The organism is Sphingobium psychrophilum, from assembly GCF_012927105.1.
GTDB classification, from domain to species: domain Bacteria; phylum Pseudomonadota; class Alphaproteobacteria; order Sphingomonadales; family Sphingomonadaceae; genus Sphingobium; species Sphingobium psychrophilum.
Map to the genome: position 1 here is coordinate 113,115 of NZ_JABBFV010000010.1, position 42,202 is coordinate 155,316.

Annotated in this window: 46 protein-coding genes, 1 tRNA gene and 2 pseudogenes (1 of these 49 running past the window's edge); 29 read left to right on the forward strand and 20 right to left on the reverse strand. The window is 63.0% G+C overall.

Annotation, left to right across the window (positions count from 1 at the left end):
* The 3 genes from HHL08_RS14905 to HHL08_RS14915 form a co-directional block, all read right to left on the reverse strand.
* Window positions 1-231, reverse strand: the 5' end (the start) of a protein-coding gene (locus HHL08_RS14905) for a phytoene desaturase family protein (protein ID WP_169573941.1). It extends 1,380 nt beyond the left edge of the window; 231 of the gene's 1,611 nt are visible here — the first part of the coding sequence; its start codon is at window positions 229-231; the stop codon falls past the left edge of the window.
* Window positions 232-286: 55 nt separating this feature from the next.
* Window positions 287-1,432: an aromatic ring-hydroxylating oxygenase subunit alpha gene (locus HHL08_RS14910; protein ID WP_169573942.1), complete on the reverse strand. Its 1,146-nt coding sequence runs from the start codon at window positions 1,430-1,432 to the stop codon at window positions 287-289.
* Window positions 1,433-1,532: 100 nt separating this feature from the next.
* A complete protein-coding gene (locus tag HHL08_RS14915) occupies window positions 1,533-2,522 on the reverse strand; it encodes a bile acid:sodium symporter family protein (protein WP_169573992.1) in 990 nt (329 codons plus the stop codon).
* Window positions 2,523-2,638: 116 nt separating this feature from the next.
* Between HHL08_RS14915 and HHL08_RS14920 the strand changes: the two genes are divergently transcribed.
* The gene (locus HHL08_RS14920; protein ID WP_169573943.1) at window positions 2,639-3,397 is read left to right on the forward strand and encodes an enoyl-CoA hydratase-related protein; all 759 of its coding nucleotides are present in this window, start codon (window positions 2,639-2,641) and stop codon (window positions 3,395-3,397) included.
* A 92-nt stretch (window positions 3,398-3,489) separates the two neighbouring features.
* On the opposite strand, the gene HHL08_RS14925 is transcribed toward HHL08_RS14920, so the two are convergent.
* Window positions 3,490-4,419, reverse strand: a complete 930-nt coding sequence (locus HHL08_RS14925) for a DMT family transporter (protein ID WP_169573944.1) — start codon at window positions 4,417-4,419, stop codon at window positions 3,490-3,492.
* 15 nt (window positions 4,420-4,434) lie between these two features.
* Between HHL08_RS14925 and HHL08_RS14930 the strand changes: the two genes are divergently transcribed.
* A complete protein-coding gene (locus HHL08_RS14930; protein ID WP_169573945.1) occupies window positions 4,435-5,025 on the forward strand; it encodes a helix-turn-helix domain-containing protein in 591 nt (196 codons plus the stop codon).
* 24 nt (window positions 5,026-5,049) lie between these two features.
* Here HHL08_RS14930 and HHL08_RS14935 read toward each other — a convergent pair whose 3' ends face one another.
* Together HHL08_RS14935 and HHL08_RS14940 are read right to left on the reverse strand one after the other, a co-directional pair.
* A complete protein-coding gene (locus HHL08_RS14935; RefSeq protein WP_169573946.1) occupies window positions 5,050-5,364 on the reverse strand; it encodes a hypothetical protein in 315 nt (104 codons plus the stop codon).
* Between the two features lie 70 nt (window positions 5,365-5,434).
* The gene (locus HHL08_RS14940) at window positions 5,435-5,950 is read right to left on the reverse strand and encodes a MarR family winged helix-turn-helix transcriptional regulator (protein WP_169573947.1); all 516 of its coding nucleotides are present in this window, start codon (window positions 5,948-5,950) and stop codon (window positions 5,435-5,437) included.
* Window positions 5,951-6,072: 122 nt separating this feature from the next.
* Between HHL08_RS14940 and HHL08_RS14945 the strand changes: the two genes are divergently transcribed.
* The 14 genes from HHL08_RS14945 (at window position 6,073) to HHL08_RS15010 (ending at window position 22,530) form a co-directional block, all read left to right on the forward strand.
* Window positions 6,073-6,147 (forward strand) — tRNA-Gln (locus HHL08_RS14945).
* 173 nt (window positions 6,148-6,320) lie between these two features.
* Window positions 6,321-7,313 carry a threonine/serine dehydratase gene (locus HHL08_RS14950; protein ID WP_169573948.1) on the forward strand — a complete coding sequence of 331 codons (993 nt, stop codon included), beginning with the start codon at window positions 6,321-6,323 and terminating at the stop codon, window positions 7,311-7,313.
* Window positions 7,310-8,206: a LysR family transcriptional regulator gene (locus HHL08_RS14955; protein ID WP_169573949.1), complete on the forward strand. Its 897-nt coding sequence runs from the start codon at window positions 7,310-7,312 to the stop codon at window positions 8,204-8,206. The genes HHL08_RS14950 and HHL08_RS14955 overlap by 4 nt, the downstream gene beginning before the upstream one ends.
* An 81-nt stretch (window positions 8,207-8,287) precedes the next feature.
* A complete protein-coding gene (locus HHL08_RS14960; RefSeq protein WP_169573950.1) occupies window positions 8,288-9,523 on the forward strand; it encodes an amidohydrolase family protein in 1,236 nt (411 codons plus the stop codon).
* A gap of 16 nt (window positions 9,524-9,539) precedes the next feature.
* A complete protein-coding gene (locus HHL08_RS14965) occupies window positions 9,540-11,039 on the forward strand; it encodes a bifunctional 3-(3-hydroxy-phenyl)propionate/3-hydroxycinnamic acid hydroxylase (RefSeq protein WP_169573951.1) in 1,500 nt (499 codons plus the stop codon).
* Window positions 11,036-11,467 (forward strand): GlcG/HbpS family heme-binding protein, encoded by a 432-nt coding sequence (locus tag HHL08_RS14970; protein WP_169573952.1) that lies wholly within the window; start codon window positions 11,036-11,038, stop codon window positions 11,465-11,467. The genes HHL08_RS14965 and HHL08_RS14970 overlap by 4 nt, the downstream gene beginning before the upstream one ends.
* Complete coding sequence (locus tag HHL08_RS14975) at window positions 11,464-12,354, forward strand: VOC family protein (RefSeq protein ID WP_169573953.1); 891 nt, start codon at window positions 11,464-11,466, stop codon at window positions 12,352-12,354. Before HHL08_RS14970 ends, HHL08_RS14975 begins: the two co-directional genes overlap by 4 nt.
* Before the next feature lie 88 nt (window positions 12,355-12,442).
* Complete coding sequence (locus HHL08_RS14980) at window positions 12,443-13,276, forward strand: fumarylacetoacetate hydrolase family protein (protein WP_169573993.1); 834 nt, start codon at window positions 12,443-12,445, stop codon at window positions 13,274-13,276.
* A 38-nt stretch (window positions 13,277-13,314) separates the two neighbouring features.
* Complete coding sequence (locus tag HHL08_RS14985; protein ID WP_169573954.1) at window positions 13,315-15,528, forward strand: TonB-dependent receptor; 2,214 nt, start codon at window positions 13,315-13,317, stop codon at window positions 15,526-15,528.
* Window positions 15,529-15,599: 71 nt separating this feature from the next.
* Window positions 15,600-16,460 carry an alpha/beta hydrolase gene (locus HHL08_RS14990; RefSeq protein ID WP_169573955.1) on the forward strand — a complete coding sequence of 287 codons (861 nt, stop codon included), beginning with the start codon at window positions 15,600-15,602 and terminating at the stop codon, window positions 16,458-16,460.
* A 26-nt stretch (window positions 16,461-16,486) separates the two neighbouring features.
* On the forward strand, window positions 16,487-17,791 hold the full coding sequence (locus tag HHL08_RS14995) for a glycoside hydrolase family 1 protein (protein WP_169573956.1): 1,305 nt from the start codon (window positions 16,487-16,489) through the stop codon (window positions 17,789-17,791).
* A 12-nt stretch (window positions 17,792-17,803) separates the two neighbouring features.
* Complete coding sequence (locus tag HHL08_RS15000) at window positions 17,804-18,733, forward strand: alpha/beta hydrolase (RefSeq protein WP_169573957.1); 930 nt, start codon at window positions 17,804-17,806, stop codon at window positions 18,731-18,733.
* Entirely contained in the window at window positions 18,730-19,185 is a 456-nt protein-coding gene (locus tag HHL08_RS15005) for a hypothetical protein (protein WP_169573958.1), read from the forward strand. Before HHL08_RS15000 ends, HHL08_RS15005 begins: the two co-directional genes overlap by 4 nt.
* A gap of 18 nt (window positions 19,186-19,203) precedes the next feature.
* The gene (locus HHL08_RS15010; protein ID WP_169573959.1) at window positions 19,204-22,530 is read left to right on the forward strand and encodes a glycosyl hydrolase; all 3,327 of its coding nucleotides are present in this window, start codon (window positions 19,204-19,206) and stop codon (window positions 22,528-22,530) included.
* A gap of 3 nt (window positions 22,531-22,533) precedes the next feature.
* Here HHL08_RS15010 and HHL08_RS15015 read toward each other — a convergent pair whose 3' ends face one another.
* From HHL08_RS15015 to HHL08_RS15035, 5 genes and pseudogenes are all read right to left on the reverse strand, one after another.
* Complete coding sequence (locus tag HHL08_RS15015; RefSeq protein WP_169573960.1) at window positions 22,534-23,859, reverse strand: DUF3422 domain-containing protein; 1,326 nt, start codon at window positions 23,857-23,859, stop codon at window positions 22,534-22,536.
* 93 nt (window positions 23,860-23,952) lie between these two features.
* On the reverse strand, window positions 23,953-24,714 hold the full coding sequence (locus tag HHL08_RS15020; RefSeq protein ID WP_169573961.1) for a TIGR02186 family protein: 762 nt from the start codon (window positions 24,712-24,714) through the stop codon (window positions 23,953-23,955).
* Window positions 24,714-25,628, reverse strand: a complete 915-nt coding sequence (locus HHL08_RS15025) for a sulfite exporter TauE/SafE family protein (protein WP_169573962.1) — start codon at window positions 25,626-25,628, stop codon at window positions 24,714-24,716. The genes HHL08_RS15020 and HHL08_RS15025 overlap by 1 nt, the downstream gene beginning before the upstream one ends.
* Before the next feature lie 57 nt (window positions 25,629-25,685).
* Window positions 25,686-26,759, reverse strand: coding sequence for a hypothetical protein (locus HHL08_RS15030; RefSeq protein WP_169573963.1), 1,074 nt, complete (start codon window positions 26,757-26,759; stop codon window positions 25,686-25,688).
* Window positions 26,756-27,694, reverse strand: a pseudogene (locus HHL08_RS15035) (glycosyl transferase family protein); the annotation flags it as partial. The pseudogene HHL08_RS15035 and the gene HHL08_RS15030, both read right to left, overlap by 4 nt.
* Before the next feature lie 82 nt (window positions 27,695-27,776).
* On the opposite strand from HHL08_RS15035, the gene HHL08_RS15040 reads away from it, so the two are divergent.
* Entirely contained in the window at window positions 27,777-28,637 is an 861-nt protein-coding gene (locus HHL08_RS15040) for a hypothetical protein (RefSeq protein ID WP_169573965.1), read from the forward strand.
* Window positions 28,638-28,651: 14 nt separating this feature from the next.
* Here the strand turns inward: HHL08_RS15040 and HHL08_RS15045 are convergent, their stop codons facing one another.
* Window positions 28,652-28,951: a DUF6471 domain-containing protein gene (locus tag HHL08_RS15045; protein ID WP_206377890.1), complete on the reverse strand. Its 300-nt coding sequence runs from the start codon at window positions 28,949-28,951 to the stop codon at window positions 28,652-28,654.
* A gap of 40 nt (window positions 28,952-28,991) precedes the next feature.
* On the opposite strand from HHL08_RS15045, the gene HHL08_RS15050 reads away from it, so the two are divergent.
* The 3 genes from HHL08_RS15050 to HHL08_RS15060 all read left to right on the forward strand — a co-directional run bounded on the left by HHL08_RS15050 (window position 28,992) and on the right by HHL08_RS15060 (window position 30,959).
* On the forward strand, window positions 28,992-29,948 hold the full coding sequence (locus tag HHL08_RS15050; RefSeq protein ID WP_169573966.1) for an IS1595 family transposase: 957 nt from the start codon (window positions 28,992-28,994) through the stop codon (window positions 29,946-29,948).
* 210 nt (window positions 29,949-30,158) lie between these two features.
* Window positions 30,159-30,344, forward strand: coding sequence for a hypothetical protein (locus tag HHL08_RS15055; RefSeq protein ID WP_169573967.1), 186 nt, complete (start codon window positions 30,159-30,161; stop codon window positions 30,342-30,344).
* A gap of 9 nt (window positions 30,345-30,353) precedes the next feature.
* A complete protein-coding gene (locus tag HHL08_RS15060) occupies window positions 30,354-30,959 on the forward strand; it encodes a Fic family protein (protein WP_169573968.1) in 606 nt (201 codons plus the stop codon).
* Window positions 30,960-31,020: 61 nt separating this feature from the next.
* Here the strand turns inward: HHL08_RS15060 and HHL08_RS15065 are convergent, their stop codons facing one another.
* On the reverse strand, window positions 31,021-31,485 hold the full coding sequence (locus tag HHL08_RS15065) for a hypothetical protein (RefSeq protein ID WP_169573969.1): 465 nt from the start codon (window positions 31,483-31,485) through the stop codon (window positions 31,021-31,023).
* Between the two features lie 79 nt (window positions 31,486-31,564).
* Window positions 31,565-32,023, reverse strand: a pseudogene (locus HHL08_RS15070) (glycosyltransferase); the annotation flags it as partial.
* Window positions 32,024-32,183: 160 nt separating this feature from the next.
* Between HHL08_RS15070 and nhaA the strand changes: the two are divergent.
* Both nhaA and HHL08_RS15080 read left to right on the forward strand, forming a co-directional pair.
* Window positions 32,184-33,392, forward strand: a complete 1,209-nt coding sequence (nhaA, locus tag HHL08_RS15075; RefSeq protein ID WP_169573971.1) for a Na+/H+ antiporter NhaA — start codon at window positions 32,184-32,186, stop codon at window positions 33,390-33,392.
* A 115-nt stretch (window positions 33,393-33,507) separates the two neighbouring features.
* The gene (locus HHL08_RS15080; protein WP_169573972.1) at window positions 33,508-33,681 is read left to right on the forward strand and encodes a hypothetical protein; all 174 of its coding nucleotides are present in this window, start codon (window positions 33,508-33,510) and stop codon (window positions 33,679-33,681) included.
* A 9-nt stretch (window positions 33,682-33,690) separates the two neighbouring features.
* Here the strand turns inward: HHL08_RS15080 and HHL08_RS15085 are convergent, their stop codons facing one another.
* A complete protein-coding gene (locus tag HHL08_RS15085; protein ID WP_169573973.1) occupies window positions 33,691-34,089 on the reverse strand; it encodes a low affinity iron permease family protein in 399 nt (132 codons plus the stop codon).
* Window positions 34,090-34,160: 71 nt separating this feature from the next.
* On the opposite strand from HHL08_RS15085, the gene HHL08_RS15090 reads away from it, so the two are divergent.
* From HHL08_RS15090 to HHL08_RS15105, 4 genes are all read left to right on the forward strand, one after another.
* Window positions 34,161-34,481 (forward strand): hypothetical protein, encoded by a 321-nt coding sequence (locus HHL08_RS15090; RefSeq protein WP_169573974.1) that lies wholly within the window; start codon window positions 34,161-34,163, stop codon window positions 34,479-34,481.
* Window positions 34,482-34,618: 137 nt separating this feature from the next.
* A complete protein-coding gene (gene sucC, locus HHL08_RS15095; RefSeq protein WP_169573975.1) occupies window positions 34,619-35,818 on the forward strand; it encodes an ADP-forming succinate--CoA ligase subunit beta in 1,200 nt (399 codons plus the stop codon).
* 113 nt (window positions 35,819-35,931) lie between these two features.
* Window positions 35,932-36,681: an electron transfer flavoprotein subunit beta/FixA family protein gene (locus tag HHL08_RS15100; protein ID WP_169573976.1), complete on the forward strand. Its 750-nt coding sequence runs from the start codon at window positions 35,932-35,934 to the stop codon at window positions 36,679-36,681.
* Complete coding sequence (locus tag HHL08_RS15105; protein ID WP_169573977.1) at window positions 36,678-37,610, forward strand: electron transfer flavoprotein subunit alpha/FixB family protein; 933 nt, start codon at window positions 36,678-36,680, stop codon at window positions 37,608-37,610. The genes HHL08_RS15100 and HHL08_RS15105 overlap by 4 nt, the downstream gene beginning before the upstream one ends.
* Window positions 37,611-37,665: 55 nt before the next feature.
* Here HHL08_RS15105 and HHL08_RS15110 read toward each other — a convergent pair whose 3' ends face one another.
* Window positions 37,666-38,025 (reverse strand): glycine zipper 2TM domain-containing protein, encoded by a 360-nt coding sequence (locus tag HHL08_RS15110; RefSeq protein WP_169573978.1) that lies wholly within the window; start codon window positions 38,023-38,025, stop codon window positions 37,666-37,668.
* A 179-nt stretch (window positions 38,026-38,204) separates the two neighbouring features.
* Window positions 38,205-38,417, reverse strand: a complete 213-nt coding sequence (locus tag HHL08_RS15115; protein ID WP_169573979.1) for a hypothetical protein — start codon at window positions 38,415-38,417, stop codon at window positions 38,205-38,207.
* 122 nt (window positions 38,418-38,539) lie between these two features.
* Here HHL08_RS15115 and HHL08_RS15120 point away from each other — a divergent pair, with 122 nt between their 5' ends.
* Window positions 38,540-39,133 carry a hypothetical protein gene (locus HHL08_RS15120; protein ID WP_169573980.1) on the forward strand — a complete coding sequence of 198 codons (594 nt, stop codon included), beginning with the start codon at window positions 38,540-38,542 and terminating at the stop codon, window positions 39,131-39,133.
* A 45-nt stretch (window positions 39,134-39,178) separates the two neighbouring features.
* Here HHL08_RS15120 and HHL08_RS15125 read toward each other — a convergent pair whose 3' ends face one another.
* Window positions 39,179-39,391 carry a cold-shock protein gene (locus HHL08_RS15125; RefSeq protein WP_066603914.1) on the reverse strand — a complete coding sequence of 71 codons (213 nt, stop codon included), beginning with the start codon at window positions 39,389-39,391 and terminating at the stop codon, window positions 39,179-39,181.
* Window positions 39,392-39,720: 329 nt separating this feature from the next.
* Window positions 39,721-40,752: a hypothetical protein gene (locus HHL08_RS15130; protein WP_169573981.1), complete on the reverse strand. Its 1,032-nt coding sequence runs from the start codon at window positions 40,750-40,752 to the stop codon at window positions 39,721-39,723.
* 250 nt (window positions 40,753-41,002) lie between these two features.
* On the opposite strand from HHL08_RS15130, the gene HHL08_RS15135 reads away from it, so the two are divergent.
* Window positions 41,003-41,293 carry a type II toxin-antitoxin system Phd/YefM family antitoxin gene (locus tag HHL08_RS15135; RefSeq protein ID WP_206377891.1) on the forward strand — a complete coding sequence of 97 codons (291 nt, stop codon included), beginning with the start codon at window positions 41,003-41,005 and terminating at the stop codon, window positions 41,291-41,293.
* Window positions 41,294-41,351: 58 nt separating this feature from the next.
* On the forward strand, window positions 41,352-41,693 hold the full coding sequence (locus tag HHL08_RS15140) for a hypothetical protein (RefSeq protein WP_206377892.1): 342 nt from the start codon (window positions 41,352-41,354) through the stop codon (window positions 41,691-41,693).
* Between the two features lie 101 nt (window positions 41,694-41,794).
* Here the strand turns inward: HHL08_RS15140 and HHL08_RS15145 are convergent, their stop codons facing one another.
* Window positions 41,795-41,977 (reverse strand): hypothetical protein, encoded by a 183-nt coding sequence (locus tag HHL08_RS15145; RefSeq protein ID WP_169573983.1) that lies wholly within the window; start codon window positions 41,975-41,977, stop codon window positions 41,795-41,797.
* Between the last annotated feature and the right edge of the window lie 225 nt (window positions 41,978-42,202).

Sequence of the window (42,202 nt, forward strand, 5' to 3'; positions counted from 1 at the left end):
GTGATCGACCAGTTGCATGTCGCGGATGACCTTGGGATTGAGCAGGCTGACGGTATAGCTGGCGGTCGAATTGCGGAACCCCGGATGGAACTCCTCCGTCACCGCCGCACCGCCCACGACGTCGCGCCGCTCCAATATGCGGACCTTATATCCCGCCCGCGCCAGGTAGAAGGCGCAGACCAGCCCATTATGCCCGCCCCCAATGATGACGGCGTCGTAGGATTTCGTCATGACATGCCTCCTACATCCGTTCGTTTCGAGCGAAGTCGAGAAACCCGTGCGCCACTCATATCCTGCCGCTCCACCCCATCCCCGGCGCGCGATGCAGCCGCGCCTGCGGGATCACAGCGCGCACCCGACCGCAAAAATGCCGCAGCGCCACTTCCTGCTCACTAAGCGGCCCGACGGTGAAACTCGCCGACCCCATTCCCGCCTGCACCCGCGCGACCAGCGCCGTGTCCTCAGCATTGACCTGCCGGTTGATCCGCCAGTTGAGATAGCGCGCCGCCTTCATCTCCCGCCGCGTGTCGGGTAGGGCATAGCTGATCTCGCGGATCAGCGTCTGCGTCGGCGACACCGGCAGCCAGGCCATGAAATCCACCTGATCGGGATAGATGTCGAAGGCGAAATTGGGCCACAGCTTATAATAGGTCCACAGCCGCTGCCGTTCGGGCGGCAGATGCGGCACGTCGGGCAGGAAATGCTGATAGGCCCGCTCGGACAGATTGGCCGACGGCCGGTCCACTATCGGCCCCCACATCTTGTCGGCATGGGCGGATGCTTCCACGCCATAGCCATCGCCCATCAGCCGCTTGAGGCCGGGATGCGCCACCGCGATATGCAGCCCGTCCGAATAATTGTCGCCGATATTCTTCCAGTTCACTGACCGCGGCCGCAACGTCACCCGCCCCAGCGCCCGCATATCCTCGAACCGATAGGCGACGATCTCCTCCACATAGGGCGCCATCATCTGCGCCACCGACGGCCCGCCATCATCGACCAGCCGGACAAACAGAAAACCCTGCCAGCTTTCCAAGTCGACCGGCGTCAATCCATGATCGGCCATCGCGAAAGTCGCGCCATAGCTGGCCTTCATCGGCACGCCGGACAGCCGTCCGTCCGTCTCATAGGTCCAGCCATGATAGGGGCAGACCAGCTTCTTCGCGCACCCGCTAAAGCCATCCACGATCCGCGCTCCACGATGGCGGCACACATTGGTGAAGGCCCGCACCGCCCCATCCTCGCCGCGCACCACGATCACGCTCTCGCCGATATAATCGAGCGTATGGAAATCGCCGGGGGCAGGGATGTCGCTTTGATGACAGACGATCTGCCAGGCCGGGCGAAAGATGCGCTCCACCTCGACCGCGAAAAATTCAGGATCGCTATAGGTCCAGGCGGGCAGGCTCCACTCGGTATCCGGGTCCGCCATCCTGTCGATCTGCCCTGCCACGTCGTCAGGTTTCCCTAGCGTCAATCAATAATTTTACGATCGTATAAGAGAATGACGAGGAAAGCCATCGCAAATCGATTCAACTGTCCAGTTCGTTGTCGCTTTTGGCATCCGCCTGCGCCCCGTACCGCCGCGCCAGCATGGCGCAGGCCATCAACTGGATCTGGTGGAAGATCATGATCGGCAGCAGGATCGGCCCCACCGCTGCCGCCGGGAACAGGACGCCCGCGATCGGAACGCCCGACGCCAGGCTTTTCTTGGACCCGCAAAATTGCAGGACGATCGCATCTTCCCGCGACAGGCCCAGCATCCGCCCCAGCGCCAGCGTGAACAGCAGCACGACCGCCAGCATGGCGATGCACAGCCCCGCCAGCACAAGCAGTTCCTCACTCGACACCCTGGACCACAGCCCCTCGACCACCGCGGCGGAAAAGGCGGCATAGACCACCAGCAATATCGACCCCCGGTCGACCCGCCCCAGCATCGCCTTGTGCCGCGTCACGAACCCGCCGATCCAAGGCCGCAACAGATGTCCTATGATAAAGGGCAGCAACAGTTGCAGCACGATCCCCTCGATCGAAGACAGCGAGATCAGGCTGCCGCTACCACCCCTCTGCATCAGCAGCGCGACCAGCAGCGGCGTCAGGAATATGCCCAGCAGGTTGGAGAAGGAGGCGCTGACCACCGCCGCCGCGACATTGCCCCGCGCGATCGCGGTGAAGGCGATGGACGATTGCACCGTCGATGGCAGCAGCGCCAGGAACAGCAGCCCCGCCCGCATATCCTGCGGCACGAAGCCGAATCGCCCGATCAGCAGCCCCAGCAAGGGAAAGGCGACAAAGGTCGTCGCGAGCGTCGCCAGGTGCAATTTCCACGCCTTCGCCCCGCTCCATATCGCCTCGCGCGACAATTTTGCGCCATGCAGGAAAAAAAGCAGCACGATCCCCGCGTCCGCGACGATGCCCGCGATCCGCGCGCCATCTCCCCGCGCCGGCAATAAGGACGCTAGGGCGACGGTCGCTAGCAGCAACAGCAGAAACGGGTCCAGGGCTTGGCGCAGGCGGTTCATCATCAACTTCGGTCAGGCGACAGGATAGGCAGGGGGATAGACGCAGGCCATGGGATGCGCCAACAACTTCGCCTTGGGCCAGGGCAAGTTGGGCCAATATATAGGAGAGGCTGACGATGAGCGACCATATCGCGATCGTGGACAAGGCAGGCGTGATCGAAATCCAGATCGACCGCCCGGACAAGAAGAACGCGCTGACCGCGACCATGTATCGCGCCATGACCGCCGCGCTGGCCGACGCATCCGCGCGCGCCGATATCGGCGTAGTGCTGATCGCGGGCCGGGGCGACGCCTTTTGCGCGGGCAACGATCTCAAGGACTTCACCGCCGGGCCGGAGGGCGGGGCCGCCGCCTTCGACTTCATCCGCGCCATCGCCGCCTTCGACAAACCGCTGGTCGCCGCGGTGCAGGGACTGGCCGTGGGCGTCGGCACGACGATGCTCTTCCACTGTGACCTCGTCTATGCTGCGCCCGACACGCGCTTCATCATGCCCTTCGTCAATCTGGGCATCGTGCCCGAAGCTGGCTCCAGCCTGCTCGCGCCTGCGATCATGGGCCATGCCAAGGCGGCGGCGATGCTGTTGCTGGGCGAACCGATGGATGTCGACGGCGCCGACCGCGCCGGCCTCATCACCGCCATCGTCCCGGCCGACGACTTGCTCGACCATGCCCGCGCCAAGGCGGCTGCTCTCATGGCCAAGCCGCCCCAAGCGCTGGCCGCCACCCGCCGCTTGATGAAGGGCGATCCCGCCGTGCTCAATGCCCGGATAGAGGAGGAAGCGCGGTTGTTCCGCGAGACCCTGGCCTCGCCCGAAGCGCAAGAAGCCTTCGCCGCGTTCTTCGAAAAGCGAGTCCCGGTGTTCCGGCGGGACTAACGAAAATGCCGCCGTTCGTTTCGAGCGCAGTCGAGAAACACATAGCGCATCCCTAACGCTTCTCGACGGCGCTTGAAGCGAACGGATGATGGCTAATGCAGCGCGCTTTTCCTTGGCTCAAGCCGCGCCTTCTTCCGCTCGAAATTGATCTCGCTCACCACCACCGCTGCCACGATCAGCAGGCCGCCGACCAGCGCCGTCGGCGGCAGTCTTTCGCCCGCGATCCGGCCGATGATCCCGGCCCAGACCGGCTCGCCGGCGTAGATCAGCGTCGCCCGCGTCGGCGACACGGTGCGTTGCGCCCAGTTCATCACCAACTGGATCAGCGCCGTCATCGCGCCCAGGCCGCAAGCGCTCAACACCACCAGCCAGGAAAAGGGCGGCACGCTCTCGCCCGCCGGTCCCATGCAGGCGAAAGCGAGCAGGGCGGTCACCGCCAGTTGCACCACCGTCACCCGCGCGACATTCACGCTCCCAGCCCACAGGCTGATGAAGATGATCTCCAAAGCGATCGCGACCGTGCTGAGCAGCGTCAGCAATTCCCCGGTTCCCAGCGCCAGCCCGTCCCTGGGCGCGGCGATCAGCAGCAGGCCGACAAATGCCAGCGCGACCCCGGCCCAACTCGCCAACCTGGGCCGCCGCCGCAGGATCACCCACTGAAGGATCGGCACCAACGGCACATAGGCTGCGGTGATGAAGGCCGACGTGCTGCTGCTGATCGTCTGCAAACCCCAGGTCTGGAGCGAATAGCCCACAAAAATGCCCAGCCCGATCACCAGTCCCGCCAACAGTTCGCGCCGGGTCAGCCCGCGCAGCACCGGCAGGGCGAGCGGCAGCGTCAGCAGCGCGGCGGTCGCAAAGCGCAGGCCGACGAAGAAAAGCGGTCTGGTTTCGCGCATCGCATGATGCACGATCAGGAAAGTGCCGCCCCACAGGATCGTCACACCGATCAGCGCGAGTTCTGGGCGGCCGATCATCAGGCGGCTTTCTGCGGGCTTGTCGGATAGTTCGTTGTGCAACATAATGCACAGCGTCCTATGAGCACTATATTGCACAGTCAAGACGCGCCAGCGCAGGATCAGCGCCCGGACGTCCTCGCCCATGTCGCGGGCAATGTCCGCGCGCTGCGTACCGAACGCGGCTTCAGCCAGGATGGTCTGGCGGCGCAGGCCGGCGTCAGCCGCCGTATGATCTCCGGCATCGAAAGCGGGGAGGCGAATGTCAGCCTGTCGACGCTCGACCGGCTGGCCCAGGCGCTGGGCGTCAGTTTCTCGCGCCTCGTTCGCCCGCCCGACATGCGCGACAACAGCCGGATCGACAGCTTGGCCTGGCGCGGGCAAAGCCTCGACAGCCGCGCTATCCTGCTCGGCACCGTGCCCGCCGCGCGGGAGGCAGAGCTATGGACCTGGTCGCTGGCCGCGGGGGAAACCTACTCCGCGCAAGCGGACGCCGCCGACTGGCATGAGATGCTCTTTGTCATGGAAGGCATGCTAACGGTCGAAAGGGAAGGCGCCGACCCCCGGAAGGTGGTAGCCGGCGACTTCCTGATCTTCACCAGCGACCGGCCCTATTTCTTCGCGAATCACGAATCAGGGCCGGTGCGGTTCGTCCGCAATGTAGTTTTTTAGAGGGACGGTAGGCCCTCGCCCCCCTCACTCATTGCGCAGGTCGCTGCCCGCCTCTTCCAGCGATGCACCGACGTCACGTTTCGCTTCGCCCGCCTCGCGCTTGGCGTCGGCCGCGGCCTTGTCGGTCGCTGCGCCGATCTTGTCTGCGCCATGGTCGATCGCGCGGCCGGCATCGTCCAAGCCGTTGTCGATCTTTGCGCCGGCGCTGTCGACCGCATTGCTCACGTCGCTGCCGATGGCCGATCCGGCATTGTCCAGATTGTCCTGCGCCTTTTCCGAGCAGGCGGACAGGCCGGCGACGGACAGCAGGGCGGCGGCGGCGATAAGGGAAGTACGCATTGTGGCTCCTCTAGCCATTAAAAGGAGCGAGATAAGCGCAGGAGGCGGCAGAAGGTTTCCCGGCCAGTGCTTATCCGCCGCGCAAACCGAACACCATCGACCGGTCAGCTTCTGGGATCAGCCCTTCCAGCACGCGCCAGAATCCAGTGACCGACCCCTGTCCCGCCTGCGCATAGGCCGTCGCCATCTTCTCGCGCAGCGCGCGGAATAGCTCCGCCTCCAGCGCCTTGCCCGACGGGCTGAGTCGCAGCAATTTTTGCCGGCGGTCGCTCGCGCCCGCCCGCGTCTCGATATAGCCGCGCTCGACCAGGTCGCCCAGCACCCGGCCCAGCGATTGCTTGGTGATCGCCAGCAATCGCAGCAAATCCTTGACCGTCAGGTCCGGCTGGCGCGAAATGAAGTAGAGCGCGCGATGATGCGCCCGGCCCAGCCCCTGCGCCGACAGGCTCTCGTCGATCGACCGGGTCAGCGCGGAATAACCGAAATAGAGCATCTCGATTCCGCGCCTGATCTCATCCTCGCGCAGGAAGAGGGGGGAGGCGGGAGAGATGGGGGCGGGCGAGGCGGGGGAACTGGAAACCGACATGAAGGGGTGTGATCCGGCAAAGTGACAAAGCGCATAGTGGCGTCACGAAACTAGCATGACTAGGCTTTCCTTTCGCCGATGACACGTTATATGGCGGTCCGCGCCGATATGATCGGCTCTGCTGGGGCGTCGCCAAGTGGTAAGGCAGCGGCTTTTGATGCCGCCATTCGCAGGTTCGAATCCTGCCGCCCCAGCCAATTTCCTTCCAAAATTGAAAAGTTAGCTTTGCGTCGTCGCGAAATCGGTCGATCTGATGCCCGCGATCTCGGCCGCCTGTCCGACAAGATGTCCTAGGGCCAAACGCGCAAGGTTGGCGCTTCTCCCTGACCCGGCCCGCGGCTAAAGCCGGGAGTCAAAGCAGGAGCAGCGCATGGATCAACCGCCCGCCATCACGATCGCCGACATCATCGACGCCGCTCGCGTCATCGCCCCCGCGGCGGTGCGCACGCCGCTCTTGGAAAATCACGCACTCAACGACCGGCTGGGCCGTCGCGTCCTCATCAAGTTCGAAGGGGCGCAGCGCACCGGATCGTTCAAGTTTCGCGGCGCGTATAACCGTCTCGCACGCCTTGATGCGCAGCAGCGGGCGGCGGGCGTCGTCGCCTGGTCGTCGGGCAATCATGCCCAGGGCGTAGCCGCCGCCGCGCAATTGCTCGCGATGCCGGCGACCATCGTGATGCCCGCCGATGCGCCCGCGATCAAGCTGGCCAACACCCGCGCGCTGGGGGCGGAGATCGTCACCTATGACCGCCATACCGAAAGCCGGGAGGAGATTGCGACCGCTCTGGCGCACAGCCGCGGCGCGACCTTGGTGCCCTCGTTCGACGATCCCTTCATCATCGCAGGGCAGGGGACGGCGGGGCTCGAAATCCTCGATCAGGCGGCAGAAGCGGGCACCGGCATCGGCCAGATCCTCGTCTGTTGCGGCGGCGGTGGACTGACGGCGGGTATCGCGACGGCAGTTAAGGCACGCGCCCCGGCAATCGCCCTCTATGCCGTCGAACCCGCCGGGTTCGATGACACCGCCCGCTCGCTCGCCAGCGGTATTCGCGAAAGCATCGCGCCCGACGCCCGCAGCATCTGCGACGCGCTGATGTCGCCCAGCCCCGGCGCGATCACCTTCTCCATCAACCAAGCGCTGCTGACGGGCGGCCTCGTCGTCAGCGACGATCAGGTGCGCGATGCGATGCGCTTCGCCTTTGCCACGCTCAAGCTGGTGGTGGAGCCAGGCGGGGCAGTCGCACTGGCGGCGATGCTGAGCGATCTTGCGCCGCCCTGCGACGGCGCGAGCGTCATTGTCCTGTCCGGCAGCAACGTCGATCCCGCCGCCTATGCCGCTATTATCGGCGGAGCCGCCGCATGATCGACCCGCGCGCGATCCGCACCTTCCTGGCGGTGTGCCGCGCCAACAGCATCAGTGGGGGCGCGCGGGCGCTCAACATCTCGCAACCGTCCGTATCGAACGCCATTGCCCTGCTGGAGCAATCGCTCGGCGTCTCCCTGTTCGAACGCTCGCGCAGCGGCATCCTGCTTACGCCCGAAGGGCAAGCGCTGCTCCGTCGTGCCGAAGCGATGGACAGCCTGCTCGCCGATGTGCAGGCGGAGGTGCAGCTCGCCAGCCGGGGCATCACCGGGCCGCTCCGCGTCGGCGGTACGCCCGGCGCGCTGGTCAGCCTGCTGCCAGACGCGGTGCGGCGGCTGGAGGCGCGGATCGGTCGGTTTGCCCTGCATGTGGTCGAACGGCCAGACCACGACCTCGCCGCCATGCTTCACCGCGGCGAGATCGAACTGGCTTTCGTCACCACCGGCATCGACGAACCGTCGGAGGGTATCGAGGAACGCACCTTTTCCCGCGACCCCTTCGCCCTGATCGTGGGCAAGCAGAATGACCATCTGCCCGCCAGCCTGTCTTTGCGCGACACCGTGCTGATGCGCTGGGTCTTGCCCGAAGCGCGCGGCGCGTTCCGTCGTCAGGTCGATGCGCTGTTCATGGCGGCCGACATTCCGGTGCCGCAGGATATCATCCGTTGCGACTCCCTGCTCACTACCAAGGCGATGGTGCGGGGCAGCCAGCGCGTCACCATATTGCCGATGCAAGTGGCTTCGGCGGAACTGTCGATCGGCGTGCTGCGTGCCATCACGATTGCAGAAGCCGCCTTTCCGCGCAGCATCGGCGTGCGGATGCTGGCGGGCGGGCGGTTGTCGCGCTTGGGCGAGGCCTTGCTGGACGTGCTTATCCATAGCTCCAAGCTATGACGTTCGAAAAAATCATTATTTTTCTTTGGGGATTTGGCGGCGCATAAGCTGTCCCAACAAGAGCTTTCGGGAGAGACCATCGTGCGGCACATCATCCGCAACATCGCAATTTTCGACGGGACGGGCAGCGGCCTGGTCGCCGGAGCGGTGGTCGTAGAGAACGACAGGATCGCGGCCGTCCTGCATGACGCAGCCGCGATCGCTGCGATCGAAGCGGACAATGTGATCGACGGTCAGGGTGGCACGCTGATGCCCGGCATGGTCGATTCCCATACCCATCTGACCTGGGGCAGCTCGGTCGAGAAAATCTACCACCAGTTCATCCTGCCGCCCGAAGAGCTGAAGGTCGCCGCCTGGCGCAATGCCCGCGTGCTCCTCGACCATGGCTTTACCAGCCTCTATTCGGCCGGTGCGCTGGGCGACCAGATCGAACCCGAACTGGCCCGCGCGATCGAAGCGGGCGAAACGCCCGGCCCACGCCTCGTCCCCTCGACGTTGGAGCGCAGCCCGGAAGGCGAGGAGGGCGTAGAAACCGGCGATGTGTTCAACGGACGCGGTCCTGATGCCATGCGCGCCTTCGTCGCCTATTGCGCAGCGGAGGGTGTGAAGTCGCTGAAGCTCGTCATCTCCGGCGAAGATGCGCTCAAGCCCGGATCTTCGGGTGATATTCTCTACACGGACGAGGAAATGCTGGCGGCGGGCGAAGCGGCGAAGGAAGCAGGCCTGTGGATCGCCACCCACGCCTATTCGCCCCGCGCGATCGAACTCGCGCTCGAAGCGGGTGCGCGCATCCTCTATCATTGCTCCTTCGCCGACGATGCCGCGATCGACGCGATGGCCGCGAAGAAGCACGAGATTTTCTACGCGCCCGGCCCCGGCGTCTCGGTCGCCGCACTGGAAGCATCGCCGCCACCGCATATCAACATGACGTCCATGAAGGCGAGCGCAGCCGAGCGGCTGGAACTGGAAAAGGCCCTGGTGCCCAAGCTCAAGGCGCGGGGCGTGCGCATCCTGCCGGGCGGCGACTATGGTTTTCCCTTCAATCCCCATGGCCGCAACGCCCGCGATCTGGAGCATTTCGTCACATATTATGGCTTCACCCCGGCCGAGGCGCTGAGCGCCGCGACCATGCTGGGCGGACAGCTAATGGGACAGCAAGTTGGACGGGTGAAGCCGGGCTATCTGGCCGACCTGCTGCTGGTCGATGGCGATCCGACCCAGGACGTCCGCATCCTGCAGGACGCCAATAATATCAAGATGATCATGCTGGGCGGGCGGATGCATAAATCCCCCGCAGCGCAGCCCGTGACCGCCTGACCGGAAAGACGCCACCATGTTCGACGTTGCGATCATCGGCTGCGGGCCGGTAGGGGCCTTTGCGGCCAATCTCCTTGGGAAATCCGGCCTCTCGGTCCTGGTGATCGAGCAGGAGGCAAACCCCTATCCGCTGCCCCGCGCGGTCCATCTGGATCATGAAATGATGCGCCTGTTCCAGTCGGCCGGCGTGATCGACCGGGTCGCAGGCGACATGCGCGATACCGAAGGGCATCTGCACGTTGGCGCCGACCATGGCGTCATCCGCTACATGGGCACGGTCGGCCGGGCACGGCCGTTCAGCTGGTCGAACGACTATTTCTTTTACCAGCCCGAACTGGAAAATCACCTGCGCGACGCGCTGGCCGAATATTCCAATATAATAGTCCAACTCGGTGTCGCATTCGAAGGGCTGGACCAGGACGAAAGCGGCGTCACTTTGCGGCTGTCCGAAGGTCGGACGCAGCAGGCCCGCTACGTCATCGCCTGCGACGGATCGCGCAGCGCGGTGCGCAAGGCGCTGGGCATCAAGCTTGATGATCTCGACTTCGAAGAACCCTGGCTGGTGGTCGATGCCGAAGTCGATGGCCCGGTCCGCTTCCCCGACCTGTGGGGCATCCCCGAAGACGCCGACCTGCAAAAGCTGTCGGTGATGATGTGCGATCCAAAGCGTCCCGCGACGATCGTGCCAGGACGGGGCAACCATCGGCGCTGGGAATTCATGCTGCTGCCGGGCGAAGACGACCAGGCGATGATGGAGCCGGATGCGGTCGCGGCCCTTGTCGAACCCTATCTCTCCGGGGTGCCTCACAGCATCGTGCGTGCGGCGACCTATCGTTTCCATGGTCTGATCGCCGAGCGGTGGCGGATGGGCGGCGTCTTCCTGGCCGGCGACGCCGCGCACCAGACGCCGCCCTTTTTCGGCCAGGGCATGTGCCATGGGCTGCGCGATGTCGCCAATCTGGCGTGGAAGCTGGAACTGGTGCTGAAGGGCCGCGCCCCCGATGCGCTGCTCGACACCTATCAGCCCGAACGCGATCCCCATGTCCGCGCCGTCATCTCCGCCGCTGTCGGCGCTGGGCGCTATATCTGCATGCTCGATCCGCAAGCCGCCGGCGGGCGCGACGTCCAGATGCGCGAAGCCGCCAAGGGCGCGCAGCATGGCACCGCCGCTGACCTGATCCCCGCCATCGCAACCGGCATCGTCGCTGTCGGCACAACAGGCGCGGGCGAACGCTTCATCCAGCCGAGGGTTGGCGAGCGGCTGCTCGATGATGTCACCGGCCAAGGCTGGCGTCTCTTCAGCCGGACCCCAGTTGAGGGCGGCGACGTAACCGTCATCGATCTGGCTGGTCTGAACGATAGCGGCGCGATCGCCGCCTGGTTGGCCGATCGCAACGCCGACGCCGTATTGGTCCGCCCGGACCATTATGTCTTCGGCACTGGCAAGCCATCTGATCTCATCACCCGCCGCGACGCGCTGATCGCTGGCCGCGCCCATCAGGAGATCGCCGCATGAGCCTGACCCTCGCCCAGGCACGCGCGATCATCGACGCCGCGCTCGACAAGGCCCGCGCCGACGGTGCCCAGCCGCTCGCCGTGGTCGTGCTGGACGCCGGCGCACACCCTGTCGCGACCGTCCGCGAGGATGGCGCCAGCCTGTTCCGTTTCGACATCGCGAAGGCCAAAGCCTCGGGCGCACTGGGGATGGGGGCGGACACGCGCGTTCTCGCCGCGCGCGCCGCCTCTAACCCGGTTTTCTTTCAGAGCGTCGTCGCCGCTACCGGCGGTCGGCTCGCTTTGTCCCCCGGCGGCGTCCTGATCCGTGACGTGGAAGGCGCGGTGATGGGTGCCGTCGGGATCAGCGGCGACACCGGCGATTGCGACGAAGCCTGCGCCATCTCGGGCATTCTCGCCGCCGGCCTTTTTCACGGAGACGTAAAATGAAACTGCGCAGCATCGAACTGGCGCTGCCGGGCGCGGCGGATGCCGCCGCCTTCCTGACCGATATCTGGGGCATGGCCCCCGCGGACGTGGTCGGCAACATCCATTATCTGCGCGGATCGGGCAGCTATCCCTATCTGATCGCGCTGGAGGAATCGGCCGACAGCTATGTCCGCTCGACCACCTTCGTCTGCACCGCCGATCGGCTGGCGCAGTTGAAGCGCAGCGTCGCCGAAGCCGGCCTGACCGCCGCGCCCGTCACCTCCGATGATCTGGGGGGCGGTCATGGCATCATCGTGGAACTGGCCGAGGGCGAATTGTTGCGCTTTCTGGTCGACGCAGCAGAAGTCGCGCCGATCGAGGGGCATGATCTGCCGGTCAAGCTGACCCATGTCGTGTTCAACAGCGCCGACGCGGAAATGACCGGCCATCTGGTCGAGGACGCGCTGGGCTTCCGCGTGTCGGATCGGACCAAGGGCATGGTGTTCGTGCGCTGCAACGATTCGCACCACAGCACAGCCTTCGCCCGCGCGGGCTTTGCATCGCTCAACCATATCGCCTTCGAGATGGAGGATATGGACGCGGTGATGCGCGGCATCGGCCGTCTGCGCGATCAGGATATGGCGCCGGCCTGGGGACCGGGCCGCCATGGCCCCGGCGCCAATGTGTTCGCTTATTTCATCGCCCCTTTTGGTCCGGTGATCGAATTTTCGACCGCCGTGAACAAGGTGCCCGACGACTATCAGGCCGGTGCGCCTGAAGACTGGACCTGGCCCGCCAAGCGGATCGACCAGTGGGGCATGTCCGACAAGGATTTCGACGGCTTGCGCGCCGCCGAAGAGAAATTCCGCCACCGCCGAAACTGGGAAGCCGCGCCGCTTGACGCTTGACCGCCGGACCGCGCTCGCCGCGATCGGCGGCGTGCTGCTCGGCACGACAGGATTGAAGGCCGCCCCGCGCGGCAGAGGAGACAGAGACGTGACCCGATTTGTAAGCTTCCGCCGCCCCGACGGCACCCCCAGCTTCGGCCGCCAGGATGGCGAAACGATCGTGGAACTGGCGACCGACGCGACGCCCAGCCTGAAGGCCGCGTTGACCGACGGCAGTTTGGCGACACTGGCCGACGGCGCGACCTTCGCCGCTGCCGACATCGTGCTGCTGCCGGTGATCCCCGATCCCGCCAAGATATTGTGTGTCGGTTTGAACTATGCCGAACATGTCAAGGAAACCGGGCGCGAGCAGAAGGCGCATCCCGCGATCTTCGTGCGTTATGCCGACAGCCTGGTCGCCGACGGCCAACCGCTGGTAAAGCCGACCGTGACCGAACGCTTCGATTATGAAGGTGAACTGGCGGTCATCATTGGCAAGCCGTGCCACAAGGTCGCTGCCGCCGACGCCATGGCCTATGTCGCGGGTTACGCTTGTTTCAACGACGGGTCGGCGCGCGATTGGCAGCGCCACAATATCCAGTTCACACCGGGCAAAACCTTTCCCGGCACCGGCGGCTTCGGCCCCGCGCTGGTGACGCCTGACGCGATCGAGGATCTGGGCGCGCTTCGGGTGCAGACCCGCCTCAACGGCGAACTGGTGCAGGATCAGCCGATTGCCGACATGATCTGGGATATCCCGACGGTCATCGAATATATCAGCGCCTTCACGCCCCTGGCGCCGGGTGACGTCATCGCCACCGGCACGCCCGGCGGTGTCGGCGATAAGCGCACCCCGCCACTCTACATGAAGGCGGGCGACAAGGTCGACGTCACCATCGGCATCATCGGAACGCTGACCAACCGCATCATCGACGAACAATAAGCCTAAATTACCCAATGATAAGAAGGGGAGGAGACACCATGCGTATATTCCACAAGTCCATCCTGGCGATGGCGAGCGTCAGCACGTTCGCCATCATCGCGCCAGCCTTTGCTCAGGATGCCGCCGCGCCGCAAGAGCCGACGGAATCAGCCATGTCCGACATCATCGTGACCGCGCAGCGCCGTCAGGAAAAGGTGACGGAGGTGCCGATTTCGATCACCGTTGCCAGCCAGAAGCAGCTGGAGCGCCAGCAGGTCAATAATCTGAACGACCTGAACCGGGTCGCGCCCGCGCTCGAAATACAGTCGGCGCCGTCGCAGAATACCGGCGGCGGCGGATCGATCCGCGGCATCGGCACACAGAGCTTCTCGCCAGGCGCGGTCGCTTCGGTGGGCGTCGTCGTCGACCAGGTGAGCCAGGGCAACGCCAATATCTCCGACCTGTTCGACGTGTCGCGGATCGAAGTGCTCAAGGGGCCGCAGGGCACGTTGTTCGGCCTGACCACGTCGGCCGGCGTCATCAACATCACGACCAACGCGCCTGACCCCACCGAATTTAGCGGTCGCGTGCGCACCGAATTGTCCGATGCCGGCACCGCCGGCTCCAAATATGGGCAGCAGGTCGTCCAAGGCGTCATCAACGTGCCGTTCAGCCCCACCAGCGCGCTGCGCGTGTCGGGCATGAGCAACACCCGCCAGGGCGTGAACCGCAATGCCATCACCGGCGACTGGAACGACGTCAACCGCTATGCCGTGCGTGGCCGCTTCCTGTGGAACGCGAGCGAAGATCTGACCGTCAACCTGATCGGCGACTGGTCGAAGGGGTCGGCGGACAATGGCGGCGACTTCTTCACCTTCCTGTCTAATACCGCCGCGAACACGGCGCTGCTCAACAGCTGCGGCATCACGCTGGGCGAGGGCAACCAGACCTTTTGCGTCGGCGATGAATTCAGCAGCAAGGTCAAGGCATGGGGCGGGTCGGCGCAGGTCGATTATGACGCCGGTCCGCTGACGCTGACGTCTATCACCGCCTATCGCAAGACGGAAAGCAGCAATACGCTGGGCAACATCTATCGCGCCGATCCGCTGGCTTCGGAACTCATCAGCGGTCCGACCGGCACGAACATCCGCCTGTTCACGCAGGAATTCCGCGCGTCGTCGCCCAGCAATTCGGTCTTCGAATATACGGTCGGTGCCTTTTATTCGAACCAGAAGACGGTGCAGCAGCCCGAACGCTTCACCATTTCGGTGACGCTGCCCAACGGCTTCGTCATCCGTCCGGTGGATTCGCCGGGCGCGTTGAACGAAATTACCGATGAATCGCTGGCGATCTTCGGCCAGGGGACGCTGCACGCCACCGACAAGCTGCGCCTGATCCTGGGCGGACGCTACACCGCCGGGCGCCTGTCGCTCGACCGGACAGACGCCGGCACCGGCGCGGAGAGCGTCCAGATCCTGAACGTCGACAAGATATCCTGGCGCACCGGCATCCAATATGACATCGACCGGTCGCTGATGGCCTATGTCACCGCCTCGCGCGGCTTCAAGGGCGGCCAGATCGCGGTCCCGACCGCGCCGCTGCTGCCCTATGTCGTCCAGCCGGAAATTCCCATGTCCTACGAAGCAGGGATGAAGGCCACGCTGTTCGGCGGCGCGGTGCTGGACGTCAGCGTCTTCTACAGCAAGATCAAGAATTTCCAGGCGCAGGAATGTACCGTCAATCCCACCACCGCCCAGCTTGTCTGTGCCCAGACGAACATCGACGGGGTCAAGACGCGCGGCGCGGAAGTTAATCTGTTCGGCCAGATTTCCGACCGACTGTCGATGAATACCGGCTTCAACTATACCAAGGCGACCTATCCGGGCGGCTTCATCGGCAATGACAGCACCGACATTGGCGGCAGCCAACTGGCCTATTCGCCGCGGTACAAGTTCACCTTGTCGGGTGAATATGAGCAGACGCTGACCGGCGGTTTGAACGGCTTCCTGGCGGCGGACACGATCTGGAAATCGCGGGTCCGTTACCAGAACACGTCGACCCGCGCCGAAACCTTCCGTCCGCACTGGACGGTCGGCGGTCGCCTGGGCGTGCGCAGCGAGGATGAGCGCTATTCGGCGGGCGTGTTCGTGCGCAACTTGTTCAACGTCCACGAACCCTCTCTGCTCCAGAGCAATTTCGGTTCGGGCGTCGGCGCGATCTATGGTCCGCAGTCCTTCCGCCAGGTCGGCCTGCAACTCGACGCGAAATTCTGATCGGAAAGAGGACATGGCGGTTCGACGCCATGTCCTCTTTCGTTGGCTACCAAGGTAGTTAGGGTGCAGAGATGAAGCCAGTCAGACAAGCCATCGCGGCCATGGGGACGGACCTTGGGCCGGAAGTCCTTGCGCAATGCCGCGTCCTGTTCGACGCCGAACAATCGGCCCTGCTGGCGCAGGTGCCGGTGACGGCAGCGTACGTCGCCTATGGCCCGCATGAGCGCCACCGTCTCGACATCTATCGGCCGCAGGGCGATGGCCTCGCGCCTATCCTCGTTTTTGTTCATGGCGGCGGTTTCCTGAAGGGCGACAAGGGCGGCCATGGGGGCGGGACGGACGCCTGGCCCAACGCCAATGTCGGCCGCATGGCGGCGGAGGCTGGGTTCGTGGGCGTGGTCATCAACTATCGGCTGGCCCCGGACAATGTCTGGCCCGCCGGGTCGGAAGATGTTGCCGCCGTCGTCGGCTGGCTGAAGGTTCATGCTGCGCAATATGGCGGCGACCCGCAACGGATCGTGCTGATGGGCACATCCGCCGGCTCGGTGCATGTGGCGGGTTATCTGAAACTGGCCGGTGATCGCGACATTCGCGCCGCGATTCTGCTGTCTGGCCTCTATGGCTACACGCCGCTCGATGCGCGCGACATGCTCTATTATGGCGATGCGGCGCTTTATCCCGACCGGATGCCGCTGGAGGCGGTCGCTGCCACGCAATTACCGCTGATGCTCGCTTGCGCCGAATTCGACCCTCCGCGCTTTCAGGCTGAGTTTTTGGGGCTAATGCAGCACCGGCTTGCCCGCCATGGCGCCATGCCGCGCGCTTACATCCATTCGGGCCATAATCACTACAGCATGGCCATGCATCTGGGCACCGCCGACCGTCGGCTGTCGCAAGAAATCTGCGCCTTCGTGCGCGAAACCACCGCCTGACAATTATAATCGGAGAGACAGACACCATGCTGGACCGCAGAACCCTTCTGGCCACCGGCGCTGCGCTGATGGCCGCCCCCGCTTTCGCCGCGCGCAAGGCCGCCGACCCCGTTTTTCCCAAGGGTTTCCTCTGGGGCGCTGCGACCGCGGCGCACCAGATCGAGGGCAATAATATCGCCAGTGACCTGTGGTTTCTGGAAAATCAGCAGCCCACCGTCTTCGCCCAGCCGTCCGGCGACGCCTGCAACAGTTTTGTTCTGTGGGAAACCGACCTCGATCTTGCCAAGAATATGGGCCTGAACTGCTATCGCTTCGGCATCGAATGGGCGCGGATCGAGCCGGAGAAGGGGTTGTTCAGCCAGGCAATGCTCGACCATTATAAGGCGATTGTCGATGGTTGCCGCGCCCGCGGCCTGACGCCGATCGTCACCTACAGCCATTTCACCGCGCCACACTGGTTCAGCGCGCAGGGTGGCTGGACAAACCCCGAAAGCGCACAGCTTTTTGCCCGCTATTGTGACAAGGCGACCCGTTCGCTGGGGCAGGGGGTGGACCGGGTCATCACCTTCAACGAACCCAATATCCTGCTGCTGCTGAAGTCGATGCTGCCTCAGCAGGTATGGGATATCCAGAAGCTGACGCTCGATACGGCCGCCAAACGCCTTGGCGTCGCCAAATTCGTCTGCGCCAATGTCGCCGGTTTCGATGATCTGCCTGCGCTGCAAAAGGGACTGCTTGCTGCGCACAAGGCCGGCAAGGCCGCGATCAAGGCGGTGCGGCCCGACCTGCCGGTCGGCCTCTCGCTCGCGATGATGGACGATCAGGCGGTGGGCAAGGCGTCGATCCGCGACAGGATGCGCGGCGAACTTTACGGCGAATGGCTGAACGTCGCCAAGGGCGACGACTTCATCGGCGTGCAGAATTACGAGCGCGCGCTCTGGGGCGACAAGGGTCGGCTGCCGGCACCCAAGGGCGCGACCGTCAACTGGTCGGGCACCGAAGTCTGGCCGGGTTCGCTCGCAGGCGCGGTGCGCTTCGCCCATCAGGCGACCGGCGTGCCGATCCTCGTGTCCGAACATGGTGTCGGCAGCGAGGATGACGCCATCCGCGCCAAATTCATTCCCGAAGCGCTCGCCGGCCTGAAGGCTGCGATGGACGATGGCGTGCCGGTGCTGGGCTATTGCCACTGGTCGCTGCTCGACAATTTTGAGTGGATATTCGGTTACAAGCCCAAATTCGGCCTGCACAGCGTCGATCCGGTCACCTTCGCCCGCACCGCCAAACCGAGCGCCGCCGTCTATGGCGCCATCGCCCGTCGCAACGCGCTGTAAGGAGAATATGCCATGAAATCTATGATGTGCGCGGCTGTCTTGCTTGTCGCCGCTCCTGCCGTTGCGCAGGATGTGCATATGGAGCCGATCAAGGCCCCGGATCAGAAAGGCGCGATTCCCCTTTATCCGGCTGTCTCCCCGCCCGCGGACAAAGACGAGCAATGGTCGCATATGCAAGTGACGCTTGGCGCGAACAGGCTGGATAACATAATGGTGCGCAATGTCGTGCGGCCGACTTTGACCCCCTATCTGCCTGCGCCGGGCAAGGCGACCGGCGCAGCGGTCATCGTGGCCCCCGGCGGCGCTTTCCTGTCCCTGTCGATGACTGGAGAGGGTAGCGAGATCGCCCAATGGCTGGCCGATCATGGCGTTGCGGCCTTCGTTCTGAAATATAGACTGAACGCAACGCCACGGGACGATCGCGCTTTTCTGGACATGATGGGGCAGCGTTTCGCTGCCGCCGCGAAGGATGGCCCAGCCGAAGACGTGAAGGAACCGCGCGCGACCCAGGATGCGATCAGGGCGTTGGAAATTGTTCGCGCGGGCGCGACCCAGTATCACGTAGATGCGTCGCGGGTTGGCATGATCGGCTTTTCCGCCGGCGCGATGACCACGCTTAATGCCGCGCTGGAAGGACAGGGTGCGCAGCGGCCCGCGTTTGTCGGCTATATCTATGGCCCCATGGCCGCCATCTCCGTGCCGGCTGACGCACCGCCGATGTTCGCCGCGATCGCCATGGACGACGGGCTTTTCGCAAAGCAGAATTTCGGCATCGTCGAAGCCTGGCGGCAGGCAAAGCGCCCCGTCGAACTCCACGCCTATGAACGGGGCGATCATGGTTTTGGCAGGGGTTTGCCCGGCACGACGACCATGGGCCTGCTGCCGCAATTCCTGTCCTGGATGGAGATGCGCGGCCTGCTCGTGGCGAAAGTTGGCCAGTGACGCAGGCCGTCTCGATCGGTCGGGAAGCGGCGATCAGCGTCGTCATCAACGGCGTGCTGAGCCTCGCCTTCTTCCTTGGCGTCTTCGGGACGCAACCGCGTCTGTTGAATTGGGCGGCACCGAATAATCTCGCGCTGGATTTCGTGCCGCAAAGCATCGCCGTCGCTCTGATGAGTGCGCTGGTCCCGGCGCTGATCGCGCGGCGCAAGCTGGCCGGCGCGCCGGCCCACCACGCCGTTTCGTTGCGCGGCATCCTGCTGCGCGCGGCGCTGTTCGCCATCGCCGGCGGGGCGCTGGGCGGGGTGCTCGCCTTTTCGATCGAGAGCGTCGGCTTTCCACCTATCGCCTGGGTCGCTGCCATGATGATCAAGATCACCTATGGCGGCGCGCTCGGCGCGCTGGTCGCCAGCCTGGCGCTATGGCGACTGCTGTCGTTCGCCCGCCCTGTTTGAAAAGAGGATCGTTCGTCGATGAAAGCCCGCACCCTTCGTTTCGCCGCCTTGCTGGCCTGCACCGCGATCGGTGCGCCCGCGCTGGCTGACGATCTGGCCGACGGCTTCCGCAATCCGCCCCAGTCGGCGCGACCGCGCGTCTGGTGGCACTGGATGAACGGCAATGTGACCAAGGAGGGCATCGACAAGGATCTCGACTGGATGGCCCGCATGGGGATTGGTGGGGTACAGAATTTCGACGCCAGCCTGATGACGCCGCAGATCGTCAAGGAACGGCTGATCTATATGACCGACGGCTGGAAGGACGCCTTCCGCCATGCCGTCCGTACCGCCGATGCCAAGGGGCTGGAATTCGCCATCGCCGCGTCGCCGGGCTGGAGCGAAACAGGTGGTCCATGGGTCAAGCCGCAGGATGCGATGAAGAAGCTGGTCTGGAGCGAGACGGACCTGCGCGGTGGCCAGCGACCGAACGGCGCTCTGCCTGCGCCGCCGTCCATCACCGGAGCGTTCCAAAGCGCCAGGTTCAGCGATCCGCTTGCGCCCGACGATGGGGCGGGCGCGCTTCCGACTTCCTATGGCGACACCCGCATTCTGGCCTATCCGCTCAAGGCGATCGCCCTGCCGCAGCCGCGCGTCACGAAGGCGGACGGAACCGCGCTAGCGGCTGCGTCGCTGCTCGACAATGATCTTGAAACCGTGGTGCAGATCGCCAAGGGCGACGCCGCCAATCCCGGCGCGCTGGTCCTTGATTATGGCAAGCCGGTGACGATCCGCTCCGCCAGCCTGTTCGTGCCCCATGCCCGACCGCCCTTCGGCGATCCGGCCTATCGCCCGACGCTGGAGGCGGAAACGGCGCGGGGCTGGCAACCGGTCGGCCGCTTTTCGCTGACCGAAGTATCGGCGACGATCGGTTTCGCCCCGGTCACCGCGCAGCGCTTCCGTGTCATCCTGTCGCCCAACGATGCGGCCAAGTCGCCGGGTCTGGGCGATGGCGCGCCCGGTGTGATCATGATGGATGTCTTCGCCCGGCCCAGCAGCGCCACGCTGGGCATTGGCGACTTGCGTCTGTCGGCAGAAGCGAAGGTGGATCAATATGAGGCGAAAGCCGGTTACGCGATTGTCGCTGACTATAATAAGCTGGGCGAGACGCCCGTTACGGATGCGCCGGCCATTGATCCGGCGAAGGTGATCGACCTGACCGACCGGCTGCACCCGGACGGCACGCTGGATTGGACAGCCCCCAGGGGCAGCAACTGGCGCATTGTTCGCATGGGATGGTCGCTGACCGGCAAGACGAATCATCCCGCCACACCCGAAGCGACGGGGCTGGAGGTCGACAAATATGACGCGGCGGCCGTCCGCCGCTATCTCGAAACCTATCTTGGCATGTATCGCGATACGGTGGGCGCGGAGTGGATCGGCAAGAAGGGCATAAGGGCGCTGCTGACCGATAGTATCGAAGTCGGCGCGTCCAACTGGACCCCGCGCATGGTGGAAGAGTTCAAGGCCCGGCGCGGTTATGATCCGGTGCCCTTCCTGCCGACGCTCACCGGCGCGGTCGTGGGATCGGCTGCCCGCAGCGACGCCTTCTTGCATGATTATCGCCAGACGTTGGCGGACCTGCTGGCCGACGCGCATTATGGCACGGTTGCGAAGGTGGCGCATGAAAACGGCCTGACCGTTTATGGCGAAGCACTGGAAAATGGTCGCCCGGTGTTGGGCGATGACCTGACCATGCGCTCCCATACCGATGTGCCGATGGCGGCGATGTGGACGTTCAACCGCGGGGCTACGCCGCGCCCGACGCTGATCGGCGACATGAAAGGGGCGGCGTCGGTCGCCCATATATACGGCCAGAATATCGTGTCGGCCGAATCCATGACATCGGCCTTCGCGCCTTGGGCTTTCGCCCCGTCCGACCTGAAGCGGGTCATTGATCTGGAGTTTGCGTCGGGGGTCAACCGGCCGATCGTCCATACGTCCGTTCACCAGCCGGTCGATGATAAGCTGCCGGGGCTTAGCCTCATGATCTTCGGCCAATATTTCAACCGGCATGAAAGCTGGGCGGAAATGGCAAAGCCCTGGGTCGATTATATGGCGCGCACCGGCTATCTGCTTCGGCAGGGCCGCGATCAGGCCGATCTCGCCTATTTCTATGGCGAAGATATACCGATCACATCTTTGTTCGAACATGGCGTGCCGGCCGACCTGCCTACCCGCTACGCCTATGATTTCGTCAATGCCGACATCATCGCCAACCGGATGACCGTGGCCGATGGCGCGCTGGCGGCGGGCAACGCCCGGTATCGCGTCCTCTATCTGGGCGGTAGCAGCCGGGTGATGACGCTGACGACCCTGCAAAGGATCGCCGCGCTGGTCGAACGCGGCGCGACCGTGATCGGCATGGCCCCCGAACGCGCGCCGGGCCTTGCGGACGATGCAGCGGCGTTCAAGATGCTTGTCACCCGCCTGTGGAGTGGCGAACCGGTCGGCAAGGGCCGGGTGATCGCCAGCCGCGACGCCGAAGCTGCACTCGCCAGCACCGGCGTCGGCCCGGACTTTCGTATAACGGAGGGCGCACAGGACGCCGATTATCGCTTCGTCCACCGCAAGCTGAGTGATGGCGACCTGTATTTCGTCAATAACCGCACCGACAAGGCCGGCCGGATCGAGGCGCGCTTCCGCGTGACCGGCAGGCAGCCTGAAATCTGGCGCGCGATCGACGGCACGGCCGCGCTCGTTTCCTATCGCATCGAAGGGGGCGAAACGGTGATCCCGCTGGACGTTGGCGCGGAGGATGCCTTCTTCATTCTGTTCCGCAAGCCTGCCGCGGCGTCATCCGTCACCGTCTCGGCCAAGGCGGCCCGTTCGGTCGCGATGTTGACCAGCCCCTGGACCGTCCGCTTCCAGCCCGGCCGCGGCGCGCCCGCCCGGATCGATATGTTCACTCTGACGCCGCTCGAAAGCAACGACGACAAGGGCGTGCGTTATTTCTCCGGCATCGCGACTTACGCTACGCGCTTTGCGTTGCCCAAGTGGCTGAAGTCCGGCGCGCCGCTATGGATCGATCTGGGCAAGATCGGCGATCTGGCTGAGGTGCGGGTCAATGGTCAATTGGCCGGTACGACCTGGTTTGCCCCCTATCGGCTCGACATCGGCAAGCTGGTGAAGCCGGGCAACAACCAGTTGGAGGTCAAGGTCGCGAACCTGTGGGTCAATCGCCTGATCGGCGACCAGCAGCCCGGCGCGGAAAAAATCACCTTCACCGCCGCGCCGACCTATCGGCCCGACGCGCCGCTGCGTCCGTCCGGCCTGATCGGCCCTGTGCAGTTGCTGGCCGAATAAGCCCTAATGATCAAGCGTCTCGCCGTCCTGCAAAGATGGCGGGCGCTTCACCTTCTTGATCTGACGCAGACCCAGGAAAACCGCCGCGACGATCGCGGGGATAAGGGCCAGGTCGATCCAGCCGGGCAGATGCGCGCCCTGATGCTCGATCGCTTCCTTGAGATAATGCCACAGACCGAGCGCATAATAGCTGATCGCCACCACTGACAACCCCTCGACCGTGTGCTGGAGGCGCAGTTGCAGACCGGTGCGCCGGTCCATCGATGCCAACAAGTCGCGATTGCGGCGCGCCAAGGCGGTATCGACCCGTGTGCGCAGCATTGCGCTGGTCCAGGCGGTGCGCTGCGACAGGTCCTCCAGTCGCCGGCTAAAAGCGTCGCAAGTCCGCATCGCCGGGAGCAGCCGCCGCTCGGTGAAATCGTCGAGCGAGCGATAGCCGCGCACCGGCGCGACATCCAGCCGCCGGATGCGGTCGAAACATAGTTCGGCATAGGCATGGGTGGCGCTCATGCGATAGCGGGTTCGCGCGACGATTTGCGCCAGTTCGGCGCCAAGCGATGACAGGTCTTCCAGCACGGCGTCAGCATCCGCCTGCGGCTCTGCGACGCAAGCGGTCACGTCGGTCAAGCGCTGCTCCAACGTCGCAAGGAGGGGGGTAGCCTGTTGCGCTTCAGGCAGGCCGAGCAGGGCGATCTTTCGATAATTGCCCAGTTCCTGCAATCGTTGCACCAATAGTGACGCTTCCGCCCCTTCCAGCCCGCGATCTTGGATCAGCAGGCGGCCAAAGCCATTGTCATGCAAGCGGAAATCACCCCAGACGCGCGCCCGGCATTGGGCGACGTCGGAGATGATGAGGTCGTCGGACGCGAAATAGGTGGCGATCGTCGCGTTGGATGGCTCATTCTTCGTCAAGGCGATCTGGGTCGATCGGATGACCTGGCCCGGCAGTCGGTCGATCCAGTGCGACACGGGCAGGAAGGGTGACAGGTCGAACGGCTCGCCATAGCCGTCTGCAATGAAGCTGTAGGTGATGAACTCGCTGTGCCGTTCCCAGGAAAAGCCGAGCGCGCCGACGCGGCACGCGAAGAAGCGGTCGCTGGCAGCAGGGGAAGGGCCATCGCCGGGTACGAGGTCGCGGAGCGCAGCGACGCTGTCCCGCGCTTCCTGTTCATTGACGATCATCATGAACTGCACGGCGCGCGCGGGCGTATCGAGCCGCGGCATCTTGCGAACGTGCATTTCGCGCGAGAGCGACGCGCGCAGGGCATGGCTGCGCTGCGCCAGGTTGGGAAAGGGGCCATCGCCCGCCTGCATGGCTGTATCCGTCATCGTCCCGTCCCCCTTGACCCATTTTCCGCTATTTTAGTCGGACTATTGGGACTTGGGCAATTGGCTTGATCCAAAGAATGAGGATTGGCCTTTTCAGATGCGGCGGGCGATGGCGCCTGCGGCCCAGCCCATGCCCACGGCCATGGCGATCGCGACCAGACCATAGACGAAGGACCAATGTTCGGCCGCGCTGGCGATGAACTGTTCGAACCCGGATTTGCGTACCGTGATGTCGCGCACCGCGGCGGCGACCACCCGCCCATCCTGCACCAGGAAAGTTTCGGCGGTATAATCGCCCACGATGACGCGCGCCGACAGCGGCAGGCGCGCGCGATAGAGAACGCCGTCGGTAATCTCGACCGTGCCGGGTCGCTCAACGAACAGGCCCGACCGCGCCCGCAAATCGACCAGACCGGATTGAAAGCGCGACAATTCCGCGCTCTCGTTGAGCGAAGAAGGCGAGAGTTGCAGCTTGTCCAAGCCCAATTCGTAGATGGCGGCGGTGCGTTCATCCACGATCCGGTCGATCGGACGCGACGATGCCATGGCGTAGAAGCTGGGCGCGGAGCGGAAGCGGGCGGTGTCGGCATTGACCCAAATGCCGGCGACCTTCTGCTTTTCGCGCATGGTGATCGACTGTTCCGGCCCCTTGAGCACGACGACGATGTCTGCCGGCTTGTCGGGGCGTCGCCCGTCGGGATAGACGATCGCGCCGAACAGCAGCAGGTCGGCACCGGTGAAGCTGTACTGGATGACGACTTCGCGTTGCGACACGTCCGGCACCAGTTGCGGTTCGTCCGCCCCGATCAGCGCCAGCGCCGCAGGGAGGGCCAGAAAGGCACGCGAGCGACGCATCAGCGCACCTCGATCGTGTAGATTTCGTCGGGACGAAATCCCAGTCCCAGCGCCATGCGCGCCGCGACGAACAACACAATCGCGGCGAGCAGGATGCGCAGATATTCAGGGCGGATCGACATGGAAATGCGGGTGCCGACCTGCGCGCCGACGACGCTACCGATCAGCAGCAGCAGCGCCAGCACCAGGTCCACCGCCTTGGTCGTCATCGCGTGCATCATCGTCGTCGCCATGGTGACGAACAAGATCTGGAACAGCGATGTGCCGACCACCGACTGCGTCGCCATCCCCAGCAGGTACAGCATCGCGGGCACCAGGATGAAGCCGCCGCCCACGCCCAGCAACATCGTCAATATGCCGGTTGCCATGCCTAGCAACAGGGGCGCGAGTGGCGAGATATACAGGCCGGAGCGATAGAAACGCCAGCGCATCGGCAACGCCGCGACCAAAGGATGATGCCGTCGCTTGCGCGCGGGAGGGCGCTTGCCGGTTTTCAGCGCCACCAGCGCCTGGATCGATTCCTTGGCCATCAGCGCGCCGATGCCACCCAGCATCAGCACATAGAGGATGCCGATGACGGTATCGATCTGACCCAGATATTGCAGCAGGCGGAAAATGAAGACGCCCATGCCGGCCCCGACCACGCCGCCCGCGATCAGCACGCCGCCCATGCGGAAATCGACGGTGCCGCGCGCCATATGGGTGAATACACCCGAAACGCTGGCGCCCGTCACCTGCGAAGCGGCGGACGCTGCTGCGACGGTGGGCGGAATGCCGTAGAAGATCAGCAACGGCGTCGTCAGGAATCCGCCGCCGACGCCGAACATGCCGGACAGCAGCCCGACGACGCCGCCCAGGCCGATAATGACAAGCGCGTTCACCGATAGATTGGCTATAGGCAGGTAAAGATCCATGCCCGTCGGGGGTAACGCCAAGCGGCGGCGATATAAAGCGGCGATGGAGCCCAGCGATTAAAAATCGGCCGCAAGGGTGATGGCGAGGCCCGATCCTGGCCGTGCGCCTCCCGCGATCCGTTCGCGCCATTCGATGGCGATCCGCGCGCCGACGGTCGGCAAAGGCAGGCGAAACTGCACTAGCGGACCAATGTCCAGCCTGCTGACGCCCGGTTGCGCGCCGCCCGACAGAGCCGCGCCGACGCGGATGGGCGATTGACCAAGCGGGGTGGAGAGCGAGAATTTGCCGTCGATGAAAGCATCCCCGCGTCGGAAACCGACAATGCCGGTCTGGCCATAGCCTTCCGCCACGACCCCTGGCGCGATCACCACAGGTCCAAATCCGCCCACCGCCATCACGGCGTTTGCGTTGCGCGCGCCGTTGCCCAGCGCGATGCGTCGTTCGACCGCAACGCTGATCGGGATCGCGCGCATCGGCTGGATCGACAATCCGACCGCGCCTTCAGATGCTGTGGGCCGCTGGAGCGCACGAGTCAGGCGGCCATAGGCGACGGTGCTGCTGGATGCGCGCGGTGTCAGGTCGTAGTCCACCCGAAGTCCCGTCTGCGAGCCGCCGAGCTGGCCAGTCGGCACGGTCCCGCTTGGCCTCGCGCCGCCGGGGCGCCACAGCAGCCATGCAGCGGCGCGCCATCGATCCGGCGTCTTTTGCTCGGTTATGAGCGGAGAAGGGCTGGCTGTCGGGGTCTGGAAACGGCTCATATATTCCGGGTCGCTGGCATAATGGCGATTGGCGAACGCTACGGTGAAGCTGATGAAATCCATAAGATCGACTGGCATGGCGGCATTGGAGGATGGTGGTGGCCCGAACGTCTCCGTTTTCGTTCGTGGCGCGATATGGGGTAGAGGCTGTGAGGAAAGCGTTTCTAACCGGGGCAGGGTGGCCACGGCGCTGGACGCCAGCACGGCTTGTGGCAGAAGCGCGGGGGCGGGCGCAGGCACAGGACGACCATCTGCATAGGGCTGTTGCACCGGCGGTAGTATGGCCTCCTGGCTGGCCAAGCGGATAGCCACCCAACCCATCATCACCATGGCAAAGAAACGCAACGGCCGTCCGTTTGCGGTGCGGATCATGGATCGGTCTTCAGGTCGGGGAAGCGATGCTGCGTCTTGTCCCAGCTAAGCGGCTTGCCCAGCAGCGATTTGGCGTAGAGGAAGACCGCGCGCCGGGCCGCTAATATGGCGATATAGTTGGCGATGACGGTGCGCGGGATCGCCATCAATCCCTGCCGCCAGCCATAGGTCCGGCCGACAAACAGGGCGCGCATGACGGTCCGCCAGCCCATCAACCCCATATTGAACCACAGCAGGGCTGCGATGACGGGCGGCAGCGGTGGCGGGGATAAAGGTGCGAACAGGCCCAGAGCAGCGATCAGTCCCCAGAGGATCAGCGCCACATACGCGGCGAACAGGACGAGCGCCGCCATGGTGGCGCGACGGTCGCGGATGCGCATCCACCATTCGGCAGGACCGCCATGCCAGCCCATGCGATCCCAGCCCGCCAGCGATATCCCCACCATCCAGCGCGCCTTTTGCCGGACGGCGGCATGCACGCTGTCCGGAAAATATTCGCGCGTCGCCACCAACGCACCGGTCGCGTCGCGCATACGCACGAACACGCCGCGCCCGCCCATATTGGCGATCCGCAGGCCCGCTTCATAGTCCTCCGTCAGCGACGACGGGTCGAAGGGGCCGCCATGGGCGGGGTCGGACAGGCGGCCAAGCGTCGCCCGTTCGAAGGCGCATGCCACGCCGGCGGATGGAATGGACGCGCCCAGCGCTTCGCGCACCGTCAGCGCTTTCCCATGATTCTCGGCAAATTCATCGCCATAATGATTGGCGATTGCGCGCGCGAACCATGTCCCTTTGCCCGGCAGGGGTAAAACCGGCAATTGAACCAGGGCGAAGCGATCGATCATGAAGTCGAACAACCGAATCTCGTCGGCATGCACCACATCTTCGGCATCGTGCAGCACGACCGCCTTGAACGCTTTGGTCGTGCGCGCTTCCGGCATTATGTAGCAAACGCACCAAGGCGATTACGTTCATCGCCGCGTCCGCTGCAAATGCCCCCTTTTAAGGGGTAAAAGCGTGTCTATTTTTTTCGCGGCGCTGTTGGCGCTAGGTGTCTCTGGGGAGGCCAGAGCAAATGCTCAATTCAGTGTCATGCGAACGATAGGTGATAAACATACCATCGCGGTCGATAGGCGCTACCTTGTAGCAAAAGTGCGTGCGAAAACGCAGATCGCCAAGAGTCTCATATTCAATATATCCCATGATATAGAACGGGTATTCTTGGAGCTTCCACATAGGGAATGGGGTGAGTTCAATGGTTTCGCCTATCGGGATAAAATCGTTAGGCCAGAAGCCGCGTTCGCACTTTCCGTACATAGGGCCGGTGCCAACATCCCAACCAACTTGAACAAGGGACGCATTGCTTCGGCCACGGTTGAGAACCTTAACAGAAAGCTCCCAGTCATCGGGGCTATGCTCCACGGACCTGGCTCGAAAGTCTGCGTCTTGTATTCTAACGATCGCACGCTCCGTGGTCAGGTAAGCCTGATGGGTATCGAGAGCGGCCTGCGCGCTTTTGGCGGCTTCATCGGCCCCGCGTCTCGCTTCATTCGCGCCAGCCTCAGTATGACGCGCTGCCTCGCGGGCATACCAAGCGGCGAAGCCAGCAGCGGCAAGTGTAAAGGCACCTATAAAAGTGCCCAGCAGGCCAAGCCAGAAAGTGCGCCTAGTCCAGTCGGCCGATACTTTCGCAGCATCAGCAGCTTTCCACTGGGCGCAAAGATCGGAATTACGGGCGTCTTGACCAGCCTCGCATCCTGCATCTGGCTCTGGCCGTTCATTCGCCTGTTGAATGGCAGCGGCAATATTCTGCAATGCTTCGGCGCTGGCGTTATCGGCATAGCGTTGGCTGCGGTCAGCGGCCTGATGTTCTGGTGACGCAGCCGTGAGCGCTAGCCATCCGACAGCCGCAACGACGATGCTCCGATAGCCTCTAAGCATTGCACCAAAAACACCGCTGTAAATTTGCCCCGGCTCAGCTTGTTCCTGATATTCGGCTCAGAGTCCATGATGCCAATGTCGGCCAGCTTTCCGACCAATTCCGCATAGGAGATATTCCGGCGCTTTAGCTCACCCTTCAGCAGCCCCTTAACCTTGTCTTCCCATTCTTTTTCCGGCTTGGCCACGCGCGTATCTCCAATGATGTTGGATGCATCATATTCGATACGTTTGTCATTGACAACAGTGCGCATATGTCATTATATACGATGCATAAGCAACGGATACGATGACATGCAACACTTTCTCCTCTCCAGCCAAGCCCGCACGATCAGCCTCAAGGCTGTTTTTACCATGGGCGAAGACAAGGCTTATGAGACGTTCTGCCAGATGCGCTGGCCTGAGAACGAAGGAGAAGCCGTTTGCCCGCGTTGCGGCTGCGTCGAAACCTACAACATAACATCGCGTCGCAAGTTCAAGTGCGTTGCCTGCTATCACCAGTTCAGCGTCACCAGCGGGACCATCTTCGCATCGCGCAAGATGTCGTTCACCGATCTGCTGGCCGCGATCGTCATCTTCGTGAACGGTGCCAAGGGCATCGCCGCGCTGCAACTCAGCCGCGATCTGGATTGCCAGTATAAGACGGCTTTCGTTCTCACTCACAAGCTGCGCGAAGCCATGGCCCGCGAAAACATGGGCGCTACCGTTGGTGGCGTCGTGGAAGTGGATGGCGCTTATTTCGGCGGCTATAGCAAGCCTGCCAATGAGAAGGCCGATCGCAAGGACCGCCGCTTGCTGGAGAACCAGACCGGGAAGCGTCAAGTCGTCGTCGTGGCCCGCGAACGCGATGGCCGCACCCTCTCGACCGTAACCGGCTCAGAGGCCCAGGGCGTTCCCTTCATCCGTTCGGTTGTCGAGACGGGCGCTACCGTACACGCCGACGAAGGCACCGCATGGGACGCCCTCCACGCCTCCTATGAGACGGGCCGCGTCAATCACTCGTTCCGCTACATGGACAAGGGCGTTTGCACCAATCAGGCCGAAAGCTATTTCAGCCGCCTACGTCGCATGGAAGTCGGCACGCACCACCATATCGCTGGCCCATATCTGAACGCCTATGCTGGTGAGGCCTCATGGCGCGAAGACAACCGCCGCGTCGCCAATGGCGCGCAGGCTGGTAAGGTTGGCGTTGCTGCGATGGAAGCGCCGGTTAGCCGCCAGTGGAAGGGGTATTGGCAGAGAGCTTACTGAAAATTACTCGCAATAAATTCTGGCCTTGCGGATCGCCTGTAGTTAAGCGATATATGTGGCGACCGCACAGCACCACAAACGACAGTAAATGTAATCATATCCGTTACGGTAACGATTTGTTTATCGGAACGTTTGATGATATCGCACGTTGACGTAGTGGTGCATTGCGAATGGTTCGCATTGTGGTCGGGGAATGAAACGGAGAGCTGTATGGACGACGAACTCAAAGCCCTGCTTGAGCAAGCAAAGTCCGTAAAGCTGTCGCCTGAAGAGATCGAAGACAATCGTATCGCTCTAGCGGCTGCCAACGGGCAACTGACCGACAAGCGTATTAGTGTTTCTACAATGAAGGCTACGCGCACGATCATGCTGGCGGACGAGACCGCATTCGCCTAACAAGGCAAAATGACAGGGAATAATCTCGAGCGCCTGTTTCAAAAACAGGTAAACGTTTATAGGCTCCAAGAGCTTACAGACAATATGGTAACGGGGGCCTGCGAAGGCTCCCGTTTCGTATTTTCTGAAGATCTAGTGAAACGGCTACATTCCGTGGCTATGCACAAGCTGCTTAGCACGCCGGGGGAATATCGGCAGGAGCCAGTTCATATTACGAACTGCCCTCACGTTCCGCCCGCGTGGTTTGAAGTGCCTGGGCATATGGCCGGGATGTGTGAGTATGTGAACGTCAATTGGGATAAGGCGGATTTGATCCATTTGGCCGCATATGTCCTGTGGCGGCTAAACTGGATTCACCCCTTTCCGAATGGGAACGGTCGAACATCGCGGTCCACTGCATATGCGATATTGCAGATAAAGTATGGTGGCCTTCTCCCCTCAAAAAATTCTATCATCCAGCAAATCGTTGAAGATAGAGCGCCTTATTACGGAGCGCTGCGGCATGCTGATGAGACCATGAAGGCCAGCGCTAACGTTGTTGACGCGTTAAAGCCAATGGAAGGTATACTAGGGGCCATGCTCAAAGAGCAGATTAAAGCGAACCTTAACGCTTAACCTACCATCTCAGCCAAAGCCCCGTTTCTTCCAACGACCGCACAAGCCCGCACTCTCGACGCTATCCCCCACTCCCATTCCGCCACCCACCAACGTCATCCCCCTGCTTGCCTGTCATCTGCCAACGCAGCAGCCCGCCCGCGTTAGCCTTCTCAGCAACGACAAAGCCCTTCTGGCGCAGCTTGGACAGGCTATGCCCCGTCCGCGTCCCTATGAGCTTGCGCAGCGCCTTGTCGGACGTGTTCAGCCCGCGCGCTTCCATAATCATTCGGGCAAGGTCCAGCGTCGTTAACGCAACGTCGCTCTTGCGGATCGCGTCCAGCAAGAAGCGCTGCACCTCACCACGGAACGCGGCATTAGCTGGTGGCACCGGCTTGACCGGCGCGTCGCCCAAATCAATGTCCGGTTCGAATATGCGGATTGAACGCTCCAAGCTGTCGAGGTCCGCCATATGCTGGGCAAGCTGCGCCTGTAGCGCTTCGATCTTTCCAACGATTTCTGCCCGCTTGTCGATCAGGCCATGCACAACGAGTTTCATATGATGACATTACGCTACGCAGGCGATTATGTCTGTCATTACGTTGGTGCGTTTGCTACATAATGCCGCGCGCTTCTTCCGCCAGCATTGCCCGCCACAGGACATTGAGGCAGTCCGCCTTCGTGCTCGGTCCCGGCCTGGGGTTGATTCCCACGATGATGCGCGGTTCCCCGGCGGCGATGGGCGCGACCGCGTCGATCGTTTCCGGGTCATTGGGATAGAGGCCGATGAAGATCCGATAGTTATCGTCCGGCCAGCGGGCGAGCGCATGGCGCAACATCGGCCCGATCACATCTGCCTCTCGCCAAGCGGGAATGAATATGGCGATGCAGCCCGGTCGGGATGAAGCGGGCAGGGTCGCTGTGGTCATACGCGGGTGGCGGGCATAAATGGCGACGTTGCGCCAACAGCGACGGGCCAGAAAGAGGATGTCGATCAGGAAATCGTCCAGCCCGCCGATCGCCAATCCGACGACAGCGAAAAGCAGGATTTCGCGGTGCAACGCCACAAGGCTTGCGGCCAACATGTCTCCCAAGACTTGACCCCCATCCGTCTATGCGAGAGAGGATGCCATTTGCGTCACATCGTTCCAAGTCTTTTGCATATTTTGCGCAGAAGCCTTTGTAAATATTGGCACAGTCATGGCCTTGAGCCTTGTCCGGGTGCAGTTGAAAGGACCGACAGGGATGAATCGACCGCCGCGATCCGCATTGCGCGATTTTCTGACCGGGGAAACCGGCGGGGCGATATTGTTGATGATCGCGGCCGGCGCGGCGATGGTTCTGGCCAATCTGCCCGGTGCGATCGGGCATCTCTATCATGACATGCTGCATGCGCCGATGGGGCCGACCCTGTCGTCGCGAATCGGGCCGATGACGCTCCATCTGTGGATCAACGATGGGCTGATGGCCCTATTCTTCCTGGTGGTCGGGCTGGAGATCAAGCGCGAGTTTCTGGATGGCGGCCTGTCCACTTGGGACAGGCGACGCCTGCCGATCCTGGCGGCTGTGGCGGGCATGGCCGCGCCAGCAATCGTCTATCTCATGGTAACGGCCGGGCAGCCTGCGCTGAGCAATGGTTGGGCCATTCCGGCCGCAACCGACATCGCCTTCGCCATCGGCGTGCTGGCGCTGCTGGGGCGGCGCGCGCCGGCTTCGCTCAAGCTGTTCCTGACCGCCGTCGCCATCGTCGACGACATGGGAGCGGTGGCCATCATAGCCCTTTTCTACAGCCATGGCCTCGACTTAGCGGCGCTGGCGGGCGCGGCCGGCGTGCTGGCGCTGATGTACGGCCTCAACCGTGCGGGGGTGAAGGCGCTGATGCCCTATCTTCTGGGCTTTGCCTTGCTTTGGTTCCTGATGCTGTTGTCGGGTGTGCATGCCACGGTCGCCGGCGTGCTGGCCGCGATGACGGTGCCGGTGCGCTGCACGCCCGGCGCGCCCGATGCGGCGGACAGTCCGCTGCACCGCCTGGAACATGCCATCCATCCGTGGAGCGCCTATCTGATCGTCCCGCTCTTCGGGTTCGCCAATGCCGGGCTCAGCCTGGGCGGCGAGGCAATGGCGATGCTTTTCGCGCCTTTGTCGCTGGGCGTCGCGCTCGGCCTGTTTCTGGGCAAGCAACTGGGTATTTTCGGCGCGGTATGGGCGGCGGTGCGGCTGGGGTTTGCGGAGCGGCCGGCCGGCGCGAGCTGGAGCCAGGTCTATGGCATGACGATGCTGTGCGGCATCGGCTTCACCATGAGCCTGTTCATCGGCGCGCTCGCCTTTCCCGGCCAAGCCCTGCTGGTCGAGGAAGCGAAGGGCGGAATACTCTTGGGGTCGCTGCTGTCCGCCCTCTCGGGATATGCAGTTTTGCGCTGGATAGCGCGTCCGGCCGCCTCGCCGGGGCGATAAGCGGGTTCGCCAAAATATAGTGTCAGTGCTATTCTATGCCCGCTGATGCTGCGAGTCGTATGCAGCCTCGGCCAATCGACCAATCTCTTCGAACTTGGACGGGAGGAGGGCGACTATGGAGATGGACGTCAATTACCTGCTGCATCGCCAGCAGATGTCGATGATACGCGCGCAATCCAGCCGATCGGACAAGGGGCGAGACGCTTATGAAAGCCTCGCCCAAAGCTATACCGAACGCATCGATGCCTATCGGCGGGAAAATGAACGGCTGATCATCCACGCGCATTGACCGTTCCGGTCAGCGCCGCTGGATCAGCCTTTCTATTGCCAGACGGTGGTTGTCATCGTCCCCGCATTCCTGTTCCAACACGGCCTTGATGCGCTGAAGTTCCGCTTCGGTCAGATGTTCGATGCCGATGAAATCGTTGCGGGCGTTATCGACCGCGCGGATCAATTCATCCAGCTTCGCCTGGATGGCGGAGCCGTCGCGGTTTTGCGCGTTCTGGATCAGGAACACCATTAGGAAGGTGACGATGGTGGTACTGGTGTTGATCACCAGCTGCCATGTATCGGAATAGTGGAAGAGGGGGCCGGTCGCGAGCCACAGAATGACCGTGCTCAGCGCCAGCACGAAGGCGAAGGGCTGGCCCGCCCAGTTGGCGACCCGGTGCGACATCGCCGCGAAAATCCGATCCATGGTTGATTCTTTCCTTTACCAAAGCGATGCATTTATCCCCTGTTCAGCCCGGCGCGGCCATGAAAAGCGCGATGCGTTCCATTTCCTCTCGCGCCTTGATGGCGGCCGCCCTTCTCACTCTGTCCGCCTGCACCGCCTTGTCGCCCGAATCACGTCTTCGCGCGGGGCTTGAAGAGGCCGGCCTTTCGCCACGAATGGCGGGTTGCATGGCGGAACGGATGGTCGACCGACTGAGCCTGGCCCAGTTGCGAAAGCTCCAGTCGCTCGCATCGCTCCGCAAGTCTCACAGCGGCAAAACATCCGTCGATCAACTGCTGCATGAGGTGCGAGCGGTACAGGATCCTGAGATTTTTGCGGTTGCCAGTTCATCCGCGCTCGCCTGCGCATTCTGATAGTATCGGCCGCGAAAGGCCGGATCGACACCACACGCTTTGCAATTTTGCAAAGTCGTTTTGCGAAATTTTCTAGCGCCTCGCTTTTGGCTGTGCTTAGCCGCTGACATCAGGTTTCAGCGAAAAGGGCAGCCCCTATGAATATTCATGAATATCAGGCGAAGGAACTCCTCGCGAAATATGGCGCGCCGATCGCAGCTGGCTATGCCGCTTTCTCGGTCGAGGAAGCCGTCGAAGCCGCCAAGAAACTGCCCGGACCGCTCTATGTCGTGAAGTCGCAGATCCATGCCGGTGGTCGCGGCAAGGGCAAGTTCAAGGAACTGGCCCCAGAAGCGAAGGGCGGCGTGCGCCTCGCCTTCAACCTGGATGAGGTCAAGGCTCATTCGACCGACATGCTGGGCAACACGCTGGTCACGATCCAGACCGGTGATGCAGGCAAGCAGGTCAACCGCCTCTACATCACCGACGGTGCCGACATTGCCAAGGAATTCTACCTGGCCCTGCTAGTCGATCGCGGCAGCAGCAAGATCGCGTTCGTTGTGTCGACCGAAGGCGGCATGGATATCGAAGAAGTCGCCCACTCGGCACCTGAGAAGATCCACAGCTTCTCGGTCGATCCGGCAACCGGCTTCCAGGCTCATCATGGCCGGTCGATCGCCGCTGCACTGGGCCTGACCGGCGACCTCGCCAAGCAGGCGGCAAAGGTAGCTTCGTCGCTCTACGCTGCTTTTGTCGACACCGATGCCGAGCAGATCGAAATCAATCCGCTCGCGCTGACCGAGCAGGGCAAGCTGCTGGTGCTGGACGCCAAGGTCGCATTCGACGGCAACGCCATGTTCCGTCACAAGGACATCGCCGAACTGCGCGACCTGACCGAGGAAGATGCAGCCGAAGTCGAAGCGTCCAAGTACGACCTGGCCTACATCAAGCTGGACGGCAACATCGGTTGCATGGTGAACGGCGCGGGCCTGGCCATGGCGACGATGGACATCATCAAACTGAACGGTGAATTCCCCGCCAACTTCCTGGACGTAGGCGGCGGTGCCACGACGGAGAAGGTGACCGCGGCCTTCAAGATCATCCTGAAGGACCCGGCCGTTAAGGGCATCCTGGTCAACATCTTCGGTGGCATCATGAAGTGCGACATCATCGCCGACGGCATCGTCGCGGCGGCGAAGGAAGTGAACCTGTCGGTCCCGCTGGTGGTGCGCCTGGAAGGCACCAACGTCCAGCAGGGCAAGGACATATTGGCCGCATCGGGCCTGGCGATCGTCCCCGCGGACGACTTGGGCGATGCAGCCAAGAAGATCGTGGCGGAAGTGAGGAAGGCGGCCTGAGGCACGACCCCACCTAACAAGATACGCCATCGGGCGTGGGTGGTCCGGAAACGGGCCGCCCACGTCCTTGTTCGCGTTGGCGGGCGATGGCGTGAAACTGGAGGATGTTGAAAATGAAGATCCTTGTGCCCGTGAAGCGGGTCATTGACTATAATGTGAAGCCGCGCGTGAAGGCGGACGGTACGGGCGTCGATCTGGCGAACGTCAAGATGAGCATGAACCCGTTCGACGAGATCGCGATCGAGGAAGCCATCCGCCTGAAGGAAAAGGGCGTGGCGACCGAAGTGATCGCGGTGTCGATCGGCGTCGCCAAGGCGCAGGAAACGCTGCGGACCTCACTCGCCATGGGTGCGGATCGGGCGATCCTGATCCAGACCGACGATGAGGTCGAACCGCTGGGCGTGGCCAAGCTGCTCGCCAAGGTGCAGGAAGAGGAAGGCGCTGGCCTCATCATCCTGGGCAAGCAGGCGATCGACGACGACAGCAACCAGACCGGACAGATGCTGGCCGCGCTGCTGGGCTTGCCGCAGGGCACGTTCGCGTCGAAGGTCGAAGTTGCCGATGGCAGCGTTTCGGTCACCCGTGAAGTCGATGGCGGGCTGGAGACGGTGAAGCTGTCGACGCCGGCGATCATAACCACCGACCTGCGCCTCAATGAGCCGCGCTATGCGTCGCTGCCCAACATCATGAAGGCCAAGTCCAAGCCCTTGGCGCAGAAGACCCCCGCCGATTATGGCGTGGACATCAGTCCGCGCCTGGAAACGCTCAAGGTGGTCGAGCCGCCCAAGCGCACCGCCGGCGTCAAGGTCGCCGATGTCGATGAACTGGTCGCAAAGCTGAAAGCTCTGGGAGTTGCCGCATGAGCAAGACACTTGTTTGGGTTGAACATGAGGGCGGGGCCGTCAAGGACGCGACCCTTTCCGCCATCACCGCCGCCGCCAAGTTGGGCGAAGTCCATCTGCTGGTCGTCGGCCAGGGCGTCGATGGCGTCGCCGCCGCCGCCGCGAAAATTGCGGGCGTGGGCAAGGTCCATGTCGCAGACGATGCGGCATTCGGCCATGCGCTGCCGGAGAATGTCGCGCCGCTGATCGTCGAACTGATGGGCCATCACGACGCCTTCGTCGCGCCGGCCACCAGCAACGGCAAGAATATCGCGCCGCGCGTCGCCGCCTTGCTCGACGTGATGCAGATCAGCGACATCCTGTCGGTCGAGAGCGAGGATACGTTCACCCGGCCGATCTATGCCGGTAACGCTATCGCTACCGTTAAGAGCAAGGATGCCAAGAAGGTCATAACCGTCCGCGGCACGGCCTTTGAGAAGGCGGAGCGTGACGGCGGCAGCGCCACGGTGGAAGCGGTCACTTCGACCGGCGATAAGGGGCTGTCGAGCTTCGTCGGCGCCGAGATTGCCAAGCTGGAACGTCCCGAACTGACCAGCGCCAAGATCATCGTGTCGGGTGGTCGTGCGCTTAAGGATGGGCCGACCTTTGAAGAGGTGATCTTCCCGCTCGCCGATAAGCTGGGTGCTGCGGTTGGTGCGAGCCGCGCGGCGGTCGATGCGGGCTATGTCCCCAACGACTATCAAGTCGGCCAGACCGGCAAGATCGTGGCACCGGAAGTCTATGTTGCCGTGGGCATTTCGGGTGCGATCCAGCATCTTGCTGGCATGAAGGACAGCAAGACCATCATCGCCATCAACAAGGACGAGGATGCGCCGATCTTCCAGGTCGCCGACATCGGTCTGGTGGGTGATCTGTTCAAGGTCGTACCGGAGCTTACCGGCAAGCTGTAAGCCAGCGTGACGATGTAGAAAAGGGCGCGGAGTGATCTCCGCGCCCTTTTCTATGTCATTCGCAGTTGATGTCGTTCTTGTCGATGGCCCGGCCTGCCAGAGCCCCGCCGGCCCCGCCGATGATGGTGCCGAGCGTCTTCGACCCGCCTGGTGCAATGATGTTGCCCAGCACGCCGCCGGCAATGGCGCCGACAATGGTACCGGTCGTGCCGTCGTCGCGCTTGCAATAATAGCGGCCGTCATTGTCGCGGTAAATCTGGTCATTGTCACGGATAGGACGGCGGGAATGACGGGGTGGGCCGCGGCGATCGCTGGGACGATCGTAGCCGTAACCGCCACCGCCGCCATTGTCCGATGTGCAAGCGCCCAGTGGCAACATGGCCAGCATGGCTGCGGCGAGGATGGGTTTGTTCATGGCGTCTCTCCTTGTTACCTTTATGCCCTCAACAACCCGGCGCAGCGGCGGTGGTTGCGTGGCGGTAACAATATCAAGCAAACGAAAACCGCCCGCTGCGACCGCGAGAGGGGGAGCGGTAGCGAGCGGGCGGTGACCGGAGGCGAGCGGGGGACTGGGCCGCCGGATGGGATAGTCGGTTAGTTGGGAAGCGGCCGGTTGATCGCGCCGGTCGAAGAGACGAGCGGCGATGCGGACGACGTATCGAGTTCGTCAGCCTTTTCAGCGATGGTCGTCTTGGCTTCGTTGTAGCGGGTGACCAGGTCGTTCTTGAATTCGGTCAGCTTGCCTTCGTCGTAGAGTTTCTTGCCGACATAGCCGGCGATGGCGCCGAAGATCAGGGTGCGGATCATGTTATGCTCCATTGTTGCAGGTTCGGGGAGATAACCGGCGGCGGGGCGACGGGTTCCAAGGCACATTGCCTGGACCACCGCTTTTGCTAGGCTTGCGACGGACGGTGCGTTGGGGGAGCCGAATGTCGGGATTCGATCTGGTGTTCGCGGCCTTCGGGCTGCTGCTGGGACTGGCGATCAGCGAGGTGCTGGGCGGTTTTTCCAGGGCGCTCAAGCTCAAGCGGGGGGCCAAGCCGGTGCGGATCGGCTGGCTGACGCCGCTGCTGGGGCTGTTCGTGCTGCTCGACCTGACCAGTTTCTGGCTGACGGCGTTCGAGGCGCGGGCGCAGATGGACGCCAATTATCTGACATTGACCGCGGTGCTGGCGCTGGTCGGGGTCTATTATCTGGCCGCGACGCTGATCTTTCCAGACGAGCCGGAAGAATGGCCCGATTTCGACGATTGGTATGACCGGCACAAAAGGTTGGTGATCGGTGGCGTGTTGACCGCCAATATCGGCATCATCGTCGGCCAGAATGTGTTGGAGCTTTACCGGCCATCGGGCGGGCCGGAACCCAGCGATACGGTGACCGCCTGGGCGCTGCTGGCGCTGGTGGGCCTGATCGGGCTGCTCGTCGCCCTGCTGTTCGTGCGATCGCGGCGCTGGAATATCGCCATGCTGATCGCGCTGCCCATGATATTGGTGACCGCGTCGGTCTATCTGGACATGGTATGAGGGGCGGGGTGTGAAAGGCGGGCGCCGGAGCGCCCGCCATCCAGATTATTCGGCGTGCTGTAGGTTCACAGCGGCCATCTTGCCACGACGGTCCTGCTCCAGATCATAGGAGACGCGGTCCTTTTCGCGCAGCGTGGCCAGGCCAGCGCGCTCGACGGCGGTGATGTGAACGAACGCGTCCGGGCTGCCGTCATCGGGAGCGATGAAGCCATAGCCCTTGTCGGCGTTGAAGAATTTGACGGTTCCGACGATGCTCATGGTAGTTCCTTCTTTGTGCGGCGCGGCCCGTGTGGTCGCACCGGATCGCTAAAGGGGCAGGGAAAGAAGGAAACAGGTGCCGCAAAGCGCCGAGAACCGTCGATTTGCGACTGTAGCTACCTTCTCTTAGGGCAAGGGTGGGGAAAAAGCAAGTTGGGATGAGGGTGAGGCGGGAAGTGCAGATGGGCGCGCACCGTCGCGTTCCCCGGCGAAGGCCGGGGTCCAGTCCGACGTCAGAGCTGGACCCTTGATGGGAGTCACGCGCCTCCCATCAACTTCGCCGGGGAACGTAGAGATGGCGATTGACGGGATTAGGCATCCCCTGTCCATCATCCCACCCTAGCCGAAGCTGCCGCGCACTCCGCGTCCTGCGCCAGGACGAAGCCGAAGAAATCGTCGCGGGCCATGGCGGCGGCCTGTTCATAGGGGCGGCGTTCGGCCTCCTGCTGGGCGGCGAGCGCCTCTTCCTCCGCCTCCGTCAGGTCGCGCTCATAATCGTCGACATCGTAGATGGCGTCGCTGGCGTCGCCGTCGAAACCGGGCGGCGGGGGGAAATCGGTGCGCCAGCGGTCCAGCCGGTCGTCCCACCAGATGCCGCGCAGCCGATCGGCGGCTTCGTCCGGCGGGAGATCGGCGAGATTGGGCGGCGGCGGGGACCGAAGTTCACACCGTTCATCATCGATGGAAAACTGCGGATTTTGCGGCTTGTGCAGCGCCATGCGCGCGGCGACGAACAGGGCGGCCGATGCGCCGGGGGACAGGGCGGTTTCGGTGTCGACCGGGGCTGGCGTGTCGGGCATGGAGCCGTCGTCCATGACGGCGTCCTCCATCAGCCGCGCGGGCGGCTCCGCGCCGGTGCGGGGGAGGTTGAGGCGGTCGGCTTCCGCCTGGACGTCCGCTTCCGGGCAGAGCATGTCGCAATAGGCGGTGAAATCCTGCGCGACGACGCGGGCGAGCGCGGCGTCGGACCCTTCGGCCGGGCAATCGGCCATGCGATCGAGCCGGGCGAGCATCGACATGGCGAGCCGGTTGTCGTGGCGGTGGCGGGTGATTTCATGATTGTCGGGGTCGCGGCGGATGGTTTCCTCCGTCCCCATGATGGCGCGGGCGAGCAACGTGTCGGCCAGCCGCGCGCGGGCGATCAGGATCGCCGCGTCCCAGCCCAGGCGAAACGCCGCACCGTCGCGGCGGATGCGCAGGACATAGGCGGAGCGCGGCGTGATGAACACGGCTTCGCAGGCGAGGCGGATGACGCCGGTCGCGGCGAGCACTTCGAGAAAGCGGCGCTGGCGCGCGGGGCTCCAACCGTCGACGCGGATTTGCGGGGCGGGGGTGGGCAGGATGGGATCGTGATAGGACATGGGTCGCGTGCCTCCGGCTGAGGATATTGCCGGAAGGACGGACAGAAAAGGGGCATGTAGGACAGCGAAATAGGATAGGATAATTCGACCGGTCTACCAGTTGCCGCCGATATCCGTTTAGACCGGTTTGCTGCAAACCAAACATAGCCATATTGAAATATGTCCAAAATAGGCATAATAGGGAAAATGGTCAGCCCCGACCACCTCGCCGGTAATTGGTCCGGGAGAAACGGCAAGGAGGCCGGTAAAAATGGGCAAGATGGACCCAAACCTGCTTGAGGTTTCGGCAAAGGAAGTTGCCGGGAAACTCGGCTTCTACACGGATGAGGCGATGCTGCGTCCGGTGGGTATTCAGAAGCATGGGGTCACGCGGGTCGTGATGTTGTCGCTAATGGAATATGAACGACTGCTGCGCCGGGATCGGCAGGTCCTATTGACGAGAGACCTCGATGACGAAACGCTCGACGCCATCCTCACCGCAGAGCCGGGGGAACGCTCCACGGAAGTCGGGCGGCGGCTGGCCGATCCCGACTCCGGGTGACGTCCTGTGCTATGCCTATCTTTGGGCGCGGGAAGCGGCCCAAGGGCAGGAAGAAGGGTTGAAGGACAGGCCGGTCGTGGTCGTGCTGGCGGCGACGGATACTGGAAACGGGGTCCGGCTGACGGTTGCGCCGATCACCCATAGCGCGCCGGACGGTGCGGAGGGTGCCGTGGAGGTGCCGTTGGCGGTGAAGCGCGATTTAGGTCTGGATCGCGAACGTAGCTGGATCGTGGTGAGCGAGGTCAACGGCTTCCTGTGGCCGGGGCCGGACGTGCGACCGCTGGCGGATGGCAGTCCCTTTTATGGCGCGATACCGGACTGGCTGTTCCTGCGGATGCGGGAAGGGATTGGCGTTCATGCCGGGCGGGGTCGGGTGAGGGTTACAAAAAGGACGGAGTGAGGGTTTAAGATGGAGGTTCTTGCACCTGGCACCGTAATCTCCAAATTTTCCAATAAGTGATCGCAGTTGATAAAAATATAGAATGAAATTTAAGTCATGAATTATTCAATTGTGGCAACAAAATCTCTAATATTCGGCTTTTGTACGTCTAGCTGTGATTGATTGACTTGTATCTGACGACCTAAAAGAATGCGATTGCCCGCTTGAAGCCTCATAATTGGGATCCCCAATGCGCCCGAGACAACAGAGGCTGTATTAGCATCCCTTATTTCTGCTTGAAACATTCTTCGAAATTCTATCCGCGAACGAGGTGCCGGAGCACCAGTAGGGTGGATCGCAAAATAGGTGGGGTTAGACGACCAAACCGCAAATATCTCTGAGAGCCCGATCCGAAACTAAGTTGAGTGGTATCAGCGGGTTAGCTTGACGCTTGCCGCAGTCGTTGATTCAGGGGTTTTGCAACAAACTTCCGGAGATCAACAATGTGGACCGATACCACTCGGGCGCAA

What these genes read in the sequence shown, in the direction of transcription:
- HHL08_RS14965 (WP_169573951.1), top strand. Translation starts at nt 9,540, where the DNA reads ATGTTCGACGTTGCGATCATCGGCTGCGGGCCGGTAGGGGCCTTTGCG.
- HHL08_RS15045 (WP_206377890.1), bottom strand. Translation starts at nt 28,951, where the DNA reads ATGCGCACTGTTGTCAATGACAAACGTATCGAATATGATGCATCCAAC.
- HHL08_RS15025 (WP_169573962.1), bottom strand. Translation starts at nt 25,628, where the DNA reads ATGGATCTTTACCTGCCTATAGCCAATCTATCGGTGAACGCGCTTGTC.
- HHL08_RS15090 (WP_169573974.1), top strand. Translation starts at nt 34,161, where the DNA reads ATGCGTTCCATTTCCTCTCGCGCCTTGATGGCGGCCGCCCTTCTCACT.
- HHL08_RS14985 (WP_169573954.1), top strand. Translation starts at nt 13,315, where the DNA reads ATGCGTATATTCCACAAGTCCATCCTGGCGATGGCGAGCGTCAGCACG.
- HHL08_RS15145 (WP_169573983.1), bottom strand. Translation starts at nt 41,977, where the DNA reads ATGTTTCAAGCAGAAATAAGGGATGCTAATACAGCCTCTGTTGTCTCG.
- HHL08_RS14955 (WP_169573949.1), top strand. Translation starts at nt 7,310, where the DNA reads ATGATCGACCCGCGCGCGATCCGCACCTTCCTGGCGGTGTGCCGCGCC.
- HHL08_RS15080 (WP_169573972.1), top strand. Translation starts at nt 33,508, where the DNA reads ATGGAGATGGACGTCAATTACCTGCTGCATCGCCAGCAGATGTCGATG.
- HHL08_RS15110 (WP_169573978.1), bottom strand. Translation starts at nt 38,025, where the DNA reads ATGAACAAACCCATCCTCGCCGCAGCCATGCTGGCCATGTTGCCACTG.
- sucC (WP_169573975.1), top strand. Translation starts at nt 34,619, where the DNA reads ATGAATATTCATGAATATCAGGCGAAGGAACTCCTCGCGAAATATGGC.
- HHL08_RS15125 (WP_066603914.1), bottom strand. Translation starts at nt 39,391, where the DNA reads ATGAGCATCGTCGGAACCGTCAAATTCTTCAACGCCGACAAGGGCTAT.
- HHL08_RS14915 (WP_169573992.1), bottom strand. Translation starts at nt 2,522, where the DNA reads ATGAACCGCCTGCGCCAAGCCCTGGACCCGTTTCTGCTGTTGCTGCTA.
- HHL08_RS14990 (WP_169573955.1), top strand. Translation starts at nt 15,600, where the DNA reads ATGAAGCCAGTCAGACAAGCCATCGCGGCCATGGGGACGGACCTTGGG.
- HHL08_RS14940 (WP_169573947.1), bottom strand. Translation starts at nt 5,950, where the DNA reads ATGTCGGTTTCCAGTTCCCCCGCCTCGCCCGCCCCCATCTCTCCCGCC.
- HHL08_RS15055 (WP_169573967.1), top strand. Translation starts at nt 30,159, where the DNA reads ATGGACGACGAACTCAAAGCCCTGCTTGAGCAAGCAAAGTCCGTAAAG.
- HHL08_RS14950 (WP_169573948.1), top strand. Translation starts at nt 6,321, where the DNA reads ATGGATCAACCGCCCGCCATCACGATCGCCGACATCATCGACGCCGCT.
- HHL08_RS15060 (WP_169573968.1), top strand. Translation starts at nt 30,354, where the DNA reads ATGACAGGGAATAATCTCGAGCGCCTGTTTCAAAAACAGGTAAACGTT.
- HHL08_RS15050 (WP_169573966.1), top strand. Translation starts at nt 28,992, where the DNA reads ATGCAACACTTTCTCCTCTCCAGCCAAGCCCGCACGATCAGCCTCAAG.
- HHL08_RS14975 (WP_169573953.1), top strand. Translation starts at nt 11,464, where the DNA reads ATGAAACTGCGCAGCATCGAACTGGCGCTGCCGGGCGCGGCGGATGCC.
- HHL08_RS15120 (WP_169573980.1), top strand. Translation starts at nt 38,540, where the DNA reads ATGTCGGGATTCGATCTGGTGTTCGCGGCCTTCGGGCTGCTGCTGGGA.
- HHL08_RS15000 (WP_169573957.1), top strand. Translation starts at nt 17,804, where the DNA reads ATGAAATCTATGATGTGCGCGGCTGTCTTGCTTGTCGCCGCTCCTGCC.
- HHL08_RS15030 (WP_169573963.1), bottom strand. Translation starts at nt 26,759, where the DNA reads ATGATCCGCACCGCAAACGGACGGCCGTTGCGTTTCTTTGCCATGGTG.
- HHL08_RS15135 (WP_206377891.1), top strand. Translation starts at nt 41,003, where the DNA reads ATGGGCAAGATGGACCCAAACCTGCTTGAGGTTTCGGCAAAGGAAGTT.
- HHL08_RS14930 (WP_169573945.1), top strand. Translation starts at nt 4,435, where the DNA reads ATGAGCACTATATTGCACAGTCAAGACGCGCCAGCGCAGGATCAGCGC.
- HHL08_RS15020 (WP_169573961.1), bottom strand. Translation starts at nt 24,714, where the DNA reads ATGCGTCGCTCGCGTGCCTTTCTGGCCCTCCCTGCGGCGCTGGCGCTG.
- HHL08_RS14935 (WP_169573946.1), bottom strand. Translation starts at nt 5,364, where the DNA reads ATGCGTACTTCCCTTATCGCCGCCGCCGCCCTGCTGTCCGTCGCCGGC.
- HHL08_RS14910 (WP_169573942.1), bottom strand. Translation starts at nt 1,432, where the DNA reads ATGGCGGACCCGGATACCGAGTGGAGCCTGCCCGCCTGGACCTATAGC.
- HHL08_RS15105 (WP_169573977.1), top strand. Translation starts at nt 36,678, where the DNA reads ATGAGCAAGACACTTGTTTGGGTTGAACATGAGGGCGGGGCCGTCAAG.
- HHL08_RS15115 (WP_169573979.1), bottom strand. Translation starts at nt 38,417, where the DNA reads ATGATCCGCACCCTGATCTTCGGCGCCATCGCCGGCTATGTCGGCAAG.
- HHL08_RS14920 (WP_169573943.1), top strand. Translation starts at nt 2,639, where the DNA reads ATGAGCGACCATATCGCGATCGTGGACAAGGCAGGCGTGATCGAAATC.
- HHL08_RS15130 (WP_169573981.1), bottom strand. Translation starts at nt 40,752, where the DNA reads ATGTCCTATCACGATCCCATCCTGCCCACCCCCGCCCCGCAAATCCGC.
- HHL08_RS15015 (WP_169573960.1), bottom strand. Translation starts at nt 23,859, where the DNA reads ATGACGGATACAGCCATGCAGGCGGGCGATGGCCCCTTTCCCAACCTG.
- HHL08_RS15100 (WP_169573976.1), top strand. Translation starts at nt 35,932, where the DNA reads ATGAAGATCCTTGTGCCCGTGAAGCGGGTCATTGACTATAATGTGAAG.
- HHL08_RS14970 (WP_169573952.1), top strand. Translation starts at nt 11,036, where the DNA reads ATGAGCCTGACCCTCGCCCAGGCACGCGCGATCATCGACGCCGCGCTC.
- HHL08_RS15085 (WP_169573973.1), bottom strand. Translation starts at nt 34,089, where the DNA reads ATGGATCGGATTTTCGCGGCGATGTCGCACCGGGTCGCCAACTGGGCG.
- nhaA (WP_169573971.1), top strand. Translation starts at nt 32,184, where the DNA reads ATGAATCGACCGCCGCGATCCGCATTGCGCGATTTTCTGACCGGGGAA.
- HHL08_RS14925 (WP_169573944.1), bottom strand. Translation starts at nt 4,419, where the DNA reads ATGTTGCACAACGAACTATCCGACAAGCCCGCAGAAAGCCGCCTGATG.
- HHL08_RS14995 (WP_169573956.1), top strand. Translation starts at nt 16,487, where the DNA reads ATGCTGGACCGCAGAACCCTTCTGGCCACCGGCGCTGCGCTGATGGCC.
- HHL08_RS15010 (WP_169573959.1), top strand. Translation starts at nt 19,204, where the DNA reads ATGAAAGCCCGCACCCTTCGTTTCGCCGCCTTGCTGGCCTGCACCGCG.